Here is a 56786-nt window from a genome sequence, read left to right as displayed (position 1 = left end):
GAAACGCGGCATCTCGAGGATCTGGCGGTCTTCGTGAGCCAGCTCGCCGCGGCGGGCTTCCCCGCCCGCATCCACGCGGATTCGGTCCCGCCAGACCTGCGCCGGAACCTGCAATTCGACCTCGCGCCCTATCTCGGCGACACCCGCCCCGAGGCCGGGGACGAGGTGCTTCTCCTGGCGGCGCATCGGCTGTCGGACCAGAAGCTTGTCGCGCTGCGGCGCCTCGCGGGCGGATCCGTGCGTTGCCGGGCCTTCGGCACGTTTCCGAGCCGGCAGGCGGCGATCGGCCTGCGGGCGAGGCTCTCCTACGTCTTCGGCACCGAGCCGGAGCTGCACGACCTGCCGGAGCGCGACTGGTCCGGCCCGGCCGGCGCCGCCGGCCCGATCTTCGGAACGCCCCGCCACGGCGGACCCGCCGCGATCCCGCGCCTCCTCCTCGTCGAGCCGGACCTCGCCGATCCGCGCGAGGCGGCGGGCGTCACCGCCCTCGCGCTGTCGCGGCGCTTCCGTGTGACCGTGCTGACGAACGGTCGCGCCAAGCGGGAATGGCAGGCGGCGCACGGCATCGGGGTACCGGTCTTCCATTACGGCGAGGTGCTGCCCGCCGACCTCGCGGAGCGGGTCGACATCTGCGCGACGTTCGCGCCGCTTCTGGGGAACTACCGGCTCCAGTGCCTCGTCGCGACGCTCGGCCGTTCGGGGGTGCCGCTGCTCGACGCCACGCCCGGCCATGCGGTCGCCGCCGCGCTGGAACTCTTCGTGCGCGCGCCGGTCGACACCGCGACGCTCGCGCCGTTCCTGGACGCGGAGATCCTGCCCAACCTCGCCGAACTCGGACGCCGGACCGCCGGATCGCGGGCCGCCGAGGGCTTCGCCCCCGCGACGGCGATGCCCGGCCTCGGCCCCCCCGCGCCGGCCGCCCCCCCGCCGTCCGACCCCGCGCAAGGCCGCGCGCCGCTGACCTTCGTGCCGACGAACGGCATCGGCCTCGGCCACGCGCAGCGTTGCGCGCTGGTCGCGCGCGAGTTGACCGCGCCCGCCCCCGTCTTCGCCGCCTTTCCGAGCTGCACCCGCCTCGTGAAATCCTACGGCTTCGACGTCATGCCGCTGATCCAGCGGAGCGATTTCCACCGGCAGAGCTTCGAGAACGACCTCGCGAACCATACCCGCCTCCGCGCGCTGACGGCGGGGGGGCGGACGCTCGTCTTCGACGGCGGCTACGTGTTCGACTCCATCTACCGCACGATCCTGGAGAACCGGCTTCGCGGCGTCTGGATCCGTCGCGGCCTGTGGCAGACGACGCAGGACAATTCCGTGGCGCTCGACCGCGAGAAGGTGTTCGCGCGCGTGGTCGTGCCCCTCGAGGCCTTCGCGGAACTCAACACCCGCTATTCCCACGGCGATCACGTGCGCGAGGTCGGACCCGTGGTCCGCCGCACGACGCTCCCGGCCGAGGCGCGCGCCGCGTTTCGCGCATCCCTGACCGAGCGCTACGGCGTCCGCTTCGATCACCTCGTGGTCACCCTGCTCGGCGGCGGGATCGCGGCGGACCGGGGCGCGCAGATCCAGGCGCTCTGCGGCATGATGGAATCGCGGCGCGACACGCTCCATCTCGTCGTCGTCTGGCCCGGCGCACGGCAGGAGGCCGGCTGGTTCGGATGGCGGCGGAGCCGCGTGGTCCGCACCGGGCGGGCCGGCATCCTGCTCGCCGCGGCCGATCTCTGCGTGGCCGCCGGCGGCTACAACCTCTTCCACGAGGTGCTCTACAACCGGACGCCCGCGATCTTCCTGCCGCAGACCGGCGCCTTCATGGACGACCAGAGGGCCCGGGCCGGCGCGGCGCGCGAGCGGGGTCTGGCCGCGCTCGTCGAGCCGAACGAGCTTGCCCGGCTCGAACGGGAGCTTTCGCGCTTCCTCGCGCGCGGCGAGGCGGCGGCGGCGGCGGCGCGGCTTCGCCGGATCGAACTGCCGGAACCGGGCAACCGCGCCGCCGCGCGCGCCATCGAGGAGGTGCATGACGATGATGCCGGATTACTGGACGATACTGACGCGGATCGCGCCGCATCGCGCCGATGACATCGACGACCTGACGGCGCTCTTCGATCCCGCGCCCGTTCCTCCGGGCCGCGACGTCTTCCCCGCCATCGGCGCCCTGCCCCTGCCCGAGCCGCGCTTCAAGCGCGAGGATGCGATCTGCGTCGGCTTCCGGGTGACGGGCGAAGGGCCGGACGCCGCCGAACGCGCCATGCGCCTCGCCGCGCTGGCGCTGGAGCGGGACGTGGAGATCGTCATCCTGTCCGAGGACGGGCAGGCCGGGCTGGAACGCTTCGGCTTCCGCGTCGAACGCGTCCCCGGCCCGGATGCCGGGGCGCACGGGGTCTGGATGGAGCAGGTGCGCCGGTTCTGGGGTCTCGACCAGATCCTGTAGGCCCTGCCCCGCGCGCCGTCAGGGCGACACGATCTCCAGCGTGGTCGCGGCGTACCAGTCGCTGACCGCCCGGATATCGGCGTCCGACAGCTCCGCCGCGATCGGGCCCATCACCTCGCTTTCCCGCCTGCCGGAGCGGAATGCCTTGAGCTGCGTCTCCGTATAGATGCTGTTCTCGCCCGCGAGGTTCGGCGCGTCCTCGATCACCGAGATCCCGTCGGCGCCGTGGCACGCGCTGCAGAGCTCGGGCGCGTCGGACGGGTCCGCCGAAAGGCTCGCGACCGGGCGGTGGGAGGCGTACCATGCCGCGAGATCGGCGATCTGCGCGTCCGACAGCGACGCCGCGACGACGCTCATCATCTCGTTCACCCGCGCGCCCGACCGGAACGCCTCGAGCTGCCGCGCGAGATAGGGGGCGGGCTCCCCGCCGATATTCGGCGCCACGGGGATCTGCGCGACCCCGTCCAGCCCGTGGCAGGTGCGGCATTGCCCGGCCAGCGCGCGCCCGGCCTCCGGGTCGCCCGCCTGCGCGGCGAGCGGCCCGGCGAGGAAAACCCCGCCGAGCGCCAGTGCGAAAAGCTTCACTCGCGGCCCTCGTAGCTGATCCTGTAGATCGCGCCGACAAGGTCGTCGGACACCAGAAGCGAGCCGTCGCGAAGCTGCGCCACGGCGACGGGCCGGCCCAGATACTCGCCGTTCTCGTCGAGCCAGCCTTCCGCGAACGGCTCGGTCGTGGCGTTGCCCTCCGCGTCGAGCGTGGTGACCATCACGCGCGCGCCCACCGGCTCGGTCCGGTTCCAGGAGCCGTGCTGCGCGGAGAAGATCGCGTTTCGGTAGCGGTCGGGGAACATCGAGCCGGTGTAGAAGGTCATGCCCAGATCGGCCGCATGCGCCACCGTCTCCACCACCGGCATCACCACGTCGGCGGGCGGCTCCTCGCCCTCGTACTCCGCCGTGCGGACGTCGCCGCCGCCGTAATACGGGAAACCGAAATGCTGGCCCATCCCGGTCTGGCGATTGATCTCGCCCGGCGGGATGTCGTCGCCCATGCCGTCCACCTGGTTGTCGGTGAACCACAGCTCGCCGGTCTCCGGGTGGAAGTCGTGGCCGACCGAGTTGCGGATGCCCAGCGTGTAGACCTCCCGCTCCGTGCCGTCGGTGTTCATGCGGATCATGCCGCCGATGCCCTGTTCGGTGTAGAGGTCCATCTTCTCGGGCGGCGGCACGTTGTGGGGCTGGCCCAGCGAGATGTAGAGCTTGCCGTCCTCCGGGCCCATCCGGCAGACGCGGGCGGAATGGTTGAAGCTCTCCTCCTCCGGGGGGATCAGCTCGCCCTGCGCCACGACCTGACCCACGGCGACGTCGGGGCTTTCGTAGAAGAACTCGGCGGCGGGAAAGACCAGGACGCGGTTCTGCTCCACCGTGTAGAGCATGCCGTCCGGCCCGAAGCACACGCCGTTGGGGATCGTGAAGGTCAGCGAGGGCGCGAAGTCCTTCACCTCGTCGGCCACGCGATCCTTGTTGCGGTCGGTGACCGCCCAGATCTTGTCCTTGCGGGTGCCCACGAAGGTCACGACCCCCTGCGGGCCGACGGCCATGTGCCGGGCGTCGGGCACGATCGCGTAGAGCTCGATCTCGAAGCCCTCGGGCATCTCGATCCGGTCGAGCGTTTCGCGGATGCCGTCGGCGAACGGTCCCTCCTGCGCGATCTGCTGAAAGCTCGTCGTGCCGGTCGACTGCATGTTCTGCAATCGCTCGATGTTGTCGGGCAGCTCCGCCTGCTGCGCCAGGGCGGGCCCGACCGGCAGCGCCAGCGTTCCCGCGAGGATCGTCGTCGTCAGGTATCTCATCGTGGCATTCCTCCCTTTACCGTGCCCCCGGCCCGACCGGCTTCGACGGCGACGGAACTTCCCGTCGCCGCCGCGACGGGCCTCCGGTTCCGTGCGCGCGCCCCGAAACGGCCGGGCGGCGGGCCCGGTCAGGATGGGCGACGCCTTCGTTTCGCGCAACTGTTTCGCGACGCTGCGACAGTTGGCCCGCGGCCCGGCCTTTTTGAGCCGGGCGGCCGGTCGGAGGCCGCCCAGGCGGCCGCCGCGCGCCCTAGACCCGCGCGCCCCGGGTCAGCGCCCCGACAGAGCGTGCGATCGAGGTCCGGTCGATGCCGAAATGCGCCGCGAGGTCGCCGATCGTGCCGGTCTGCCCGAAATGCTCCACCCCGTGCGGGATCGTCCGGTGCCCCGCCACCGCGCCGAGCCAGGACAGCGTCGCCGGATGGCCGTCGAGCACGGTGACGAGGACGCAGTGGCGCGGCAGCTCGCCCAGGAGGCGCTCCGCATGGGATGTCGCGCCGGCATTGCCCCGCGCCCGCTCCCGCTGCGCGGCGGTCCAGCCGGCGTTGAGCCGGTCGGCCGAGGTGACGGCGAGCACGGCCACGTCGCGGCGATGCTCCCCGATCATGCCGGCCGCCGCGATCGCCTCGTCGGCCACGGCGCCCTGATAGGCGATCACGACCGCGCAGTTCGGGCCGGGGCGGCGCAGCCAGTAGGCGCCGTCGATCGTGCCCTGCCGGAAGGTGTCGTCGGCGCGACGGCCCGGCTGCTCCAGCGGCTTCGTGGTGAGCCGGAGATAGACCGAGCCGCCGGTCTCGTCGCGGAGCCAGGTGCGCTCGTCCGGGTCGCCCTCGCCGTCGCGCTGCAGGTAGTCGAAGGCCCATTCCATGATCACCGCGAGCTCGTCGGCGAAGGCCGGCTCGAACGCGGCGAGCCCGTCCTGCGCCATGCCGGTGAGCGGCGTGCCGATCGACTGGTGCGCGCCGCCCTCGGGCGCGAGCGTGACGCCCGAGGGCGTGCCCACGATCATGAAGCGCGCGTCCTGGTAGCAGGCGTAGTTCAGGGCATCGAGGCCGCGATGCACGAAGGGGTCGTAGACCGTGCCGATGGGGATGACGCGCCGGCCCCACAGGCTGTGCGCCAGCCCGGCGGCGCCGAGGAGCAGGAACAGGTTCATCTCCGCGATGCCGAGCTCCACGTGCTGCCCGTCGGGCGCGAAGTTCCACTTCGCCACGGACGGGATGCGGTGGTCGATGAAGGCGTCGGCCAGCGCCTCGCGCGCGAAGAGCTTTCGGCGGTTGACGAAGGCGCCGAGCCCCGTCGTCCCCGTGACGTCGGGCGAGGTGGTGAGGATGCGCGCGGCGAGCGCGCTGTCGCCGCGGGCGAGCGCGTCGAGGATCTTGCCGAAGGCGGCCTGCGTCGAGATCTCCCGGTCGGCGACGGCGGGGATGGCGGGCACGTCGAGCCGCGCGTCGCCGTGGCGGCGCGGTCCGGCGGCGAAGAACGGGACGCGGGCCAGCTCCTTTTCGAGCGCGGGCCGGTCCGGAACGGTGGCGAAGCGCTCCCATTCCTGGCCCTCCGGCACGCCCATGTCGGCCTGCCACTCCGCCATCTGCGCCTTCGTCATCAGGCCGCCGTGGTTGTCCTTGTGCCCCGCGATGGGCGTGCCCCAGCCCTTGATCGTGTAGGCCAGAAAGCAGGTCGGCCGGTCGTGGTCGATCGCGGCGAAGGTCTCCGCCATCGTTTCCACGCAATTGCCGCCGAGATTCTCCATCAGCGCGGCCAGCGCCTCGTCGTCGCGCCGGTCGAGCAGTGCCGTGACGTCGCCCTGATCGCCCAGATCGTCCATCAGCCGCTCGCGCCAGACGGCGCCGCCGCGATAGGTCAGCGCGGCGTATTCGACGTTGGGGCAGGCATCGATCCAGTCGCGCAGCGTCTCGCCTCCGGGCTCGGCGAAGGCCGCGCGCTGCAGCGCGCCGTACTTCACCTTGACCACGTCCCAGCCGAAGGCGTCGAAGATCTTCTCGATCCGCCCGAACAGCCCCTCCCGCACGATCCCGTCGAGCGACTGGCGGTTGTAGTCGATGATCCACCACGTGTTGCGGAGGTCGTTCTTCCAACCCTCCTGCAGCACCTCGTAGACGTTGCCCTCGTCGAGCTCCGCGTCGCCCACCAGCGCGACCATGCGGCCAAGCGGCACGTCGCCCCATTCCTTCGCCGCGATGAAGTCCTGCACGATCGAGGCCAGCGCGGTGATGCCCACGCCGAGGCCGACGGAGCCGGTCGAGAAGTCGACGTCGTCGATGTCCTTGGTGCGGCTGGGATAGCTCTGCGCGCCGCCGAAGCCGCGGAAATTCTCCAGCTTCTCGCGGGTCTGGTTGCCCATGAGGTAGTGCATCGCGTGGAAGATCGGAGACGCATGCGGCTTCACCGCGACCCGGTCCTCGGGGCGGAGCGCGGAGAAATAGAGCGCGGTCATGATCGACACCATGGACGCCGAGGAGGCCTGATGCCCCCCGACCTTGATCCCGTCCGCCTTGGGGCGAAGGTGGTTGGCGTTGTGGATCATCCAGTGCGACAGCCAGAGCAGCCGCTGCTCCACGATCCTGAGTTGCGTGCCGTCCATGTCGCGTCCTCCTCGCTCGTTGCCGTCCCCCCGCGGGGGGTCCGGTTGCGTCGAGGCATGACCGAATCCGCGCCGCAGGTGAAGCCATCGGGCGGCGCTTTCGCGTCCCGTCGCGTCCGCCCGACCGCCGGGCCGGACCATGATCCGGCGTTTCGGGACGTTTCCCGCATGACGCCGCGCGTTTCCCCTGTAGGCTCGCCGCATCGGCCGGAAGGGACACGCGCCATGACGAAGCCTCGTTTCCGCGGCAGCTTCACCCAGCAGGAGCCGATCTGCGAGGCGGGGATCGCGGCGGCGCTCGCGGTGATGCGCTCGGGCCGCCTCCATCGCTACAACACCGCGGCGGACGAGACCGCGGAGGCGGCGCTGCTGGAACGGGACTTCGCGGCATGGCAGGGCGCGCGCTTCTGCCTCGCGGTGACGTCGGGCGGTCAGGCGATGCAGATCGCCATGCGCGCCGCGGGGGTGGCTCCGGGCGACACGGTGCTCACCAACGCCTTCACGCTGGCCCCCGTCCCCGGCGCGATCGCGGCAATCGGCGCGCGGACGGCGCTCGTGGAGATTACGCCCGACCTCGTGCTCGACCTCGAGGATTTCGACGCGAAAGCCCGCGCGACCGGCGCGCGCTGGCTCCTGCTGTCGCATATGCGCGGGCATCTGTGCGACATGGACCGGCTCACGGAGATCGCCGCCGCGCGGGGCGTGACCGTGATCGAGGATTGCGCCCATACGATGGGGGCGGCCTGGGCCGGACGACGCTCGGGCGGCTTCGGGCTGGCGGGGTGCTTCTCGACGCAGACCTACAAGCACATGAATTCCGGCGAGGGCGGTCTGCTGACCTCCGACGACGAAGGCTTCATGGCGCGCGCGACGATCCTGTCGGGCTCCTACATGCTGCACGACCGCCACGGCGCGGGGCCGCAGGCGGAGGCCTTCGCCGACGCCCGGCTCGACATGCCCAACCTGTCGGCGCGGATGGACAATCTGCGCGCCGCGCTGCTGCGGCCGCAGATCGCGCGGCTCGACGCCAACTTGGACCGCTGGAACGCGCTGCACGACCGGCTGGCCCATCGGCTGCGCGACCACCCTGCCCTGCGTCTGCCGGCCCGCCCGCCGGAGGAGCGCTATGTCGGCTCCTCGATCCAGGTCACGATCCCCGGCATCGGCGCGGAGGCGGCCGCCGCCTTCGTGAACCGCGCCGCCGCCGACGGGGTGGAGCTGAAGTGGTTCGGCGCGCCGGCGCCCGCGGGCTTCACCTCGAGCCACCGGAACTGGCGCTACGTGCCGGCGCAGACCCTGCCGCGAACGGATGCGATCCTGTCCGGCCTTTTCGACATGCGCCTGCCGCTGACCTTCGGCCCGGCGGATTGCGATGCCATCGCGGAGGTCATCCGCGACACCGCCGACGCGACGGGCCGCGCCCGCTCCGCGTGAGGCCCCCCTCAGGTCACGGTCACGTCGAGCGTGCCGAGCCCCTCGATGCTGGCCGCCATGACGTCGCCGCGCGCCACCGGGCCGACGCCCGAGGGCGTGCCGGACATGATGACGTCGCCGGCGGCGAGCTCGAAATACTCCGACAGGTAGGCGATCATCTCCGGCACCTTCCAGATCATCTGGTTCAGGTCGCCCGCCTGCGTCACGGCGCCGTTCACGCGAAGCTCGATCCGGCCCTCCGCGAGGGGACCGGTCCCGGCGACGGGATGCAGCGGGCCGACGGGGGCGGAGCGCTCGAACGCCTTGCCGATCTCCCAGGGCCGGCCCATCTTCTTGGCCGTGCCCTGCAGGTCGCGCCGGGTCATGTCGAGGCAGATGCCGTAGCCCCACACATGGGAAAGCGCGTCCGCCACGGCGATGTCGCGCCCCCCCGTGCCGAGCGCGACCAGAAGCTCGACCTCGTGATGCACGTCCTCGCTTTTCGCGGGGTAGGGAAAGGTGCCGGACGGATCGAGATTGTCGGGGTTCTTCTGGAAGAAGAAGGGCGGCTCGCGGTCCGGGTCGTGCCCCATCTCGATGGCATGGGCCGCGTAGTTCCGCCCGATGCAGTAGACGCGGCGCACCGGAAAGGCGCCGCCGCCCCGCACCGGGATCGTGGGCGGGGGCGGAGGCGTGATCGCGTAGTCGGGCATGGAATGACCTCGGTGCATCTGTTCACGGACGGTCATACGTCGCCCCGCGCGGAACGCCAATCCGGCGCGGAGGCTCAGTTCGCCACCAGGCGCGGCAGCCAGGTGGACAGCGCCGGAACGTAGCTCACCGCCAGCAGCACGAGGATGTTGGTGGCGAGAAACGGCAGGATCGCGCGCACGACCGGCGCGAGCGGCAGCCGCGCGATGCCCGCGCAGACGAACAGGCAGACCCCGACCGGCGGCGTGGTCAGCCCGATCATCAGGTTCAGCACCGCGAAGGTGGCGAAGTGGATCGGGTCGATCCCCACCGCCTGCGCCAGTTGCAGGAGCGGCACGAACAGGATGATGAGCGCGGCGATCGTCTCCATGAACATGCCGACGAAAAGAAGCAGCAGGTTGATGATGAGGATGACGAAGATCGGGTTGTCCGAGATCCGCAGCACCCCGTCGGCGATCGACTGCGGAATGCGCTCGGAGACGAGGATCCAGCCGAACACGTTGGCGAAGCCCACCAGCGCGAGGATGCCGGCGGAGGCCACCGCGCTGTCGGTCACGATGCCCGGCACCGCGCGCCACGGAAGCTCCCGGTAGATCACGCCGCCGACGAGGAGGGCGTAGACGCTGGCGACGATCGCGGTCTCGGTCGGCGTGGCGAGCCCCGACAGCAGGCCGTAGATGATGAGCCCCGTCATCGCCAGCGCCCAGGAGGCGGAGCCGAAGGCGCGGACCACCTCGCCCCAGCCCTGCCAGTCCTGGCGCGGAAAGTTGCGCCTGCGCGAAATGACGTAGCACGTCACCATCATCGCGAGGCCCATGAGGATGCCGGGGATCGCGCCCGCGACGAACATCTGACCCACGGAAATGCCCGCGAGCGAGCCCACGATGATCATCGGCACCGAGGGCGGGATGATCGGCCCCACGGTGGAGGAGGCGGCGGTGACGGCGGCGGAGAAGTCGGCCGGGTAGCCCGCCTTCTTCATGCCGGGGATCATCACGCCGCCGATCGAGGCCGCGTCCGCCACCGCCGTGCCGGTGATCCCGCCGAAAAGCATCGAGGCGGCGATGTTGGTGAGCCCCAGCCCGCCGCGGACCCACCCCACGAGCGCCGAGGCGAAGCGGATGATCCGCCCGGTGATCCCGCCGCGGTTCATCAGGTTCCCGGCGAGGATGAAGCCCGGGATCGACAGCAGCACGAAGACGTCCATGCCCGCATACATCTTCTGCGGGATCGCCACCGGGTTGAGCCCGGCCACGAGGATGTAGGCCAGCGAGGCGAGGCCCAGCGTCACCGCCACGGGCACCCCGATGACAAGGCCCCCCACGAAGACCAGGAACAGGATCGTCACGTCCATCGGGTCAGTCCGCCTGCGGCATGTCGCGGGCGGCCGGGCGCCCGTCGGTCGTCCCGGCGAGCATGCCCACCACGCGAAGCACGGCGAAGAACGCCAGAAGCGCCAGCATCAGGAACATGGTGAAATGCACGAGGCTCATCTTCACCCCGAGCGCGGGCGAGGTCTGGAACGCGCCGATCGCGGTGTATTGCCAGGCCATCGGCAGCAGATAGAGCCCGAGCCCCGCGACCAGGATCGCCGAGACCAGCCGGAGCCACCAGGAGACGCGCGGCGGCATGGCCTCCGAGACGACGTCGACGTTCACGAGCTCCCCGGTGCGCAGCGACAGCCCCGCGCCGATGGCCGCGAGGTAGAGCAGCGCGAACCGCGTCAGCTCCTCGCTCCAGACGGGCGAGGCGCCGCCGAGACGGCCCACGACCTGCACGAGCACCGCGCCGATCAGGACCAGGAACGACAGGCCGACCAGCGCGCGGAAGATCGCGACGACCACGGTTTCGAGACTCTGGACGAAGCGCATCCTGCCGCCCTCCGGGGAATGGAACCCGGCGCCGCCGGCATCGCGGCCGGCGGCGCCGGATCGGTGCGGCCTAGTCGGCCCGCTCGGCGAAGAGCGCCTCGACGACCGGCCGGATCTCGTCGCCGACATTCGACAGCACGGCCTCGCGGGCGGCGTCCGCGAAGGCGGCGTTGTCGACCTCGACGAAGGTCATGCCCTGCTCCTCCAGATAGGCGCGGTCCGCCTCGAGGCTCTCCAGGAACAGCTCGCGCTCGTAGTCCTGCGCGATCCGCGCGGCCTCCCCGATCGCGGCCTGGTCCTCCTCGGAAAGCTGGTTCCAGGTCTGCTCCGCGATCGCGAGGTAGATCCAGGACCGGACATGGTCGGTCAGGTTCACGTGGCTCTGCACCTCCGCGAAGCTGGCCGACCGGATCAGCGCGAGCGGGTTCTCCTGCGCGTCGATGGTGCCGTTCTGCAGCGAGGTGAACACCTCGGAGAAGGCCATCGGCGTGGGCTGCGCCCCGAGCGCGGACCAGACGTCGACAAAGAGCGGCACGTTCGGCACACGCATCCGCAGACCGTCCAGATCCTCCGGGCGCTCGATCGGGCGGTTCGAGGTCAGCTCGCGCGGACCGCGGGCGAAATAGGCCAGCGGACGGATCTGCGCGCGCTCGACGATCTGCGCCTCGATCCGGTCGCCGGTCTCGCCGGAGGCCACCTCGTCCATCTGCTCGAGCGAGCCGTAGGCATAGGGCACGGCGAGAAGCGCGGCCATCGGCGCCCAGTTCTGCAGGCTTTCGCCGGTGATCGTCATGTCGACGGTCCCGAGCTGCATGCCGTTGATGAGGTCGATCTCCTTGCCGAGCGACTCGTTGGGGAACACCTCCACGGCGATGCGCCCGTCGGTGAGGCGCTCGACCTCCTCGGCGAAGCGCACCGAAGCCTGATGCCAGGAATTGTCCTCGTTCGCGAGGTGGCCGAGCTGCAGCGTGCGCTCCTGCGCGGCGAGCGGGCCGGCAAGGCTGACCAAGGCCGCCATCGCGACGAATGTCGTCTTGAACGTCATGTGTTTTCTCCCCCGTTGAAGCGATCTGTCTGACCTGCCACCGAAAGGCCGGTTCGGGCAAGTGCGCGATACGGGCACGGCGCCCGCCGGCGCGGTGCGGACTTCGCGTTCGGGTCCGGGATGCCCGACCCCACGCGGACGCGCGCCCTCGCGCGGCGGCGTCGCCCCGGGCCGGCATGCGATCACCGTGCCGGACGCCTCGTGGCCCCGGATCACCGCCGCGTTGACCCCGAAGGAACCGATCCGCCCGTGGGTGCCGCGATGCGGGCCGGAGCCGCGGATGCCGACCGTATGGAGCCCGATGCGCGGGTCACGGGGGGCGCGGCCGCTCTCAGTCGGACCCCCGATCCGCCGGCCCGCACGCGGCGTGATACGCGGCAAGCCGGTTCGCGACGTGCGCGACCGCGAAGGCCTCCGGATCGAACGGCCGGTCGGCCAGGGCGGCGGCGCCCGGCAGGTGCTGCCAGAGGAGCGGCAGCGGCACCCGTCGCCCGTCCAGCGCCGCGAGGAGGCGCGCGACGGCGGCCTCGGCCTCGGGCAACGCCCAGTAGTAGCGGATCCGGTCCGACAGCGAGTAATGCCGCAGCCAGACCGCGTCCGCGCCATCGCCGTAATGGCGCGCCCAATGGCCGGGCTCACCCGTCATCAGCGCCTCCATCGCGCGCATCAGAGGACGGTCGCCGTAACCGGACACGAGGTCCGACGCCACGAGGTCGAGCGCGTAGAGCGCCTCGCGCAGCGCGAAGGTCAGCTCCGGCCCGACCTTCAGGATCGCGAAGCCGTCCGCGACCAGCCGGGCGAGCGGCGCGGTGCCCTGGTAATCGGTCGAATGCGCCTCGAAGACGAAACCCGGCTCCGCGTCGAGCAGGCGGACGAGGTCCCGCGCGGCGTCCGGCTCGTAGCGCACCACGTTGCGGTTGCCGAACTCCACGCCCGGCTGCACGACCAGCGCGATCACGCGCGGCAGCACCGCCTCCAGCCCCTCCGCCGCGAAGCGCTCCCGGTGAACGGCGATGGTGCGCCGCGCGGCCTCCGGCGCGGTGACGGCGACGCTGTCGAGCGCGTGGTCGGCCCCGCCCGGCGGCGGCACCTCGGTCCCGATCACGTAGACCGGGCGCCGGGGATCGTCCGCCGCGACGGCCCCCTCCGCGGCCCGCGCGAGGCGGGCGGCCCGGATCGCGGTGGTCGCGTCGTCCAGCGCCGCCGGCTCCCCCGCGCAGCCCATCGAGGCGTCGAGATGGATCTTGCGGAAGCCCGCCGCCGCATAGGCCTCGACCATCCGCACGGCCTCCGCCATCGCGTCCTCCGCCGGCCGGTCGCGCCAGGGGTTCGGGCCGAGATGGTCGCCGCCGAGGACGATCCGCTCCTCCGGGCAGCCCTCCTCCGCGGCGATCCCGCGGACGAGGCGGGCGAAGTCGGCCGGGCGCATGCCGGTATAGCCGCCCTCGTGGTTCACCTGGTTGCAGGTCGCCTCGATCAGCACCGGCGCCCCGCTCTCCCGCCCGTGCCGGAGCGTCGCGCGCAGCACGAGCGGGTGGGCCGAGCAGACCGAGACGATGCCCGCGGGACGACCCGCGCGGCGATGGCGGGCGAGGTCTTCGAGCGGCGTCATGGGGTTCTCCTCGGGGTCGCGGCGATGAAGGCGTCGAGCTCCGCGCGCGTGGCCGCGCCTTCCATCGGCCCCCGCACCGCGACGTTGCGCGCTCCGGCGGCGCAGGCGTCGTCCAGCGCGCGTTCCGGCGCCATGCCGAGCCGCCGGCAGGTCAGGTAGACCGCGCCGAAGCAATCCCCCGCGCCGGTCGGATCGACCTCCGCGACGGCGAAGGCCGGGGCGTGGCGGGGGTCGCGCCCCGGCCGGAACAGCGTCGCGCCCGCCGCGCCGCGCTTCAGCACGACCTCCCCCACCCCGCGCTCGTGGAGCGCCGCGACGGCCCCGGACCCCGCGACCCCCGCCGCCCGCGCGAGCTCCCCGCCCGAGGGCAGGCAGAGCGCCGCGCGGCCCATGAGATCCGCGAACAGCGCCTCCGTCTCCGCGTCGTGGGCGATCTCCTTGCGGAGGTTCGGATCGACCGAAAGCGACCCGCCCCGCGCGAGGACGATCTCCGCCGCGCGCGCGATGACCTCCCGCGCCGCCGGCATCGACAGCGCGGTGCCCATCACATGGAGGTGCCCCGCGCGGCGCGTCAGCGCCTCGACCGCGGGGGACCAGCCGAACCGCGCTGCGGCGGAATGGGCGATGTTGTAGACGAAGTCGCGCGCGCCGTCGGGACGGTAGCGCACGAAGGCGGAGCCGGTGGGACGCTCCGGATCGACCGCGACGCCGCTCAGCTCGGCGCCGTCGCGGCGCAGGCGGTCCAGATTGACCGCGCCGAAATCGTCGTCGCCGACCGCGCCGATCATCGCCGCCCGCCCGCCGAGCCGGGCGCATTGGTCGATGAAGATGGCCGGGGCGCCGCTCGGATAGGGGCCCGTGAGGTCCAGCACCTCGCGAAAGCCCGCGCCGGGCCGGGTGGCGACGATCTCCACCAGGATCTCGCCCGCGCAGATCGTGGGGCCGAGCGCGTCCGGGGCGATCCCGCGCGTCACGCCGCCCCTCCGCGCGGCGGGCCGGCCACGCCGTTCCCCTGTTCCCCGTGGCCGCGCATCCTGTCCCCCGTTCCGCCCCACACCGTTACCGCGCCCCGCCCGGCGCGCAATCCGGTCCGGGGAAAAAACCCGCCCCCGACGCGGCCCCGCCCCCGCGCCGATTGGCGCGGCGCCCCGCGCGTGGCATGCCGGGGGGCAAGGGCGCCCGCACCGCCGGCGCGGCCGACCGCAACACACGGAACACGCCACATGCTACGACTCGACGAGAAGCTCGCCCGCATCCGCCGGGGCGAGGACCGGCCCGGCGACTTCATCATCGCCGACGCCAAGGACAGCGACATGGGCCCGTCGATGGCCGCCGCCGGGCGGGTCCGCCTGGCCGGGGGCGGCAGCCGGCCGGTGACGCGGGCCGAGTTCCTCGACGCCTGCGCGGGCATCGTGCGGCAGGACCTCGTGGACATCATGCTGCTGTCGCTGTCGAACTACGAGCGGCTGGCGGAGCGGGGCGTGTTCGACGGCGCCCGCGTGACGCCGGCGATCAGGGCGAACGACACGACGGATGTCTGGCGCTTTCGGGGCGCGACCTACGCCGGGGCGCCCTCGCGTCCGTTCCGCACCGCGGACCCGGCCGTGGCCGCGCGGCTCGGCTGCCATCTCGGGCTTTACTCGATCACCTTCAACAACGACCTCGACGCCGACCTGGCGGGGCTGGAGGCCTATGCCGCGTTCCGGGCCGACGCCGCGCGGGTGCGGTTCCGGCATTTCCTCGAAGTGTTCAACCCGAACGCCCCGCGGGACCTCGCGCTCGAGGATGTCGGCGCCTTCGTCAACGACGCGATCGTGCGGGCCATCGCCGGGCTGTCGCGGGCGGAGCGGCCCGAATTCCTGAAAATCGCCTATAACGGCCCCGACGCGCTGGAGGAGCTCGCGGGCTTCGACCCGGAGCTTGTGGTCGGCATCCTCGGCGGCGGGGCCGGCACCTCGCGCGACTGCCTCGAGCTGATCGCGCAGGTGGAGGCCCACGGCGCGCGGGTGGCGCTGTTCGGCCGCAAGATCGCCGGCGCCGACGACCCGGAGGAGATGGTGCGGATGATGCGCGCGGTCGCCGACCGGGAGCTTTCCTCCGAGGCGGCGGTGCGCGAATATCACGGCGCCCTGGAGCGGAAGGGCATCGCGCCGACCCGCCCGCTGGAAGACGACCTCGCGATCACCGAGGAGGTGCTGCGCCGCGCGGCCTGAGGAACCGCGCGCGCGTCAGTCCCGGGCTAGCGCCCCCGCAAGCGCGCCGAGCCCGTCGGTCGACGAACGCCCCCGGAGGCAGGCGGCCGCGGCGCGAAAGGCCAGGTCCACCGCGCGGGCCCGGTCCCACCCCTCGTGCAGCCCGTGGAGGATGCCCGCCGCGAAGGCGTCGCCGGCGCCGACCGGGCTGACGACCGCCCCGGGCGGCACGGGATCGGGCGCGAAGATGTCGACCCTGCCCGCCTCGCACCAGATCGTGCGTTCCGCCGAGTGGAGGATCACGGCCCGTCGCACGCCGCCCCGGACGAGCGCCCGCGCCGCCTCCGCCATGCCGTCCACGTCGCGCGGGCCCGCGATGGCGCGGCCCGTGGCGCGCGCCGCCTCGACCTCGTTGCCGAACAGCACGTCGATCTCGGGCGACGTCGCGGCGACGACCGCCGCGTAGTCGGGCGCGGTGGAGGAGGCGAGGTCGACGCAGGTGGTCATCCCCGCCGCCCGCGCCGCCGCGAGAAGCGCCGCCGCCCCCGTCCGCCCGTCCGGGCCGATCCGGTCCAGCGCGGCGAGCAGGTTCAGGTAGCCGAGATAGAAGATCCGGGCGTCGAGCGCCGCGAGCTCCGCCATGTCGATGTCGGCGGGCCGCAGGATGTCGTTCGCTCCCGGATGGTAGAAGAACGTGCGGCTGTCGCCCGGCACCGTCATCACGTGGCTCTGGCTCGTGGCCGCGCGGTCGGTGCGGCGGAGGCGCTCGACGGAAAGCCCGGCCTCGCGGCACTGGCGCAGGATCGCGTCGCCCATCCCGTCGGCGCCGATCAGTCCGACGGGATGGATCGGATAGGGCGCGCCCATCCGGTGCAGGCCGAGCGCCACGTTGGCCGGCCCGCCGCCGACGCCGGTGCTCTGCGACAGGATATGCGCGATGGCCGATTTCTCCGGCCAGTCCCGCAGCTCATGGACCAGATCCACGATCCAGTTCCCGGCGCAGACGATCCCCGCCCGTCCGCCCTCGCTCCGCGTGCCGGTCATCGTGCCCCCCGTCGTCCCCGCCTGACGTCACGAGACCATATCGCATCGGACGCATCCAGACCGGCCGGACCCCAATCCTGTTGACCGCTGCCGGCAAACCGCAGAGCATCCGGGACGGTCCGGGAGGGACCGCCCACAGGGAGGAACAGGATGACCACCAATCTCATTCGCGCGGCGCTGGTCGCCGCCGCCGGCCTCGCCGCCGCGCCCGCCGCGGCGCAGGACGACATGCTGCCGGTCCCGCCCGGGGACATCTCGATCACGCTGGTCCCCGGCCTGACCACGGACGCGTTCTACATCACGATGAACCGCGGCGCGCAGGCGGCGGCCGAGGCGCTCGGCATCGAGGTGAACTTCCAGGGCGCGGAGGAATTCGACCCCGTGCTGCAGACCCCCGTGCTCGACGCCGTGATCGCGCGGCAGCCCGACGCGCTGCTGATCGCGCCGACCGACTCGACCCAGCTCGTCGAGCCGCTGCGCCGCGCCGACGAGGCCGGCATCCCGGTCATCACCGTCGACACCTTCGTCGGCGACGGCCAGTATGGGGACGGGTCCGGCGACGCCGACTTCCCGCTCTCCTACATCGCTTCCGACAACGTGATGGGCGGGCGCATGGCCGCGCGCGCCATGGCCGACGCGATCGGGGGCGAGGGCAAGGTCTATGTCGCCCACCTGCGCCCCGGCGTCTCGACGATGGATCAGCGGGAGGAGGGCTTCAAGGCCGAGATGGCGGAGAACCATCCGGGCATCGAGGTGCTCGACACCCAGTACAACGAGAACGACGCCTCGCAGGCCGCCTCGCAGTTCCAGGCCGTGCTGGCGCGCAACCCCGACATCAAGGGCGTGTTCGGCGCCAACCTGTTCTCCGCGCTCGGCGCGTCGAACGGCGTGGCGGCGGCGAACATGAACGATCAGGTGACGATGATCGCCTTCGACGCGCCGCCCTCGATCACCAACAACCTCTCCTCCGGTCAGGTCGATGCCGTGATCGCCCAGCACCCCGCCGAGATCGGCTATTACGGCGTGATGACCGCCTTCGCCGTGATCCAGGGCCAGTCGGTCCCGACCCAGATCGGCACCGGCTTCACCGTGATCACGGCGGACAACGTGGACGACGAGGACATCCAGAAGTTCATCTACGCGGAATGAGCATGAACGCGTCCCCCGGCGGGGCTTCCTTCTGGAAGCCCCTGCTCAACCTGTGGTCCTGGCTCTTCCTGTTCGCGATCCTCGTCTTCTTCGAGGTCTACGCGCAGGTGGAGGTCGGGACCACGTTCCTGTTCCGCATCTATTCGCTGCAATCGCTGGCCATCGCGGCGGCGCAGATCCTGCTTCTCGCGCTCGGGCTGACGCTCGTCGTGGTGGCGGGCCATATCGACCTTTCCATCGCCTTCAGTTCCGGCTTCGCCGCCGTGACCATGGCGCTCGTGGTCAACCTGTTCGGCGCCGATGGCGGCGTGCTGGTGCTTCTCGCGGGGCTTGGCGCGGGCATCGGCGCGGGCGTGCTCGTCGGTCTGGTCAACGGCTGGCTCGTCTCGCGCCTCGACGTGCCGAGCTTCATCGGCACGCTGGGCACCTACGGCATCGCGCGCGGCGCGGCGCTGATCGTGGCGGGCGGCGCGGTCGTGTCGATCCAGAACGAGGCGGCGCGGACCTTCGGCAACGGCGACGTGCTGGGCGTGCCGATCCCGGTCCTGCTCGCGATCGTTCTGGCGCTCGTCTGCCACTACGTCCTCACCTACACGAAGTTCGGCGTGCACACCTACGCGCTCGGCGCGAGCCGCGCCTCGATCGAGCGGGCGGGCGTCGACGTGAAGCGGCACCTGATGATCCTGTTCGTCATCTCCTCCATCACCGCCGCCATCGGCGGGCTCGTCTATACCGGGCGGTTCTCGGCGGGCGCGGCCAATGCCGGCGAGCCGATCCTGCTCTACGCGGTGGCCGCGGTCTTCATCGGCGGCGCCTCCCTCACCGGCGGGCAGGGCACGATCACCGGCACCGTGGTCGGCTCGCTCATCATCGCGGTGATCCAGTTCGGCCTCGTCTTCTCGGGCCTGCCCCCCTACTGGCAGTTCATCGCGGTCGGCTTCGTGATCATCGTCGCGGTCATCGTCGACCAGTCCCGCGACCGCCTGACCGGAGCCCGGTCGTGAGCGCGCTTCTCGAGGTCGAGGGCCTCCGGAAGCGCTTCGGCGGCAACGAGGCGGTGAGCGACGTCTCCTTCGCGGTCGGCCCCGGCGAATGCGTCGTGCTGGCCGGCGACAACGGCGCGGGCAAGTCCACGGTGATCAAGATGGTCTCCGGCGTCTACCAGCCCACCTCGGGCGAGGTCCGCTTCAAGGGCCGCCGCCTGACCGGCTCCTCCCCCGAGGCGGTGCGCGGCGCGGGGATCGAGACGATCTACCAGGACCTCGCGCTGGCCGACAATCTGGACCCGGGGCTGAACCTTTATCTCGGCCGCGAGAAGATGACCCGGGTGCTGGGGCTTCCGGTTCTGGACCGCCGCGCCATGCGCGCGGACGCCGCGCGGGTGATGAAGAGCCTCGGGATCGAGTTGCCCGACCCCCGCGCCGCGGTGCGCGAGCTTTCGGGCGGCCAGCGGCAGGCCATCGCCATCGCCCGCGCGATCCACTGGGAGGCCGAGCTCGTGATCATGGACGAGCCGACCGCCGCGCTCGGCGTACCCGAGCAGCGCGAGGTCATGGCCCTGATCGGGCGGCTGAAGGCGCGCGGCGTGGGGATCGTCCTGATCTCCCACAACCTGCCCGACATCTTCGCCGCCGCCGACCGGATCATCGTGCTCGCGCGCGGCCGCGTCGCGGGCGAGCGCCGCCCGGCGGAGACCAGCGACGAAGAGGTCGTGCGCCTGATGATGGGCGCGGGGGACTGACGCGCCGCGCCGCCCGGCCCGGCTGGGGCTGGAATCGGAGACGGAGGCCGCCGCAATCGATAGGCCGGCCTTCGGAAGACCGGCATCGCCGTCTTCGACGAGGTCATCGCGACCGACACCCGCACCGGCGCGTCGCGCGCGATGTCCATGCCCGGCCGGTCGAGGATCGCGCCCGCCGCGCGCCACATCGCGGCATGGTTCACGAAACGTGGTCGGGGGCCGAGGTTGCGCACGAAGGCGAGTTTCCCGGCCACCGGCATTTCCGGAAAAAGCGCGAGGTCCTGCCAAGTCGAGCCCGCGCGTGACGGTCCCGTCCGTTCCATCACCGCGCCGGGCTCCGGCGCAGGAACGCCGCGCCCCGCCTTTATGGGCGTGGACCCGTGGCTGTCGTTCCTGCCCGCGACGCGGATTATTGCACCCCACGCGACCGTGAGGGCGATGTCATCCAGCGCCTGCACGCCCCGAACCGCGTCGGGAGATGGGCGAGCCCGAGACGCCACGGCCCCCCTGCCGGATCCGTTCCGGACGCGTCTGTCGTGATCGTATCCGGGCCGGATGCCGCGCAGGCCCCCCGCAGGGCGCGAGCGGCCCCGCGCAGCCGATACCGTAACCGGCGGCCCCCCTGCCCTGCCGGTCCGCGACGCGGTCGCCGCCCGCGAACTGCACGCTCCCGCCGCGATGTACGAACGGCTCGCTCCCGATGCCGTTCGCATCGCCTTCGAACGTCCCTTGCCCTCGCGCCCGTCGATCTTGACGGGCCGCGCATTTGCAAGCGCGCGTTCCGGATAACCCGCGACCCCATGCCGATCGGCAAGGCCGGCCAACATCCCTGGCAATCGGACCCGCCTCCCCTGCCCCGGCGCGCCGCGCTTTCGCGAGCCGCCGCCGGAGCGGATCACCACCGCCGGGATCGGGCCGATACGCCGCCGGATCGTCGGCCGGGTCGTGTATCCGTTCCGCGGCATCGCGAACGAACGCCACCCGCGGCGAACGCGACGCAGCGGCTTGGCGCAGCATGCGGTGTATCCACGGTGGATGGACATCGTCCGACATCAACAAACATGCCAGCACTAGTGATAGTTTCCTTATCTGCCTGACAAGGCTTACTTTTTTAGTGCAGTCGATCTTCGCGTTCGAGCTTAGCCAATCGGAACAATCCCCCATGTCCGGCCCGCCCGGTTCCTCTGCGGTCGGGTCCGCCGAGGTCGTCGGAACCTCGTCCGGACGTCGCAGGACATTCGCGGCCTGCCCGTCTCCGGTGAAGTCGGGCGATCCTCTCCCGCCACGTCACGGGCTTCCTGCCCCGCGCCGGTCGCGCTGGCGGTTCCTTGACTCCATTGCCCCGTAATAGTCGCGCGCACCCCGCGACGGGACGTATCGCTTCGCCCCGGCCGCATTTCCCCGTGGGGAAATCAATCGTCGCCGAGTTCGCGGAAGAACGCCGCGATGGCGGCTTCCAGCCGTCCCCGCTCGATGTTGGAGAAGTCCCGCCGGGCGCGCATCTCGATCTTGCCGTCGGTCGCCGTGCAGCGGATGCCGCCGCCCACCGGAACGCTGAGCGCCACCCGCCCCTTCGAGCGTCGCGGAGCACCCCGGCTTCGCTCGGCCACCGGTTCCGGCCGTTCGGCGAGGAACGCGCGCAGGACAGCGACCTGGTCCCCCTCCCCGACCGCACGAAGCCGTGCGACGAGATCGGCCCGCGCCTCCCCGTCGCCCTCGATCCGGTCCATGACCGCCAGGCCGACGGCCCGGGGGATCTGCTCCGGCGAGGACAGGACCTTTTCCAGCATCGACATGAGCAGTGCGAAGCGGCGGATGTAGCTGCGTTTCTGCGGGCTCGCCGCCGCGTAGAGGTGGTTCACCGCTTCGTCCACGTCCTCGCACCCGTCGACGCGGTCCTCGGCGTAGTAGCGGGCAAGCTGCGCCATCTCGGCGAAGCTCACACCCTTGCGGACGAGGTTCTCGTCGACCATCCGCCGGTAGAGCGCGGCGTCGCTTTCCCCACCGGGAAGGATGCCGGCGGGGATCGATGTCCAGCGCGCCTCCTCCGTCTCGGCGAGCAATTCGCGATAGGCCGTGAGGCGCCGCAGCCCCTGCACCAACTCGTAATCCCCGTTGCCGACAGGCTCGACCCGGATCGGGTTCGACAGGCCGATATCGCGGATGGACGCCTTCAGGTCGTCGAGCGCGAGGTCGCCCGAGCGGCGCCGGTCGCGTTGCAGCTTGCGCGTCTGGATCCGGTCGAGCGGGATCAGGTCGACGATCAGCCCGAGCTTCTTGAGCCGGACGAATTCGTGCGCGAGCGCGTCGTTCTCGGCGCGGATATCGGCCTCGATCTGCGCGCGGCCGCGCAGGGAATCCGCGGTGTTGCCGATGGCCGTAGCCATCGGTCCGCGGCGGCGCGGGCCCATCGACTTGGTCTCGATGTCCGGGGGGATCTCCGCCTCGGGCACCTCGATGTCGAACATGCGACGCTTGCGGCTCATGCGGCATCCTCCAGCTGATCCCAGGCTTCGAGCAGGACGTCGCGGAACTCGGTATAGGCGGCGTCGAAGGTGGATCGCGCGCGCCGCCAGGTCTCGCGCGTCATCTCGCGGTAGTCGATCTCGTAGACGGAGGAGAGGAACCGCCCCGATTGCTCCACCGCGCGGGTATGCTCGATCACCTCGCTCGCCATCCGGTCGCCAAAGACACGGCCGAACGCGTCGCGCATCGCGCGGTGCAGGTCGTTCGCCGGCTCGTAGCGGGTGAGAAGGAAGCGCACGTCGAGGAATGCCTTCGATTTCCCCGCAGGGAAATCGGCGAAGCCGGTGAGGTCTTCGAGCGCCTCGGAGAGCTGACCGATGAAGGAGGTGGTGGAATCGTATTCCCAATAGCCGGGGCCGGACGGGATGTAGAGCACGTCGGCGGCGAAGACCGCGTTCATGGACTGGTAGCCGATGGCCGGCGGGCAGTCGAAGATGATCATGTCGTAGCTGTCGTGGGGCAGGGCGCCGAGCCAGCGGTCCACGGCGGCGAAGAACGACCAGTCGGGATTGACGTGGCGATACTGCGCGGAGGCGAACTCCACGAAGGCCGCGTTGGCGCAGGAGGGGACGATGTCGATCGTGGGCCAGCAGGTGGGCCGGATGAACTCGGACGCGCGCAGATCGCCCAGTCCGGTGCCGCGCACCGAGTCCGGCAGCTTGCGCTCGGGCACGCCGCGCCCGGTCTCGGCCCCGCGGGTGGCGGCGTTCATGCGCTCCGTCTCGTGGATCAGGTCGCGGCCCATGATGCCCCAGACCGTGTTCTCCTCGTTCACGTCCGAAAGCCCCATCGAATGGCTCAGCGTGGCCTGCGGATCGAAATCGACGCAGAGCACGCGATACCCGTCGAGCGCGGCGGCGTGGGCGAAATGGAGCGCAGTGGTGGACTTGCCGGCGCCGCCCTTGAAGTTCGCGATGGCCGCGCGGATCGCGCGCTTGCCCGCCGGGCGGCGGGGCATGAGCGGCTTGCGGTTGATCCGCATCTTGCGGCGCAGCTCGTTGATCTCCTCGAGCGAGAACCAGCGCTGCCGCCCGTCGGGCTCCACCTCGCCCGAGGGCAGGGCCGGGTCGGCGGCGAGGCGGCCGCGAAAGGTGTTCTGGTTCACCCCGAAAATGAGCTCCGCCACCTCCCAGGAGGAGAACCGGCGCAGGACCTTCTCGTTGGCGGGCGAGAACGTCTCCTTCCGGATCCAGCCCTGCATCCTGAGCGAGCTGTCGCGCAGCCGCTGCAGTTCCACGTGATCGAACATGACGCCACCGTTCTTTGCCGCTTTATCCGGAAATACGCCGATTTGCGGGAACGGGTAAAGAGCGATATTCTCGATCGAAGCCCGCGCGCGATTTCCCCGCGGGGAAATCGCGCGCGGCCGATTCGGCGCCCGGCCGCCTCCGCGGCCCGTCTTGGGGGGACAGATGGCCCGGACTGGGGCGCGTTGAGGGGACATCCTCGTCGTTTGGCGGGACAGGCAGAGCGTCCCCCAATACCTGTTCATACCGATTTCATCAGACGAGAATGGGGCCGGTCGGCGGCCCGCTTGACAGAATCGCGGTTCTCAACGCTAATCCCGGCATTGTCGCGAAGAACGACGAGTTCGGGCTGAGGAGAACGCCGATGAAGCCGGCGAGGAAGGGCGGTCATCGCCCCGGGGGGCGGACGTGACGGGGGCGCGGCCGGCACGGATCGCGGGCGCGGCGGGGGCGGCGCTGAAATACGACCTGCTCACGGCGCTCGGCGCGGCGGCCTGCGCGGGCGACAAGCACCGGCAGCGGACCGCGCTGCGCCTCATGACGCTGATCACCGCGCGCTACGACTGGCGCGCCGACAGCCTCGCCACGGGGCAGGCCGAAATCGCGCGGCTCTGGAGCGTCGACACGCGCACGGTGAAGCGCGAGATGGCGCGGCTGCGTGAACGCGAATGGCTCTGGCTCAAGGTGCCGGCGGCGAAGGGCCGGGTGGCCTGCTACGGACTCGGCATCGCGGCGATCCTACGGGACACCGCCTTCGTCTGGCCGGCGGTCGGTCCCGACTTCGCGGCCCGTCTCGCGCCGGAACCGCCCGCGTCCGAGGCGGGCAACGTCGTGCCCTTCGCGCCGGCGGTCGCGGGGCGGGGGCCGTGGGCCGCGATCTGCGGGGCGTTCCGCGAATCGGAGCCGGGCGCCTACGCGGCCTGGATCGCGCCGCTGCGCTGCACGGGGGAGGAGGACGCTCTCCGGCTCCACGCGCCGACGGGGTTTCACGAAAGCTACGTGCGCAGCCATTATCTCGGGGAACTCGCGCGGCTGGCCCGGCGGCAGGGGATCGCCGAGGTGGTGCTCGGGGGGCCGGACGAGCCTCGGCGGGGTGGTTGAGGGGGCGGGGGCCACGCGTCGCGACGGTCTCGTTCGCCTGCCGCGGGACGCAAGGGCTGGCCAGGGGTTCCGCCGGCCGGCCTCACGGATCCGTTCGACCCATCGCCCGGCGCTCTGGCGTTTTGCCCCGTATGGGGCCATATACATCTGAACCGGGACAGGATGCGGGGATCAGGGTCATGCCGAGCTACAACGTACCCTTGCAGGAGAACGGGCGGATGATCCTGCCGGCGGAGCTGCGGCGGGTGCTCGGGGTCGGCAAGGGCGACCGGGTGGTCGTGCAGGCCGAGGGGGACCGGATCGAGATCACCACCGTCGCGCGCGCCCGTGCCCGTGCGCGGGCGCGGCTGCGGTCGCTCTACGCGGAGCGCGGCGACGTGGTGGAGGAGTTGATCGCCGAGCGGCGGGCGGAGGCGCGGCGCGAGGGCGACGCCGATCCCGTCGCGGGCGGCGATTGATGGCGGCCTGCGTCGCGGACACGTCCGCACTGCTGGCCTACCTGCTCGACGAGCCCGGCGCCGCGGTGACGGCGGGCTGGCTCGACCGCGGCGCGGTGGTCTCCACGCTCAACGTGCAGGAGCTCGTGTCCAAGATCGTTCGCGACGGGGGGACGGAGGCGCTCGCCACCGGGACGGTCGCCGATCTCGCGCTCGCCGGCGTGCACGACCTGACGGCCGATCTCGCGGCGGCGGGCGGGGCGATGATCGCCGCGACGCGGCCCTTCGGCCTCAGCCACGGCGACCGGGCCTGCCTCGCGCTGGCGCGGCATCTCGGGTTGCCGGCGGTCACGGCGGACCGGGCCTGGGCGGACGTGGCCGAAGCGCTGGCGGTGCGGGTCGAGCTGGTCCGCTGAGGCGGCCCGCGACCGCTCAGACCAGAACGCGGTGGCCCGGCGCCACCTCGCGGTACTCGGAGCGCGGCGCGACGTAGCCCGCCGGGTGGACGGGGGAGGGGATCGGCGCGGTGTCGGCCTGCGCGAATTCGCGCCGCCGCGCGGGGTCGGCGATGGGGACCGAGGCGAGCAGGCGGCGGGTATAGGGGTGCCGCGGGTCGGCGAAGACCGCGGCGCGGGGCCCGATCTCCACGATGCGGCCGAGATACATCACGGCGACGTCGTGGCTCACGCGCTCCACCACGGCCATGTCGTGGCTGATGAACAGGAAGCTCAGGCCCAGATCGGCCTGCAGCTCCATCATCAGGTTGAGGACCTGCGCCTGCACCGAGACGTCGAGCGCCGAGACCGCTTCGTCGGCGACGATCACCTTCGGGCCGACCGACAGGGCGCGGGCGATGGCCACGCGCTGCCGCTGACCGCCGGAAAGTTCGTGCGGGTAGCGGTTCAGGAAGCTCCGGGGAAGCTGCACCCGGTCGAAGAGGTCGGCCACGCGATCCGCGAGCTCGCGCCCCCGCGCGGTGCCGAAGTTGCGCATCGGCTCGGCCACCTGCTGCGCGAGGCGCATATGGGGGTTCAGCGAGGCGAACGGGTCCTGGAAGATCATCTGCACATCGCGGCGCAGGCGGCGCAGGTCGCGCCCGCCGAGATCGGTGATGTCGCGTCCGCCGAGGCGGATCTCCCCCGATGTGGGCTCCACCAGCCGCAGCACGGAGCGGCCGGTGGTGGACTTGCCGCAGCCCGACTCGCCCACGAGCGACAGCGTCCGTCCGGCGGCGAGCGCGAAGGAGACGTCCTCCACGGCGTGGACGTTGGCGGTGACGCGGCGGAGCATGCCGGTGCGCACGGGAAAGCGAGTCGTGAGGTGGCGCAGCTCGAGGATCGGCGCGGCATCGCCCGGGGGGGCGGACGGCCGGGCGGCGGGAACGGGGGCGCCGGGGATGCGCATCGGCTCCGGCGCGGGACGGTCGGCCATCTCGCCCAGACGCGGCACCGCGGCGAGGAGCGCGCGGGTGTAGTCGGCCTGCGGGGCGGCGAAGATGCGCTCCACCGGTCCGGTCTCGACCACGCGGCCCCCGCGCATGACCACGACGCGGTCGGCCATCTGCGCCACGACCGCCATGTCGTGGGTGATGAAAAGGACCGCCATCCCGGTTTCGCGCTTCAGCCGGTCGATGAGGCCCAGGATCTCCGCCTGGATCGTGACGTCGAGCGCGGTGGTGGGTTCGTCCGCGATCAGCAGGCGCGGACGGCAGGCCATCGCCATCGCGATCACCACGCGCTGCCGCATGCCGCCGGACAGCTCGTGCGGATACTGGTCCAGCCGGCGCTCCGGCTCGGGGATGCGGACCTCGCGCAGCAGCTCCACCGCGCGGGCGCGGGCCGCGGCGCGCGCGAGGTTGCGGTGCAGGCGCAGGCCGTCGACCATCTGCCGGCCGATCGTGAAGACCGGGTTGAGCGAGGTCATCGGCTCCTGGAAGATCATGCCGATCTCGTTGCCGCGCAGGCCGCGCATGGTGGCGTCGCTGGCCCTGGCCACGTCGAGCGGCCCGGCGGCGGCGTCGAAGCGCAGGCGGCCGTCCAGGATGGCGCCGCCGCCGAACTCCACGAGCCGCATCAGGCTGAGCGAGGTGACGGACTTGCCCGAACCGCTTTCGCCCACGACGCAGACGGTCTCGCCCGGCGCGACGGTGAAGCTCACGTCGGCGACGGCGGTGACGGGACCGTCGGCGGTGCGGAAGCCGACGGTCAGGCCGTCGATGTCGACCAGCGCGCTCATGCCGGCTTCGCGGGCATGGCGTGGCGCGGGTCGAGCACGTCGCGCAGCACGTCGCCGAACATGTTGAGGCCGAGCACCGTCAGCGCCACCGCCGCCCCCGGCACCAGCGCCGTCCAGGGCGCGCGGTCGAGATAGTCGCGGCTGGCCTGGATCATCAGGCCCCAGGAGCTGTCGGGCGGCTGGGTGCCGAGGCCGAGAAAGCTCAGCCCCGCCTCGGCCAGGATCGCGAAGGCGAGGCTGATCGTCGCCTGCACGATGATCGGGGCCATGATGTTGGGCAGGACGTGGCGCAGGATGATCATCGTGTCGGTCGTGCCCGCGGCGCGCGCGCCCTCGATATAGGGCATCCGCGCCACGCGCAGCGCCTCGCCCCGGATGATCCGCGCGAGATAGGGCGTGAAGGCCACGCCGATGGCGATGATCGTGTTGCGCAGGTTCGGGCCGAGCACCGCGCTGATGGTGAGCGCGAGGAGGAGGGCGGGGAACGCCAGCGTGGCGTCCACGATCCGCATCAGCACGTTGTCGATCCAGCCGCCGAAATAGCCCGACACGACGCCGAGCGGCAGACCGATCACGAGGCTCATCAGCACCGCCGCGCCGGCGATCAGGATCGACGTGCGCGCCCCCAGCATCACCCGCCACATCAGGTCGCGGCCGAGCTGATCCGTGCCCAGCGGATGGGCGAGCGAGGGCGGGGACAGACGCGCCAGCATGTCCATCTCGGTGGCCCAGGTGTCGGGCACGAGCAGCGGCGCGAGGATCGCGAGGGCGAGCATGAGAGCGACGAGGGCGCCGCCCACGATCCCCCTCGTTGTCATGAGCCGCCTCATCCGAGCCGCACCCGCGGGTCGATCACCGTGTAAAGAAGGTCGACGAGGAGGCTCACGATCATCACCACGGCGGCGATGGTGAAGACCGTCGCCTGGATCAGCGGGATGTCGCGGTTCAGGAGCGCCTGATAGGTGAGCCAGCCCATGCCGGTGAAGTTGAACAGGCTCTCGATCACGATGATCGAGCCGAACAGGTAGCCGACCTGCAGCCCCGCCACGGTGACGACCGGCCCGATCGCGTTGGCGAGCGCGTAGCGCCAGATCACCGTGCGCTCCGACAGGCCCTTGGCGCGGGCGACGCGGATGAATTCCTGCTGCAGGATGCCGGTCATGGTGGCCCGCGTCATCCGCGTCAGATGCGCCATCAGCCCGAGGCCGAGCGCGAGCGAGGGCAGAAAGGCGTGGCGGATGGCGCCCCCGAAATCGTCGGCGGGATGCACGAAGCCCGAGGAGGGCAGCCAGCCCAGGACGCGCGCGAAGAGGAGGATCAGCATGATCCCCCAGAAGAAGTCCGGCAGGCTGACGCCCAGAAGCGCGGTGGTGGAGGCGGCGCCGTCCTGCCAGCGGTCGCGGTGGACGGCGGCCCAGACGCCGAGCGGGATCGCGGCCGCGAGCGCGATCGACATCGACATCGCGACGATCAGGGCCGAGGCGGCGGCCTTCTGCGCGATGAGCGGGCCGATCGGCTCCCGGAAGACGAGGGAGGTGCCCCAGTCACCGGTCACCATGCCGCCGATCCAGCGGCCGTATTGCACCAGCAACGGTTCGTTCAGGCCGAGCGACTGGCGCAGTCCGGCCAGAGCCTCGGGGTTCGACTGCGTGCCCATGATGATCATCGCGACATCGCCCGGCAGGATGTGGGTGACGGCGAAGGTGACCATCGAGATCAGGAACAGCGTCAGGACGAGCGACAGCAGACGGTTGCCGAGATAGGCCATGCGTTCTCCGGGGGGGCGCGGACGGGGCCCGGCGGCGGCGCCGGGGCGGTCGCGTCAGGCGTCCAGCCAGACCTTGTGGAAGTTCAGCTCCGAGCCGTTCGGATGGACGATCGTGTCGAGGCCCCGCACGCTCTGCTGCGCGCCGATCGTGCCGTTGCGGAACCACAGGATCACGTCGAGCGTGTTGTCCTGCACATAGGCCTGCACCTCCTTGTAGATGCCCATCCGCTCCTCGCGGTCGGTGGTGACGCGCGCCTTCTCCAGCAGCGCGTCGAGCGCGTCGTCGGCGATGTGGCGGTAGTTGAACCCCCCGGTGGAATGCCACATCGAATAATAAAGGAAGTCCGGCTCCCACAGGGTGAAGAAGTTCATCATGGTCATCTGGAAGTCCTTGTCGACCCAGACCTGGCTCAGCCAGTCCGACCATGTGAGCTGCTCGATGGTCATGTCGACGCCGGCGGCGCGGAACCATTCGAGCATGATCTGCGCGCTGTCGACATGGTAGGGATAGTTCGTCGTGACCTTGAAGACGACCTTCAGCTCGCCGGGCCCGTAGCCCGCCTCCTGCAGCAGCTCCTGCGCGCGGGCGAGATCCTGCGGGCGGGGCGAGATGTCGTCGTTGTGGCTGGCATGGGTCGGGAAGCTCGGGGCGGCGGTGATCTCGCCCTGACCCCAGAGCGCGCCCTGCATCAGCATCTCCTTGTCGATCATCAGATCGAAGGCCTCGCGCACGCGCGGATCCCTGAAGGGCTCGTAATCGTGGTTGAAGTTCACGAAATCCCAGTTCAGCGGGAACCAGGACACCACCTGCAGGTTCGCGTCGCCCTCGATCTCGGCCACGCGGTCGAGCGGGATGTCGTTGATCATGTGCAGCTCGCCCGTCCGAAGGCCCGTCAGGCGCACCGTCGGCTCCGTGATCTCGCGGGCCAGCACGCCTTCCAGATGGGCGGGGCCGTCGAAATAGGCGTCGAAGCGCGCGAGCTCCACCTCGTTGCCGAACTCGCGGCGCACGAAGCGGAAGGGGCCGGCGCCGATGGGCGTCTCGCCCTGGATGTCGCCCGACCCCTCGGGCATGACCGCGCCCGCGCCGTTCTCGGCCAGGCGGGCGAGGAAGGGGGCGTTCACCTGCGACAGGCGGACGATCACGGTATGGTCGTCGGGCGTCTCGATGGTGTCGACGGCGTTGAACACCTCGAAGTTGGTGGCACCGGTGGCCGGATCGGCGGCGCGCTCGAAGCTGTATTTCACGTCCGCCGCCGTCATGTCGGAGCCGTCGTGGAACGTCACGTCCCGGCGCAGGCGGAACGTGTAGGTCAGCCCGTCCTCGGACATCTCGAAGCTTTCGGCGAGGTTCGGGATGACGTTCAGATCGGCATCCACGGTCACGATGCTCTCGTGGATGTTCTGCAGCACGCGGCCGGTGGAGGCGGTGCCCGTCTGGTGGATGTCGAGGTTCTGCGTCGTCTCCGAATGGCCCCAGATCAGCGTGCCGCCGCTTTTCGGCGCGTCCTGCGCCCGAAGCGGAAGCGGCCCCAGAAGCGCGGTGCCGCCGATCATGGCCGTGCTGGCGAGAAAGTCCCTGCGTTTCATGGCGATGATCCCCCTTGTCGTCGCGTTGTCATATGTCGAGGCCGGGCCGCCGCGCGGCGACGCCGAGCGCCGCCTCCAGCGCCATGCCGAAGCGCAGAAGCGGCCCCTCGTCGAAAAGGTGGCCCCAGACCGAGATCCCCTGCGGCACGGTGAACCGCTCCGCCCCGCTTTCCGTCCCGGTGGTGAGCTTGCCCGAGCCGAGCGAGGCCGCGCCGCGCGTCGCCACCTCCAGGAAGCCCGCGCGCAGGTGGAGGCAGGGATGCCCGGTGAAGTTCGAGGCGACGAGCATCGGCCCGGTCATGAACGGCCCGACGAGCAGGTCCACCCCGGCGAACAGGTCGTCCAGCGCCCCCATCACGCGAAAGCGCAGGCGGTCGAGCTGCACGTGGTCCACCGCCGACAGGAAGCGCGCCTTGCGGAACGTGTTGGGCCAGGCGCCGTCCTCCTGCCAGGTCAGCGTGTCGTCGGTGTCGTCGAGAGTCAGCGCCTCGAACGCGGCGGCGGCCTCGGCGTAGAGGACGTTCATCAGCGCGTCGTAGGGCAGGGGGGGCAGCGACGCCTCCACCACCTCCACCCCGAGGCCGCGCACGGCGTCGAGCGCGGCGTGGTCCACCTCCGTCGCGCCCTCGCCGAACGCCTCCGGCAGATAGCCCACGCGCAGGCCGTCGATGCCGGCCGTGGCGTCGAAGTGGAACGGCGCGGCGATGGAGGACCGGTCCTCGGGGTCGGCGCCGTTCAGGGCGGCGAGGACGAGGCCGGTATCCTCCACCCCGCGACAGATCGGGCCGACCTTGTCGAGCGACCAGCAGAGCGCCATGCCGCCCGCGCGGCTGACCCGCCCGAAGGTGGGCCGCAGGCCGGTCGTGCCGCAGCGCTGCGACGGCGAGGTGATGGAACCCAGCGTCTCGGTCCCGATGCTGAAGGCGCAGAGCCCCGCCGCGGTGGCCGAGGCGGAACCGGCGCTCGACCCGCTCGACCCCTCCGCGAGGTTCCACGGGTTCCGCGTGCGCCCGCCGTACCAGATGTCGTTGTAGGCCAGCGCGCCCACGGTGGTCTTGCCCAGCAGCACGGCGCCCGCCTGCCGCATCAGCCGGGTCACGGCGGCGTCGCGCTCGGGTACCCGGTCCCGGAACGGCTCCGCCCCCCAGCCGGTCGCGACGCCCTTCGTGTCGAACAGGTCCTTGAGCCCGTAGGGAATGCCGTGGAGCGGCCCGAGCGAGACGCCCGCCCGGGTGAGCGCGTCCGCCGCGTCCGCCTCGGCCCGCGCGGCCGCGTCGCAGATCGTGGCGAAGCATTCGAGATGCGGGTTCAGCGCCGCGATCCGGTCGAGATAGATGTCGGTGAGCCGGCGCGAGGTGAGCGCGCCCGACGCGATCCAGGGGCCGAGCGCGGCCACCGGGGCGAAGGCGATGTCCTCGTCGGCCTCGGGCAGGGGGGTGGCGCGGCGCGGCGCGGGGCGGAGCAGGTCGCGGCCATGCGGCATGGCGAAGCCCGGCGGCCGGGGATCGAAGCGCGAGGCCATGGGCACGTCGTTTCCGAGCCGCACCGCCCGCCGGGCCACCGCCGAGGCGATCTGCCCCTCGAGGTTCTCCAGCATCTGCGCGCGTTCGCCGGGCGTGTAGGCGACGCCCATGAGCCGCTCGGCCCCTTCGATGTCGGCGACAGAAAGGCCCCGTTCCGTTCCGTTCAACGCCTTCCCCCTCGTCCGTTCCGGATCGCGGCGAGCCTGCGCCGCCTTTCGCGGCGATGGCAAGCCTCGACGTCGCTTTTTCGCGCCCCCGCCCCGGTCCGGGCCGCCTGAACGCCCCGTCGTCCCTTTGCCGCCGGGGCGGTGCGAGGCTGCGCGCCGTGGATGCGGGTTGACAGGTTCCGGCGGCGCGACCCTAAGCTGGGGCGGGGCGCCGCTTCGGCGACGGAGCGGACCGCGGCCGCAGGGAGACAGGGAGAGAAACGATGCAGACGATGACGAGAAGCGGCGCGCTCGCCGCGGTGACGGCGATCGGCTTGATGGCGGCGCCGGTCGCGGGGCCGGCCCGGGCCGAGACCCCGGCGGACACGCTGATCCAGGCCTGGGCGATCGACGACGTGATCTCCCTCGACCCCGCGGAGGTGTTCGAGTTCACCGCCTCCGAAGTGCTCGGCAACTCCTATCAGGGGCTGGTCGGCTACGACGTGAACGACGTGTCCGACATCTTCGGGGTGATCGCCGAAAGCTGGGAGGTCAGCGAGGACGGCAAGACGTTCACCTTCACCATCCGGCCCGACCTCGAATTCGCCTCCGGCAATCCGATCACGGCGGAGGACGCGGTCTTCACGCTGCAACGCGCGGTGAAGCTCGACCTGTCGCCCGCGTTCATCCTGACGCAGTTCGGGCTCACGGCCGACAACGTGGACGAGATGGTGCGCCAGACCGGCGACATGACCTTCGAGCTGGAGATGGATCAGGCCTATGCGCCGACGCTGCTGCTCTACTGCCTGACGGCGACGGTGGGCTTCGTCGTCGACAAGCAGCTCGTCATGGAGCACGAGGAGGACGGCGATTTCGGCTACAACTGGCTCAAGACGAACTATGCCGGGTCGGGCGAGTACACGATCCGCGACTGGCGCGCCAACGAGGTGATCGTGCTGGAGCGCAACGAGAACTTCTCGGGCGAGGCGCCGGAGATGGCGCGGGTGATCTACCGCCACATCCCGGAGGCCGCGACGCAGCGCCTCCTGCTCGAGCAGGGCGACATCGACATCGCCCGCGGCCTCGGCGCCGAGGAGATCTCCGCGCTCGAGGGCGAGGAGGGCATCCGCATCGAGAACGGGATCAAGGGGTCGCTCTATTATCTCGGGCTCAACCAGCAGAATGAATATCTGGCCATGCCCGAGGTCCGCGAGGCGATGAAGCATCTCGTGGATTACGGCACGATCGCCGACACGATCATGTCCGGCAAGGTGCAGGTCCATCAGGCGTTCCTGCCCGAGGGCTTCCTCGGCGCGGTGAACGAGACCCCCTTCGAGCTCGACGTGGAGCGGGCGCGCGAGCTTCTGGCGGAGGCCGGGCTCGCCGACGGGTTCGACGTCACGATGGACACGCGCAACACCCCCGAGATCACCTCCATGGCGCAGGCCATCCAGCAGACCATGGGCGAGGCCGGCATCCGGATGGAGCTGATCCCCGGCGACGGGCAGCAGACGCTGACCAAGTACCGCGCCCGCAACCACGACATCTATATCGGACGCTGGGGTCCGGATTATCAGGATCCGAACACCAACGCGGCGACCTTCGCCTACAACCCGGACAATTCCGACGACGCCGCCGAGAAGCCGCTGGCCTGGCGCAACGCGTGGGAGATCCCGGAGCTGAGCGACCGGACCGTCGCGGCCTCGCTGGAGCGCGACACCGAGGCGCGGGCCGCGACCTACGAGGCGCTGCAGCGCGAGGTGATGGAGACCGGGCCCTTCGTCATCATGTTCCAGGAGATCGAGGTCTTCGGAATGCGCGACGACGTGGAGGGCTACGTGATCGGGCCGTCCTTCAACGACAACTCCTTCGTCGAGGTCACCAAGACCCGATGACCGCGACGTCGCCGGCGAATGCGGGAGGGCGCTGGCGCGCCCTTTCGGGGATCGGGATGAAGGCGGGACGGCTCCTCGCGACCGTCGCGGTCACGTTTCTGGGCCTCCTGCTCGTGACCTTTCTGATCGGCCGGGTCGTGCCGGTCGATCCGGTCCTCGCCGTGGTCGGCGACCGGGCCTCGCAATCGACCTACGACGCGGCCTATGTCGCGCTCGGCCTCGACAAGCCGCTCTGGCGGCAATTCCTGATCTATCTGGGAAACGTCCTGTCGGGCGATTTCGGCACCTCGCTCCTGACCAAGCGGCCCATCGTCGAGGACATCGCGCGGGTCTTTCCCGCGACGCTGGAGCTCGCCACGGCGGGCATCGTGATCGGCACGGTGGTGGGCATCCCCGTCGGCGTGCTCGCGGCGGTGCGGCAGGGGGGGCTCGCCGATCAGATCGTGCGCATCCTGGGACTGGTGGGGTATTCGGCGCCGATCTTCTGGCTCGGCCTGCTGGGCCTGCTGGTCTTCTACGCGCAGCTCGGCTGGGTCGCGGGGCCGGGGCGGATCGACATCTCCTACGAATATTCCTTCACGCAGGTGACGGGGCTCCTGCTGCTCGACACCGCGATGCAGGGGGAATGGGCGGCGTTCGGCAACGTGATGTCGCATCTGGCGCTGCCGGCGGCCCTGCTGGGCTATTTCTCGATGGCCTATATCAGCCGCATGACGCGGTCGTTCATGCTGAACGAGCTGGCGCAGGAATACGTGATCACCGCGCGGGTGAAGGGCGTGCCGGAATGGCGCATCATCTGGGTCCACGCGCTCCGCAACGCGGCGGTGCCGCTCGTCACCGTGGTGGCGCTCTCCTACGCGGGCCTGCTGGAAGGGTCGGTGCTGACCGAGACGGTGTTCGCCTGGCCGGGGCTGGGGCAGTACCTGACGAACTCGCTGCAGAACGCGGACATGAACGCGGTGCTGGGCGGCACGCTGGTGATCGGGGTGATCTTCGTGGGTCTGAACCTCCTGTCGGACCTGCTCTACACGATGCTCGACCCCCGGGTGCGGCGGCGATGAGCGCGGCGGCGACCCCCTCGCGCCGGGACTGGCTGCTCGCCGACCGGCCCGCCTCGCCCGCGCAGGCGCGGTTGGGACAGGCCTACCGGACCTGGCTCGCCTTCCGCGCGAACCGCCTCGCCATGGTGGGGCTCGCGATCGTCGCGGCGCTCGTGGGGATGGCCCTCTTCGCCGACCTGATCGCGCCGTTCGATCCGCTGCGCGGCGGCGACCTTCGAACCGCGCGGCTGTTGCCGCCGTCCTGGACGCACCCGATGGGGACCGACGACCAGGCGCGCGACATCTTCAGCCGCGTCGTCCACGGCAGCCGGCTGACGCTCCTCGTGGTGACGCTGGTCGCGGTGATCGCGACGCCGATCGGCCTCGTGATCGGGACCTGCGCGGGCTATTTCGGCGGCTGGGTGGACACGGTGCTGATGCGGGTGACGGACATCTTCCTCGCCTTCCCGCGCCTGATCCTCGCGCTGGCCTTCGTGGCCGCGCTCGGTCCGGGGATCGAGAACGCGGTGATCGCCATCGCCATCACCTCCTGGCCGCCCTATGCCCGCCTCGCGCGGGCCGAGACGCTGACGATCCGCGACCAGGACTACATCGCCGCGATCCGCCTGCAGGGCGCGTCGAGCCCGCGCATCATCTGGGGCCATGTGGTGCCGCTCTGCCTCAGCTCGGTGATCGTGCGGGTGACGCTCGACATGGCGGGGATCATCCTCACGGCGGCGGGGCTCGGGTTCCTCGGGCTCGGCGCGCAGCCGCCGCAGCCGGAATGGGGCGCGATGATCGCGTCCGGTCGCCGGTTCCTGATCGATTTCTGGTGGGTGGCGACCATGCCGGGGATCGCGATCTTCGTGGTCTCGCTGGGCTTCAACCTCCTGGGCGACGGGTTGCGCGACGTGCTCGACCCGAAGGCCGCGTCGTGAGCGCCATTCTCGAGGTGGAGAACCTGCGCGTGGCCTATCCCTCGCGGCAGGGCCCGGTCGAGGTGGTGCGCGGCGTGAGCTTCGCGCTCGGGCGCGAGCGGCTCGGCATCGTGGGCGAGAGCGGTTCGGGCAAGTCCCAGACTGGCCGCGCGATCCTCGGGCTGACGGCGGCGGGCGGACGGGTCACGGCGGACCGGCTCCATTTCGACGGCATCGACCTGCGCGGCGCGTCCCCCCGGATCTGGCGGCAGCTCCGCGGCCGGCGGATGAGCATGGTGATGCAGGATCCCAAGTTCTCGCTCAATCCGGTGATGACGATCGGCCGGCAGATCGTGGAGGCCGGCCGGCGCGGCGGCGTGTCCCGGCGCGATGCGAAGGCCCGGGCCCTGGAGATGCTGGAAGCGGTGCAGATCCGCGACCCTGGCCGGGTGTTCGACGCCTATCCGCACGAGCTTTCGGGCGGGATGGGTCAGCGGGCGATGATCGCGATGATGCTGGTCGGCCGTCCGGACCTGCTGATCGCGGACGAGCCGACCTCCGCGCTCGACGTCACGGTGCAGCTCGAGGTGCTGGGCATCCTCGACGACCTGGTGCGCGACCGGGGCATGGGGCTCGTCTTCATCAGCCACGACCTGCGGCTCGTCTCCACCTTCTGCGACCGGGTTCTGGTGATGTATGCCGGCCGGGTGGTGGAGGAGATTGCGGCGGCGGATCTGGACCGGGCGACGCATCCCTACACGCGGGGCCTTCTGAACTGCCTGCCCCGGATCGACGCGGAGGCGCGGCCGCTGCCCACGCTCGAACGCGACGCGGACTGGGCCCGATGAGCGCGCTGCTCTCGGTGGACGACCTTTCGGTCACGTTCGGGCACGGCGCGGACGCGGTGCAGGCGGTGCGGGGCATCGCCTTCGCGGTGGCGGAGGGCGAGTCCTTCGGCATCGTCGGCGAAAGCGGGTCGGGCAAGTCCACGGTGCTGCGCGCGATCTGCGGGCTGGCGCCGGTAAGCGGCGGGCGGATCGCGCTCGACGGCGCGGCGATCCCCGCCCCGCGGCGGGCCGACTTCTACCGCCGCGTGCAGATGGTGTTTCAGGATCCCTACGCCTCGCTGCATCCCCGGCACACGATCGACCGCGTCCTGTCCGAGCCGCTGGCCATCCACGGCTTCGGCGCGCGGGGCGCGCGCGTCGAGGCCGCGCTGGAGGATGTCGGGCTGGGGCACGGATTCCGGTTCCGCTATCCGCACCAGCTGTCCGGCGGGCAGCGGCAGCGGGTGGCCATCGCGCGGGCGCTGATCCTCGAGCCGAAGATCCTCCTCCTCGACGAGCCGACCTCGGCGCTCGACGCCTCGATCCAGGCGGAGGTCCTGAACCTTCTCGACCGGCTGCGGGCCGAGCGGGGGCTGACCTACGTGCTGGTGAGCCACGATCTCGCCGTGGTCGCGCATATGTGCGAGCGTCTCGCGGTGATGCAGAACGGCCGCGTCGTGGAGGAGCTGACGCGCGACGCGCTGCGCGGCCACGCGGCCGAACAGGACTATACCCGGACCCTTCTCCGCGCGAGCGAGGGTTTCAGAAAGGACGGCGCAACGTGACGATCCCGGTTTTCGACGGCCACAACGACTTCCTCCTGCGCCCGCTGCGCGACCCCGCGCGGCGCGGGAGGCTCTGGCTGGAGGACAATGGCGGCACGGCGGAGCCCGGCCATCTCGACCTGCCGCGGATGCGGGCGGGCGGCTTCGCGGGCGGGCTTTTCGCGATCTACGTGCCCTCGCCGGCGGACGACCGCATCGACATGGACGCGGCGATGGAGCGGACGCCCTACGACCTGCCGCTGCCCGACGCGCTGGCGCTCGGGCCCTCGCAGGCCGAGGCGCTGGCGATGGCCGGGCACCTTCTCTGGATGGAACGGGCCTCGGACGGGGCCTTCGCGCTGTGCCGCGACGCGGGCGGGATCGAGGCCTGCATGGCGGCGGGGCGCATCGCGGGCGTGATGCACATGGAGGGGGCCGAGGCGATCGGCCCCGATCTCGACGCGCTGCACGTCTGGCACGGGCTCGGGCTGCGCTCGCTCGGGCCGGTCTGGAGCCGGCCCACGGCGTTCGGCCACGGCGTGCCGTTCCGCTATCCCTCCACCGGCGATACCGGGCCGGGGCTGACCGGGGCGGGGGAGGCGCTGGTGCGCGAATGCAACGCGCTGCGCGTCCTGATCGACCTGTCTCACATGACGGAAGCCGGGTTCTGGGACGTCGCCCGGCTGTCGGACGCGCCGCTGGTGGCGAGCCATTCCAACGCCCATGCCGTCACGCCATCGAGCCGCAACCTTTCCGACCGCCAGCTCGACGCCATCGCGGAGCGCGGCGGGCTGGTGGGGCTGAACTTCGCGACCTGCTTCCTGCGCCCCGACGGGCTGCGTGGCGCGGATATGGGCTGGGAGCCGGTGCTGCGCCATCTCGATCACCTGCTCGCGCGGCTGGGGGAGGGGGGCGTGGGGTTCGGCTCCGACTTCGACGGCGCGACCGTGCCGGCGGGGATCGGCGACGTCGCGGGTCTGCCCCGGCTGGTCGAGGCGCTGCGCGCGCATGGCTACGACGACGCCCTGCTCGAACGGCTCTGCCATCGCAACTGGCTGCGCGTGCTGCGCGACACGTGGGGCGGGTGATCCGGGCGGCGCGCGACCTCCGCCGGCGGGCGGGGGCTTCGTCGCATCGTTCCGCATCGGCGTCGTTCCGGAACCGGCCATATCGTTCTCCCGAACGACGCGGTCCGGTACCGGGGCGACGTCGGGGTTGCCCGCACGGATTCACCCGAGGAAGCGGCCTCAGGCGGGCGGCGTGACGATGCGCAGGAAATCCCCCGGGCAGTCGGGCGGGGCGAGGAGGATGCTTCGCAGGGGGATTTCGGCGCCGTCGCGATGCAGAAGCGCGATCCGGTCGTCGGAGCGGCCGTCGCGCCGCGCGGCGGACATCTCGCTCCAGGGCCGGCCGGCCGCGCGATCCTTCGCGGTGAACAGCGGTTCGATCGACTGGCCCAGGATCTCCGCCTCCGTCCAGCCCAGCACCGATGCCGCGCTTTCCGGCCATTGCATCACGGTGCCGTCGCCGTCGTAGGCAAAGACCGCCCAGCCGGGCAGCTCCGCCAGAAGGTGGCGCAGCCCCGTCCGTTGCAGCCGCTCCTGCGTCTCCAGCCGTTCGGTGGCGCCGAGATTGCTGAAGAGGATGCCGATGCCGCCGGACGGCGCGGGCAGGGGGAACGCGCGCGCATGGAGGCGGCGGCCCCTGTGCACGAGCGAGCCCCAGTCGAACGACACCTCCTCGCCGTGATCCATCGCCCGGCGGAGCTGCGCCTCGGCGCGGGTGCCCCGGATCTGGGGAAAGGCCTCCGGCAGGATCCGGCCGATCAGCGCCTCGCGGGGCTGGCCGAGGAACAGCTCCGCCACGCGGTTGATCGTGACGTAACGCCATTCGGGGTCGAGCGAGACGTAGCCCTCGGAGATGCCGTCGAGGATCAGCATCAGCTTCTGCCGCTGCACGGTGTCGCCGGGCGATTCCGGTCCGGCCTGCAGGGTCGCGTAATCCCGCATGCTGAGGATCGCGAGCTTGTCGCGCCCGTGATGGGTGACAACGACCGGCGCGCGGATCGCGAGCTCGCGGACACGGCCGAAATTGCGCGTGGCTTCTGCGGCCGTCAGCCGCGGTTCCCGTGGGTCGATCATCGCTCTGGTCCGTTCCCGCTATCTGGGCGACCCGCAATACGTCCGGATTCGCATCCTGCAAAGTTCGCGTCATTCGGTCGATTGAGCATTCCAGAATTACGCATTATACGCAAACGGGGGACGCGCAAGGGACGCGCCGGACTGTGGAGTTCGCCTTGACGGAACAGCATGGAACCAGCCTCGTGACGACGGGGGTGCCGGGCCTCGACGACGTGCTGCGCGGCGGCTTGCCGGCGGGCGCCTTCTATTACGTCGGCGGCGCGCCGGGGACCGGCAAGACGACGCTGGGCCTGCAATTCCTGCTGGAGGGGCATCGCCGCGGGGAGCGGACGCTGTTCGTGACGCTGTCGCAGGACCGGGCCGATCTGGAGCGGATCGCGGCGTCGCACGGCTTCGATCTCGATGGCATCACGATCGAGCAGGTCTCGGCGATCGGCCGCGCGCCCGGGCTCGACGACCGGCAGACCGTGCTCGATACGGCCGATGCCGAGCTTTCGCAGGCCGTGAACCGGATCGAAACGCTGATCTCGGGCTCCGGCGCCCATCGCGTGGTGATCGATTCCCTGTTTGAAATGCGGCTTCTGGCCCACGATCCGCTGAGCTACCGCCGCGAGCTTCTGCTGCTGCGCGAAACGGTCGGGCGCCTCGGCGCCACCACGCTGGCGCTCGACTACAACGACGGGAGCCTCGGGGATCGCCAGCTCGAGGGGATGGTCAACGGCACGCTGAAGCTGGAACAGGAGAACCCGGGCTACGGGGCGACGATGCGCCGCCTGCATGTCGGCAAGATGCGCGGCCATGCCTTCGTGGAGGGCTACCACAATCTGACGGTCCGCAGGGGCGGGCTGTCGGTGTTTCCGCGCGTGGTCCCGCGGGACGCCGTGGACCGGCTTTCCGGGGGGGAGATCGTATCCGGGATCGACGGGCTCGACGAGATGCTGGGCGGTGGGCTTCTTCTGGGGACGACCTGCCTGATCGCGGGGCATTCGGGAACGGGCAAATCGACCCTCTGCACGGCCTATGCCAGCGCCGCGATGCGCGAGAACCGCATCGCGGCCATGTTCCTGTTCGAGGAGCGGCCAGCGATCTTCCGGCGGCGTTCGGAAAAGCTGGGCTTCCGGCTGGAGGAGCAGGAGGCGGCGGGCAAGCTGATCCTCGAGCAGTTCGACTCCTCCGAGATGTCCGCCGGCGAGTTCATCCAGACCGTGGTCGACACGGTGGATCGCCGGGGCGCCGAACTCGTGGTCATCGATTCGCTGAGCGGCTTCCTCGGCGCGCATCCCAACGGCGCCGACCTTATCGCGCAGCTGCACACGCTGCTCACCTACCTGTCCCGCCGCAACGTGCTCACCGTCCTGACGCTGACGCAGCACGGCCTGCTCGAGGGCGAGAACTCGGCGGGGATCGACATCGGCTACTTCGCCGACAGCGCGCTCCTGTTGCGGAACGAGGAGCGCGGAGGGGATCTTCGGCGGACGCTCACCGTGCTGAAGAAGCGGCAGGGCGATCACGAACAGCGGGTGCGCGAGCTGCTGATCGGCGATCGCAGCGTCAACGTGGTGCCATCCGCCCAGGTCGCGCGCCCCCATCTCGTCGTGGTCTAGGCCGTGGCCCCGGCCGAGGAGGGCCTGCGCGCCCCCGGCGGGCCCGATCCGAGGGTCCTGATCTACGCGCCGCTCGGCCGCGACGCGGACGTGCTGTCGGAGATCGCCCGCGACGTCGAATCCGATCCGGTCGCGGTCACCGCCAGCGACGCGCTCGCCGCGCGGATGGCGGAGGGCTGCGACGCGGTGGTCCTGACCGAGGAGGCGCTTCACCGCCGGACCGGCGAGACCCTGCTGCGACACCTCGAGGCGCAGCCGTCCTGGTCGGCGCTGCCCGTGCTCGCGCTCGTCGCCGATGCGGGGCGGCTGCCGCCGGGGCTCAGGCTGCCGGGCGGCGCGGCGGAGCGGGTCGAGCTGGTGATCCTGCAGCGGCCGACGCGGGCGCGGACCCTGCGCTCCACGCTCGTCACGCTGATCGGGTCGCGGCGGCGGCAGCGGATGGTGCGCGACCAGATCGCGGATCAGGGCGCGCAGGAGCGGCACCTGCAGTTCCTGCTCTCCGAGCTCGACCACCGGGTGAAGAACCTTCTGGCGAAGATTCTCGGCATCCTCAATCTGACCCGGCGCGAGGCCCGCGACCTGGACGAGTTCGCGACGGCCTTCGAGGGCCGCACCCGCGCGCTGGCCGAGGCGCACCAGATGCTGAACGGGCATACGGCGCATCCCGGCACGCTGCGGAGCCTCGTGGAAAACGTGATGGCGCCCTATCGCGACGCCGAAGGGTCGAACCTCGTGATCGAGGGCCCCGAGTTCGCGCTGCGGCCCCGGGCCGGGCTCGCCCTCGCCATGGCGCTCCACGAGCTTGCGACGAACGCGTCCAAATACGGCGCGCTCTCGACCGGGACGGGGGCCGTGGCGATCCGCTGGCGCCTCGACGACGACGCGCTGGAGTTCGAGTGGACGGAGCGGGGCGGTCCGCCCGTGGCCGAGCCGGCGCGGACCAGCTTCGGCACCCGCCTCCTGCGGTCCTACACCTCGCGCGAGCTCGGCGGCGAGACGGAGCTGCTCTTCCGGCCCGAGGGCCTGTTCTGGAAGGTGCGCGCGCCCGTCGCCGCGGACTAGGCCCGCCGGGCGTCGGGACGACGCGCTTGCACGCGCGCCGGATCCGTCGTTCGCTCCGGTCAGGCCAGACGGAGGACCCGCACCATGCAGACCGCGCTCGTGATGGGCCTTCTCGCCTCCTCCGCCTTTCCGATCGGCGTCGCGATCGGTCTGGTCCTGCCGATCCCGCGCCGCGTGCTCGCGAGCATCATCGCGTTCGGGGCCGGCGTCCTCGTCGTGGCGCTCACCTCCGAGCTGATGGCCGAGGCGACGGAGGGCGGCTTCATCGGCTGGGCCATCGGGGGGCTTCTCGCCGGCTGCATCGTCTACATCGTCCTCGACCAGATGCTGGAACAGGGCGCGCAGGAGAGCCCGCGCCGCACCGGGCGGGATGCCGGCGACGTGCGCGCGGGGGCCGAGCGCATCCCCGAAACCCAAGAACAGGCGACGATCTCCGGCATGGCGGTACTGGTGGGCACGGTCCTCGACGGGGTGCCCGAGAACGCGGCCATCGGCATCGGTCTCGCCGCCGAGCAGGGCCTCGGCTACGTGCTGCTCGGCGCGGTGTTCCTGTCGAACCTGCCCGGCGCCATCGCCTCCACCGTGGGCATGCGGAAGGAAGGGCGCTCGACGACCTATATCGTCGTCGCCTGGAGCCTGGTGGCGCTGGCCTGCACGGCGTCCTGCGTTCTGGGCTTCGCGCTGCTCGCGGGGCTGCCGCCCGCCGCGCAGAGCTTCATTCTGGCCCTGGCCGCCGGCGGCATCCTCGCGATGCTCGCGGACACGATGTTCCCCGAAGCGTTCCAGACCGGTGGCCCGTGGGTCGCCCTGGCGGCGACCGTCGGCTTCGCCGCGGCCTTTCTCCTCACGGAGCTGGCGCATTGAGCGCGGAGCACGGTTGAAGATCCACGCCCGGGGCCGGCGTGCCCGGTGATCCGGGTTGTCGCCGGACGCCCGTCCCGCCTCCGGGGTGCCCGACGGGACGATCCGCGCCGCGCGGGATCGAATGCGCCCGGTCCGCGTTGCGTTGGACCGCGGGGCGCGGGGAATCGTCCGTTCCGCCGCGTCCACGATCAGAAAAGGTGAGATCCCATGCCGACCAGACCGACCCGACCCGTATCCGCCCTGGCGACCATCGCCTGCGCGATGACCCTCGCCGCGCCGGCGTCCGCCCAGGACGACGCCGCGATGTCGGGGACCATGTCGCGCGCCGACGACGACATGGCGCGCGTGCTCGAGGCGCTGCAATCGCTCGAACCGAAGCCCCTCCCCGAGCTTTCCGCCGAGAACGCGCGCGAGCAGCCGACGCCGGCCGATGCGGTGGCGAAGGTGATCGAGGAGGACGGCCTCGACGTGGCCGAGCCCGCCGTCACCCGGCAGGACATCACCTATCCCGCCGCGGCGGGCGATCAGCCGGCCCGCGTCTATACGCCGACCGATGCCGGCGAGGGGCCGTTCCCGCTCGTCGTCTACGTCCACGGCGGCGGCTGGGTCATCGCCGATATCGACACCTACGACGCCTCGGCCGCGGCGCTTGCCGACAAGCTCGACGCGGTGGTGATCTCGCTCGAATACCGCCACGCCCCGGAGGATCCGTTCCCGGCCGCCCACGAGGACGTGCTGGCGGGCTACAAGTGGGCCGTCGAGAACAGCGGGCAATACAATGCCGACGCCGACCGCCTGGCCCTCGTCGGCGAGAGCGTGGGCGGCAACATGGTCGTGGCCACGGCGATCGCGGCGCGGGACCAGCAGCTGACCGAGCCCGACCACATCGTCTCCGTCTATCCGGTCGCGCAGACCAGCCTCGACACCGAGAGCTACGAGGCGAACGCGGAGGCGATCCCGCTGAGCCGCGCGATGATGGAATGGTTCTTCGACCTCACCGTGACCGACGAGAGCCAGCTTTCCGATCCGCGGATCAGCCTCGTGGACGCCGATCTGGCGGGCCTGCCGCCGGTGACCATCATCAACGCCGAGATCGACCCGCTTCTGAGCGACGGCGAGATGCTGGCGGAGGCGATCGAAGCCGCCGGGTCGCCCGTGGAGCAACGCACCTTCGAGGGCGTCACGCACGAGTTTTTCGGCATGGCGGCAATCGTCGAGGGCGCGGCGGCAGCGCAGGACTACGCCGTGGAACGGCTGGAAGCCGACCTTTCGGATTGATCCCCGAACGCTGCCGGAGGTCGGTCGACCATCCGGCAGCGCGGTGCCGGCCAAGCCCGGTCGGCACCGCGACGACCCGCCCCCCGATCCGCTCCATGAAACAGCTCGGTTTCTGGGAGAGTGCGCAGCGTCGGCCCCGCCGCGTCGCGTGTCATCGCAGGAAGATGAGACCCACGGAGACGGCGTAGAGGCAGAGCACGAACGCGCTTTCGAAGCCGATCCGGGCGATGCCCGCCTTTTCGCGCCGTAGCATGCCGAGAAGAAGCACCGTCGTCATCAGCATCGCGATCAGCCCCGTGGTCCGGTCCCCGTCGGTCATCGCCTCGTAGATGGAGCCGTCATACGCGAAGTCGGCCACGCAGAGGAACATGACCTCGAAGGCGTTGCCGCCGATCACGTCGCCCACGGCGAGGTTGACGGCGCCGATGCGGACGGCGGCGATCGCGGTGATCAGCTCGGGCAGGGAGTTCGCGACCGCCGCGAACACGGTGCCCACGGCGGATTCCGACAGGCCGGTCTTCTGGACGAGGGCGATGCTCGCCTCGCCGATCAGGTAACCCGCCGCCGCCGTCACCCCCGCGTAAAGGAAGAAGCGCAGCCAGAGCGACCGGTCCGAGGGCGCGTCCTCGCCGTCCTCCGTCTCCGAGATCTCCTCGCGCGTCTCGTCGGTCTGCACCGCCGACCACATCGGCTCCTCCTTGATCCGGGTCAGGAGGCGGAGCCCCATTCCGTAGCCGACGGGGATGAGGAGCGAGGCGGGATGGATGCCCCAGATCGTGACCGGCGGCTGGACCGAGGCGATGAGCGGCACCGACAGGAGCGCCACGAGCAGCACGCCCTGCGCGAGCCCGGTCACGCTTGCGGCCGCGTGTTCGAGATTGGCGCGCCGGTAGAACAGGTCCGCCACCGCGATGAACGCCGTCTGTGCGGTGAGCCCGCCGAGCGCGTTGCCGACGGCAAGGCCCGGCGCGTCCTGCAGCGCCGTGGTCACGGAGGTGATCGCGCCCGGCAGGGACGTGGCCGCGCCGACGAAAAGGGCGCCGGCGACGATCTCGCCCATGCCGGTCCGGTCGGCGAGCTGGTCGGCGACCCCCGACAGGCGCCATCCGGCGATCCCGATGCACAGGGCGGAAACGGCGAAGACCGCCGCGACCAGCAGGAGGGATGCGTTCGCCAGGTCGATCATGCAAGGCCCCGCATCGGCGGGGCGGCCGCCGGGGCGTGGTCCGGTTTCGGCCTCGGGTCATCGTGGGGGCGCGGGCGGTCGGTCATGCTCTGGTCTCCGGGGTCGATGCGGTTCGCGATGCGGTCCGGTCGAGGGATTCCCCGCGGGGGCATCCCGCCGCTCAGGCGATGCCCTTGCCGCCCGTGACGCCGTAGACCTCTCCGGTGAGGTAGCTGCCCTCCTGCGAGGCCAGAAGCACGTAGATCGGCGCGAGCTCCACCGGCTGCCCGGGGCGGCCGAACGTGCTCGATCCGCCGAAGCGCTCCACCTTTTCCTGCGGGGCGCCGCCGCTGGGGTTCAGGGGCGACCAGATCGGGCCGGGCGCGACCGAATTGGCGCGGATGCCCTTCTCGATCAGCTCCGAGGACAGCGCCTCGGTGAAGGCGACGATGCCGGCCTTGGTGGTGGCGTAGTGCATGATCGAGGCCGAAGGGTCGTAGGCCTGGACGGAGGCCGTGGTGATGATGGACGCGCCCGGCGGCATGATCCGGGCCGCTTCCTGCGTGGTCCAGAACAGCGCGTGGAGGTTCGTCCGCAGAGTCGTGTCGAAATCGTCGCTGGTCAGCTCGTCGAAGGACGGGGTGAACTTCTGGTGCCCGGCATTCACCACCAGGATGTCGAGCCCGCCCATCTCCTCGGCCGCGCGCTTCGGCAGGTCGCGGGCATAGGCTTCGTCGGTCACGTCACCGGGCAGGGCCACGGCCTTACGTCCCGCCCGTTCGATGAGGGCCACGACCTCGTCCGCGTCGGACTGCTCGTCGGGCAGGTAGGAGATGGCGACATCCGCCCCTTCGCGGGCATAGGCGATGGCGACGGCGCGCCCGATCCCGGAATCGCCGCCGGTGATCAGCGCGCGGCGGCCTTCGAGCCGGCCGGAGCCCCTGTAGCTCTCCTCGCCGTGGTCGGCCGGGGGATCGAGCCGCCGGGCGAGGCCGGGGGCCGGTTGGGGCTGCTTCGGGAACGGGGGCGCGGGATATTGCGTCCGCGGGTCCTGCATCTTTAAACGGTCGACCATGGGATCCTCCTTGCTTCGCCGGGGGTCGTCATCCCCTAACGACGCGAGGCGCTCCCCTGTTCAATCCGCGGGAGGTTTGCGTCGGCAGGCGGGGGGCCGGCGTTCCGGCGCGGCCCCCGGGCCCGGGCGCCGCGGCGTTGTTCACGCCGCTGGCCGAAGGGGTCCGAAGCCCGCCCCGTGCGACGGCCCGTCTCGTCTCAGGCGTCCGGGTTCCCCGAGCCGTCGCGGCCCCGCGCCGGGTCCGGCCGCAGCAGATGGCCTTCGTCGATCGCGGTTCCGGGCACCTGCCGGATATGGACGTTGGCGCCGGCGGCGCGCACCGTCTGGGACGTGTCGCGGCGGCGCTTGAAGATGATCGTGTCCCGCACGGCCACATGGGTCCAGCCGGCGGCCGTGGTCTCGATCGCCCATTGCCAGTCCTCGTAGGCATAGCCCTCCGCCACGGCCCGATCCGCGTAGGGATGATCGAGCCAGACCCGGCGGGGCGCCATGCAGAGCGCGTCGTAGGGGTTCGAGACCAGCAGGTATTCCGGCAGGTAGAGCGGATCGTCCTGCGACGGGACGACGAGGAGGCTCTGGCCCGCGTCGAACAGCCAGTTCAGCTCGGGCCGCGCGATCCGCCGCAGGCCTTGCGCCTCCGCCTCCCGAAGGACGCGCAGCCCCTCGGCGAACCAGTTCTCGCTGTACAGGTCGTCGGCATCGACGAAGGCCATGAAGCCGCCCGTGGCCATCCGCGCGAGCTCGTTGCGGACGCGGCCCTGATCCCCGAGCGCGAAATCCGTGCGCCGCCAGCGGTCGAAGCGCGGCTGCGCCACGAAGTCGCGGGTCCGCGCGTCGCAATTGTCGAGGCCCAGCAGCAGCTCGACGCTGGCGCCCGTTTCCTGCACGGCGGCGATCGCCGCCTCCAGGCTCCGCAGGGTCGGGCCGAGCAGGAGGGACTCGTTGTGGGCGAGAAGGCCGATGGACAGGTCAGCCATGCCCGGCCGCCCGTTCCGTCGCCGCGCGCGGGCCCGCATGTCCGTCCACGGCCTCCGCGAATTCCGCCACGAAGGCCCGGAGGCCGGCGCCGTCGCGCGTTTCCGCCATGTGCGCGCGCAGACGGGCCGCGCGGTCGCGGGCCTCGGCGGGACGGGCGAGGATCTCCCGCAGGGCCCGGACATAGGCCTCCACGTCGTCCACATCTTCCACCGGCCAGCTCATGTCGTCCCGGAGCACCTCCGCGGTGCCGCCCACGACGCTGCCCACGAGGGGGATGCCGGTCATCGCGACCTCCAGCAGCAGATGCGGCACGCCGTCCCATTCGGAGGTGTAGAGCCAGGCGTCGCATCCCCCGAGCGGAAGCGTGCGGAACGTCTCGTAGGTGCCCTTCAGCTTTATGTTCGGCGCCGAAAGCGCGGCGGTGTCGAAACTGTCGAGAAGGGCCTTGCCCCAGACGTGAAAATCCACGTCGGGCAGGCGCTCGGCGATCCGCGCCAGGAGGTCGGGGCGCTTCTGACGGTCGAACCGTCCCGACCAGAACACCTGCGGGCGGCGATCCGCGTCGCGCGGCGGCTCGGGCACGAGACCGACCGACGTCTCCGCCGGGGCGGAGATCACGCGCACCCGGTCGCGCCCCGCCTCCGGAAGCGCGAAGCGCTCGACCAGCTCCGCCTTCAGGAACGCGCTGTCGACGATCAGCGCCGCGCAATGGTCGAAACACCGGTACGCGTATTTCACGGGATAGCCGCTCCATTCGCCAGTCAGGTTCTTTTCGTTGCAGAACAGGTAATTGTAGATCCGCATCTCCTGCGCCATCAGGCGACGGTAGGTCATCTGGCAGGTCCAGGCGAGCTGGCTGTTGATGTTGAAGACGGCGACGGGGCGCAGGCTGCGCAGGAAGGAAAGGAACAGGTCGCTCCGCACCCCCTCCGCATACCCTTCCGTCGCCGCCGTCAGGTCGATCTGCCGGATGGCGGGATCGAAGCGGCCGGACGGCGCCGTCCCCTTCGCATCGGTGTAGACGACGAGGACCGAGCCGGGCCCGTAGGCGGCGGCGAGCGCCTGCGCGAGGTAGCCCTCCTCCTTCGCCCCGCTGCCCCAGCGGGGGCGGTTCACCGCGATCACGAACGGCGCCCGTCGATGCCCGGCCGCGTCGCGCAGGGCCAGGGTCGCGACCAGCTTTTCGCCGGTCCGGGCATGATGGAAGGGCGGCATCTTCGGCCGGAACGCGGCGGGCCAGGTGGCCCCGACGAGCGGGTCGAGCGCGGCGGCCTTCGCGACCATCTCGCCCAGCGTGCCGTATCGAAGCCGCTCGAACAGATCCCGGCGCCGGTCCGTCATCGCCCGCGACACGTCGAACGGTGCCTTGTTCAGACGGCGGGCGATCGGCGGGAACTTGTTGGCCGGCTCGCCGACGAACCGCGCGCGCCGGCCTTCCGTGACCCAGTGCACGAAGGGGTTCATGCCGCCGGGGATCGCCGCCTTGTGCCGTCGCCGGTACAGGGCGGTGCCGAAATGCGGCGACGGATCCCAGCCCCGCTTCGCGCCCACCTGCAGGTAATGCTGCATCGGGTTGAGGCGCGAATACAGGATCTCGGGATGCGCAAGGACATAGAATTCGGCGTCGAAGGCGGGCGCGATGGTGGCGGCGGCGGCCTCATGGGCCGGCGCGATCGGCAGCTCCATCGCCGCCGCGATCCGGGTCCGGAGATGGTCGTCGATGTGCCACGCGGTCCGGCCGCGCCATTCCGCCCGCGCGGGGCCGGCGACGTCGACCACCGGCACGATCCGATGCTCGCGCGTGCCGGCCTTGAGGTAGTGCAGAAGAGCGCCGCCATGGAACCCGAGCGCTTCGGGATAGGTCTGCTCGTACGCCTTCGCGTCGAACCGGGCGGACGGATTGCGCCCGAGCGGCGCGCCGATCCGCAGGTAATGCACGGCCGGATCGAGATCGCTCAACCGGACATCGGCATAGGTCCCGGCATACCAGGTCGCGTCGAACAGCGCGCTGCTCTCCAGCAGCGACAGGTCTTCCATCCCCGCTCCCATGACGTTCATGACCGGATGATCCATCTTCGCCCGAGCGTCCGGAGATTCCGGACCGCGCGGCGGGCCGACAAACGCGGGCCGCGCGTCGGGTTCGCGGGCCGGGCGGCGCTGTCCTCGACCTTCGGCGGGGGTGGCGCGACGGTCTTCGCGGCCCTCGGCGGCGCTGCAGGGGCTTCGGCGGGCGCGGGCGGCGGGCGCCGGGCATAGGTCTCGATCCGGGCGGAAACCTCCGCGGACAGCCGGGCCAGCGCCTCGCGCGCGTCCCGAAGCGACGTGCGGTCCTCGTCGGCCCGCCGGGCCAACGCGGCGAGGTCGGATTCGAGCGCCGCCACGTGGCGGCGCCGGTCCTGCTCAAGCCGCGCGACCCGATCGTCGGCGGCGGTCGTGAGGGCCTCCAGCCGCGTCCGTGCGGCATCGCGTTCGGTCCGCATCGTCTCGATCGCCTCGCGGTGCTCCCGAAGCTCCGACTCGAGTTTCGCCCTGTCGCGGTTCAGGGCGCGGGCCTCGACCGAAAGCTCCCGGCTTTCCACCGCCAGCTTGCGGAAGATCGGCGTGGCCTCGTCCAGTCGCCGCAGGATCGCGTCCAGTTCGGCCTCGTCGCCGTCGCGTCGCGCGCCCGCGCACCAGCGCCGCAGGATCCGGTAGGTGTCCTTGACCGAAGGGCCGGTCAGCGCGTCCTCGAAGACCGCCGCGTCCCCTGCGAGGTGATGCCGCCACTTCGCCGACAGAAACCCGTCGACGCGGTGCGCGACGGCCTCGGAGATCTCCGGCGGCTGGATGTCGAGCCCGCTCGCGAGGCGCCGCGTCACGCTCCGCCAATCGGCGACGAGATCGTCGTAATGCACGTAGACGCGGGGCAGGCCGCGCGTATCGCGCTCCGCGGTCAGCACGAAACGCAGCCAGGAGACGAGCGCCTCTCCGCGCAGGATGCGGTTGCGCGCATGGAGGGATTCGGCCACGTCGAGCGGATTGCGCACCGGCAGCACGCAGAGCGTGCGGATTCCCGATCGCTGCAGCGCCTCCCGCCAGAGCGGGAAGAGCAGGCTCATTCGCGGATCCTTCATCACGAAGAACGGTGCCTCGCCGACCTCCGACCCGATGATCTCGACCGCCTTGCCGACGAACGCTTCCCGCGCCTCGTCGGAGACGAGATCGAGGCCGACGGGCGCGAGATCGTACCAATGCGATCCCGCCGCCTTGAGATAGGCGTCGTCGAGATCGACCAGCGGCTGGCTTTCCCAGAACCCCAGATCGTTGTCCTTCTGATTGCCCGGGATCAGCGTCCGGGGCAGCGCGAAGCCGATCAGGTTGAGCACGCGGGCCAGCGCCGACGAGCCCGAGCGGTGCATCGAGAGGATGATTATGCAGGTCTGCATGCCGCGACATCCGGCATCGCGCCGCCGGGCGGCGCGTCACGAGGTGGCGTCGGCGCGACGCGTGCCAATAAGGCTGTCGGGGATGCTCGGTGTCTCGAAGCCGAATATCGCATGATCCCCGATGGCCCGCTGCCCCTTACGTGAAGTCACGTCCCACCATGCGGGTACGGCCTTGTCAAGCGACGCCCGGCCGGAGAGCCTTCGCAGGCTCTCCGGCCGGGCCAAGCCATGGCGTGCGGGATCTCGGGTGCCGGGTCGGCCCGGGGGATCAGGCGGTCCAGCGGCCGACCGCCATGACGCAGCATGTCGGCGCGACGTTCTGGCTGCCGCCTTCCGTCCAGGACCGGATGTCCACGCCGCTCGGCTCGGCCTTGTCGACCGCGAAGATCCTGGGTCCGCCGCCGAAGGTGGCGGTGATGCTGACGAACAGGCCCGTGGTGGTCGCGAAGGCTTTCGGGAACCTCCATGTGGCCGCCGCTTCCCGTGCCGTCGCGAAGGACTCGATCGTGCAGATCTGGGTGCCGTCCGCATACCGCAGGTAGGAGCCGTTCGGCGTCGTGCCCGACTCGATCACGGCGCCGGTCGGGACCCCGTTCGCCTGCGCGACCGGCCCCACCACGTTGCCCGGCCCATAGCCGTAATCGGCCCGCATCAGGCGCCCCGGCCTGCGGTCGGTCGGGTCCGACTGCACCGCGTCGCCGACGACCGCATCGGCCCGGATCTCGGAAAAGGTCGCCGCGCCGCTGGCGCCGTCGATCGCCATCGCCGTCGTCCAGGACGCTCCGTCCGCGCTGACCTTGACCGCGAACCCGCCGTCCCCCGCGAGGCCCATCTCGGCGCGCCCGGCATACCCCGTCTGAAACAGCAGGCTCGCCGTGTCCGCCTCGGTCGCCTTGTTGATCTTGAGCTGATGCCCGCCGCCGGCATTGTCGAGAAGCGTGGCGTCGGCGGCGACGGCGAGGCGGTTCGTGTCGTCCGCCAGAGTGTTGATCCCGAAGGTCTCCACACGATCGGCCGTGCCGTCCTTCTGCCAGGCGCCCCCGTCGAACACGGCGTCGGCGGCCAGCGCCTCGACATGGCAGCGCCAGCCCTGTTGCGGAACGAAGAACCCCCAGGCGGCGTCCTGGCGCACGGCGATCGCGTTGTCGCGGCCCGCCCACTCCCCGACCGCGCCCGGCGCGACGATGTGGCGTTGACCGTTCTCCGGCGAGGCCGGCGGAACGGTGCGATCGAGATCGACGACCACGGGCTGCACGAGCGCATCGAGGATCCGCAGGGCCTCGTTGTGCGTGACGTGCTTCTGCGCCTGGTTGCCCTGGATCAGGGGGAGCGACAGGATGGTCGTGTTCTCGTAGTCGGGCATGGTGGGGAACTCCGCTGCGTTGAAGGAGCGGACCCTCGGCCGGAGCGGTTAACGCTTTGTTAACGGTCTCCGTCCGCGTTCCGGGCATCGACCGGCCCCGGAACAGGGGGGCCTCCCGCGCCGGAACCCGAACACGGGGCGTCCGGACGGGCACGCTCTGGAATGGCTCGGCCGGGGGTCCATTGAAGCCGTGCGGCCCCCCGTCTAGACGGGCCTCCGAACGGACGGGGCGAACGATCATGACCAATCTGATCTCGCGTTTGGCGGAACGCCTCAAGCGTGAACATCCTGCGACGCCGGACGGGACGGAGGCGATAGCGGCGCCGGACAAGACGGTGGGGACGGAGGAGGTCGTCGCGACGGAGGCCGGTCCGCCCGCCGGGAACCGCCCCGACCCCGACGGGGAAAGCCGGCTCGATCCCGAGCCCGCCCCCGACGATCCCGGTCCCGAGTCCGATCCCGTTCTCGATCCCGCCCCGACGACCGCGCCGGCCCCGCTCGCGCGGGACGCGACCGTCCGCCCGCCAGTTGTCTATCTGCCCGATCCCGTGGACCCGCCCGCGACCGGCGAACGCGACACGGCACATTTCGGGCCCGATCTCGACCGGTTGATCCGGATCGCCCGCGGCGTCGCGCGACCGGAGGGCTACGGCGAGGAATACGACCTCATCCGGACGCGGTTCGACTTCGCGCATTACTTCCTGAGCTACCGCGACATCTTCCGCGAGCGGATGGACCCCGTCGCGCATTACATTCGCGCCGGCGCGCGGGAGATGCGCGATCCGACCCCGACATTCTCGACCCGGCGCTACCGCGCGAATCTGTCCGAGGACGAGCTGGGCGGGCTGACCCCCTTCGGCCATTGGCTGACGGCGGGCGCGCCGGAGGGATGCGTCGCGCCGCTCCGGGCGTTGCCTGCCATGGCCGCCGTCCTCGACCGTCCCGCGGCCGAGGTCGAGGCGACCTGGACCGCCGCCCATCGCGACGTCGTCGAGCGGTTCCACCACGGCACGCTGGGCGAGATGGTCGGACGGGCGACCGCGCTCGACCCGCTCGTGGCCCTGTCCTGGCCCGAAGTCGGCAATATCCGGATCGGCACGTTCAACTCCGACCTCGTCATGTCGCGGACGGTCGCGCTGCATGCGCTGGCCCATCGGGCGGAGCTGCGGCGCGCACGGGCGGTCGTGGTCGTCAACCGGCCCCGCTGGGGGGGCGGGCGACGCATGGAGGGGCATCTCGCCCATGCGCTGGCCGACATTCACGGCGCGCGCGAGGTGCTCGTCCTGACCACCGAACAGGGGGGCGAGATGCCGCCCGGCAAGCTGCCCGCCGGGACGCGTCACGTCGACATGTCGGATCTCGACCTCGCAAGCCCCGAGCTGCGCGAGCAGGTTCTCTGCGCGTTCCTGCGCATCCTGCGTCCGGACATCGTGTTCAACGTCAACAGCCGTCTCATGTGGGACGCGATGACGCCGTTCGGCAGGACGCTGTCGCAGGAGATGGCGCTGGTCGCGGGCCTTTTCTGCGAGGAGCGGACGGCGCATGGCCACGAAACCGGCTACACGATCCACCGGGTCTACCGGCATTTCGACATTCTGGCGGCGATCTGCACCGACAGCGCGGCGCTGCGCGCGACGCTCTGCGAGCGATACCTGATCCCGCCCGATCAGAGCGGAAAACTCCGGGTGCTGCGCGCCCCCGTGGACCCGTCGATCCGGCCCGTCGTGGTCCCCGGGGACGGGGCGGCGGAACAGGCCCGGACCCCGTTCGGGGAAACCGCTGCGGACGCCGCCGGCGAAGTCCCGGACGCCATCGAACCGGACGCGGTTCGCGCGGCCGGTCCGAGGCGCCCGCAGGTCTTCTGGTCCGGCCGCCTCGATCCGCAGAAGCGGGTGGATCTCGTCTATGCGATCGCCCGGGAAATGCCCGAGGTCGAGTTCCGCCTCTGGGGCGAGCGGGTGCTGACCCGTGCGGCGACACGCCTTCCACCGGCGCCGGAGAACGTCGTCCTCGAAGGGCGGTACGAGCGGTTCGCGGACCTGCCCCTGCAGCAAGCCGATCTCTGGCTCTATACCTCGGCCTGGGACGGCGTGCCCTCGGTTCTTCTCGAGGTGGCGATGACGGGCCTGCCGATCGTAGGCACCCTCGTCGGTGGCACCGGCGAGATCCTGAAGGCGACCGGCGCGCGTGGCGTGCCGGCCGATGCCCGCGAACCCGGCGCCTATGTCGAGGCGATCCGCGAGACGCTCGCGGACCGGGACGGGGCGCGGCGCCGGGCCCTCGCGCTGCGCGAGGAGCTCGTGGCCGAGCGGCGGCCGGAGGCCTACCGGGCGGAGGTCGCGGCGATTCTCGAGGCCGGTCGCGACCGGACGCACCGGCCCGACGCGCCGGTCCGCCTGCCCGCGGCGCGGGCGCGGCCGGCCGAGGCGCCGCCGGAGGTCGACCTGTCGCTGCTCCTGACGGTCCATGCCGAAACGCTGGTCGCGGGGCCGACGATGCGCTCGGCCGAGGCGGCGCTGGCCCGGGTCGAGGCGCGGGGCTACCGCGTCGAGCGGCTCATGGGGCTCGACGCGGCCGGCGCGGCGACACGGGCCTACATGGCGCAGCCGGCCTTCGCGCGCTGGACGCGCCACGATCTCGACCTGCGCGATCAGGGTCAGGCCCGCAACGCCCTGGTCCGGGCCGCCCGGGGCCGGTGGATCGCGTTGCTCGATGCCGACGACCTTTTCAGCGAGAACTGGCTCGAGGCGGCGCTCGCGCGTCTGGCCGGACCGGAGGCCGGGCGCGCGATCGTCCACCCGGAAGCGATGTGGCAGTTCGACAAGTCCCAGACGATCTACACCAACCCGGACCAGTCCGCCGCCCATTTCAGCCCCTGGCACTTCGCGATGCAGAACTACTACGACGCGCTCTGCGTCGCACCGCGCGCCGCCTGGCTGGAGGTGCCCTATGCGGATCGCGACGTCGCCCGGGGCTACGCCTACGAGGATTGGCAATGGGGGGTGGAGACGATGGCGGCCGGGTGGCGGCACGTCGTCGCCCGGGACACGGTGATCTTTAAGCGCCGGCGCGACGTCTCGCAGTCGCGCGAAAGCCGGGAGCGGCGCGTCACGATCCGTCCCGTCGCGTCGCTCGCGATCGACGCCATCTCCGGGCTGGGAACGGCGGACCGCACCGGACCCCCCTCCGGGCCGATGCGCGCCTCGTCGTGAGCGCAGGCAGCGTCAGGATCGGAAGCCGGCGGCGTGCGCGCGATCCTTCGGGCTGGACGCGACGCCCAAGGACATGCGCGCGCGATCCCCGCGCGGATCTCTTCGCGCCGGCGAACCGGGGCCAAGCTCCTGCAGGGCGGGGCGGGGCGCCCTTTGTTGCAACCGAGTAGAAGTGTCGCTCGGGCTGCAAAGCAGAAATGTCGCGAGTGCGGCGGTTGGGGGCGGCCGGACAGAGTGCAGACGTCGAGGATCGGAGCCTTGACCGGCCGCCTGCGCAGCTTTCGACTTGGGCGATGCGGGCCGCCGTCGAGGTCCAGCCATCGTTCCTGCGTCCGGTCGGCATATAGCGCGTGCGCTGCTTTCCGGCGGGGCGGGTTTTCGGCGGGGCCTTGTCCTGTTCTGCCGCGATGAACTCCAGGACGGCGCTCAGGCGCTTGTTCCCGGTGATCGCGGCATGGGTGACGCGCTGATCCTTGTCGAAGACCCTGTAGGGTAAACGGACGCCCTTCCAGCGGACCTCCAGCCGACCGTCCGGGAAGACATGGGTATCGACGTACCTGCCTGCGAGACCGCAGGTGACGTCGTTCTCCTCGAGGATGATCCGTTTGCGCTCGTACGACAGGGAGAGCTGCGCTCCGACATAGCGCTGGTCCCTCGGACAGAGAACGTCGTGCAAGCGAGCGGGTTCGGCATTCAGCGCCCGGTGCAGGTCGTCGGGCCGGCGCGGCACCTTGGCAAAGCGGGCGTTGTGGCGATCCGTGAAGCCGGGCAGGAAGTCGTTCGCCGCCGCGATGCCGCAGATGCCCGCGAGCCGCAGTTCCTTGACCGGGCGATCCTGCAGCGTCCGGTTCGCACGCTCGACACGCGGTATTTGTCAAAGGAGTTGTCGCCTGTCCTTGTTTTCAGGCTGCTCGCTCGGCAGGGCCGGCCATGGGGCCGCCG

45 protein-coding genes and 1 pseudogene (1 of these 46 running past the window's edge) are annotated in these 56786 nt (G+C 71.2%); 21 read left to right on the top strand and 25 right to left on the bottom strand.

Translation table 11 applies throughout. The annotated features are described in order from the left end of the window. Both Q1B08_RS13830 and Q1B08_RS13825 read left to right on the top strand, forming a co-directional pair. Positions 1-2076, top strand: partial view of a hypothetical protein gene (locus tag Q1B08_RS13830; RefSeq protein WP_299819912.1) — the 3' portion only. Its footprint begins 27 nt before the window's first position; 2076 of the gene's 2103 nt are visible here — the last part of the coding sequence; the start codon falls outside the window, past its left edge; the stop codon is at positions 2074-2076. Beyond that, positions 2015-2428 carry a hypothetical protein gene (locus Q1B08_RS13825; RefSeq protein WP_299819909.1) on the top strand — a complete coding sequence of 138 codons (414 nt, stop codon included), beginning with the start codon at positions 2015-2017 and terminating at the stop codon, positions 2426-2428. The genes Q1B08_RS13830 and Q1B08_RS13825 overlap by 62 nt, the downstream gene beginning before the upstream one ends. 18 nt (positions 2429-2446) lie before the next feature. On the opposite strand, the gene Q1B08_RS13820 is transcribed toward Q1B08_RS13825, so the two are convergent. From Q1B08_RS13820 to Q1B08_RS13810, 3 genes are all read right to left on the bottom strand, one after another. Continuing rightward, entirely contained in the window at positions 2447-3013 is a 567-nt protein-coding gene (locus Q1B08_RS13820; RefSeq protein ID WP_299819906.1) for a cytochrome c, read from the bottom strand. Further along, positions 3010-4278 (bottom strand): PQQ-dependent sugar dehydrogenase, encoded by a 1269-nt coding sequence (locus Q1B08_RS13815; RefSeq protein ID WP_299819903.1) that lies wholly within the window; start codon positions 4276-4278, stop codon positions 3010-3012. Before Q1B08_RS13815 ends, Q1B08_RS13820 begins: the two co-directional genes overlap by 4 nt. Before the next feature lie 250 nt (positions 4279-4528). Continuing rightward, positions 4529-6883 carry a transketolase gene (locus Q1B08_RS13810; RefSeq protein WP_299819900.1) on the bottom strand — a complete coding sequence of 785 codons (2355 nt, stop codon included), beginning with the start codon at positions 6881-6883 and terminating at the stop codon, positions 4529-4531. Positions 6884-7108: 225 nt separating this feature from the next. Here Q1B08_RS13810 and Q1B08_RS13805 point away from each other — a divergent pair, with 225 nt between their 5' ends. After that, positions 7109-8317 (top strand): DegT/DnrJ/EryC1/StrS family aminotransferase, encoded by a 1209-nt coding sequence (locus Q1B08_RS13805; protein ID WP_299819897.1) that lies wholly within the window; start codon positions 7109-7111, stop codon positions 8315-8317. A gap of 8 nt (positions 8318-8325) precedes the next feature. Here the strand turns inward: Q1B08_RS13805 and Q1B08_RS13800 are convergent, their stop codons facing one another. The 6 genes from Q1B08_RS13800 to Q1B08_RS13775 all read right to left on the bottom strand — a co-directional run bounded on the left by Q1B08_RS13800 (position 8326) and on the right by Q1B08_RS13775 (position 14509). Further along, positions 8326-9009 carry a fumarylacetoacetate hydrolase family protein gene (locus Q1B08_RS13800; RefSeq protein ID WP_299819894.1) on the bottom strand — a complete coding sequence of 228 codons (684 nt, stop codon included), beginning with the start codon at positions 9007-9009 and terminating at the stop codon, positions 8326-8328. 74 nt (positions 9010-9083) lie between these two features. Further along, the gene (locus Q1B08_RS13795; protein WP_299819891.1) at positions 9084-10361 is read right to left on the bottom strand and encodes a TRAP transporter large permease; all 1278 of its coding nucleotides are present in this window, start codon (positions 10359-10361) and stop codon (positions 9084-9086) included. A gap of 4 nt (positions 10362-10365) precedes the next feature. After that, positions 10366-10878 (bottom strand): TRAP transporter small permease, encoded by a 513-nt coding sequence (locus Q1B08_RS13790; RefSeq protein WP_299819888.1) that lies wholly within the window; start codon positions 10876-10878, stop codon positions 10366-10368. Between the two features lie 70 nt (positions 10879-10948). After that, positions 10949-11923 (bottom strand): TRAP transporter substrate-binding protein, encoded by a 975-nt coding sequence (locus tag Q1B08_RS13785; protein WP_299819885.1) that lies wholly within the window; start codon positions 11921-11923, stop codon positions 10949-10951. Positions 11924-12254: 331 nt separating this feature from the next. Continuing rightward, a complete protein-coding gene (locus Q1B08_RS13780; protein ID WP_299819882.1) occupies positions 12255-13535 on the bottom strand; it encodes a D-tagatose-bisphosphate aldolase, class II, non-catalytic subunit in 1281 nt (426 codons plus the stop codon). Further along, positions 13532-14509, bottom strand: coding sequence for a sugar kinase (locus Q1B08_RS13775; RefSeq protein ID WP_299819879.1), 978 nt, complete (start codon positions 14507-14509; stop codon positions 13532-13534). Before Q1B08_RS13775 ends, Q1B08_RS13780 begins: the two co-directional genes overlap by 4 nt. 249 nt (positions 14510-14758) lie before the next feature. Here Q1B08_RS13775 and Q1B08_RS13770 point away from each other — a divergent pair, with 249 nt between their 5' ends. Beyond that, entirely contained in the window at positions 14759-15748 is a 990-nt protein-coding gene (locus Q1B08_RS13770) for a hypothetical protein (RefSeq protein ID WP_299819876.1), read from the top strand. Positions 15749-15763: 15 nt separating this feature from the next. Here the strand turns inward: Q1B08_RS13770 and Q1B08_RS13765 are convergent, their stop codons facing one another. Next, positions 15764-16771, bottom strand: coding sequence for a carbohydrate kinase family protein (locus Q1B08_RS13765; RefSeq protein WP_299819873.1), 1008 nt, complete (start codon positions 16769-16771; stop codon positions 15764-15766). Between the two features lie 150 nt (positions 16772-16921). On the opposite strand from Q1B08_RS13765, the gene Q1B08_RS13760 reads away from it, so the two are divergent. From Q1B08_RS13760 to Q1B08_RS13750, 3 genes are read left to right on the top strand one after another with little or no spacing between them, the layout of a single operon-like run. Further along, positions 16922-17920, top strand: a complete 999-nt coding sequence (locus tag Q1B08_RS13760; RefSeq protein ID WP_299819870.1) for an ABC transporter substrate-binding protein — start codon at positions 16922-16924, stop codon at positions 17918-17920. Positions 17921-17922: 2 nt separating this feature from the next. Next, on the top strand, positions 17923-18924 hold the full coding sequence (locus tag Q1B08_RS13755) for a ribose ABC transporter (protein ID WP_299819867.1): 1002 nt from the start codon (positions 17923-17925) through the stop codon (positions 18922-18924). Next, positions 18921-19661, top strand: coding sequence for an ATP-binding cassette domain-containing protein (locus Q1B08_RS13750; RefSeq protein ID WP_299819864.1), 741 nt, complete (start codon positions 18921-18923; stop codon positions 19659-19661). Before Q1B08_RS13755 ends, Q1B08_RS13750 begins: the two co-directional genes overlap by 4 nt. A gap of 1412 nt (positions 19662-21073) precedes the next feature. Here the strand turns inward: Q1B08_RS13750 and Q1B08_RS13745 are convergent. Beyond that, entirely contained in the window at positions 21074-22147 is a 1074-nt protein-coding gene (locus tag Q1B08_RS13745; protein WP_299819861.1) for a ParB N-terminal domain-containing protein, read from the bottom strand. Beyond that, positions 22144-23436, bottom strand: a complete 1293-nt coding sequence (locus tag Q1B08_RS13740) for an AAA family ATPase (protein WP_299819858.1) — start codon at positions 23434-23436, stop codon at positions 22144-22146. The genes Q1B08_RS13745 and Q1B08_RS13740 overlap by 4 nt, the downstream gene beginning before the upstream one ends. A 406-nt stretch (positions 23437-23842) precedes the next feature. Between Q1B08_RS13740 and Q1B08_RS13735 the strand changes: the two genes are divergently transcribed. The 3 genes from Q1B08_RS13735 (at position 23843) to Q1B08_RS13725 (ending at position 25388) form a co-directional block, all read left to right on the top strand. Further along, positions 23843-24535: a DnaA N-terminal domain-containing protein gene (locus Q1B08_RS13735; RefSeq protein ID WP_299819855.1), complete on the top strand. Its 693-nt coding sequence runs from the start codon at positions 23843-23845 to the stop codon at positions 24533-24535. 179 nt (positions 24536-24714) lie between these two features. Then, entirely contained in the window at positions 24715-24993 is a 279-nt protein-coding gene (locus Q1B08_RS13730; RefSeq protein WP_299819851.1) for an AbrB/MazE/SpoVT family DNA-binding domain-containing protein, read from the top strand. After that, a complete protein-coding gene (locus Q1B08_RS13725) occupies positions 24993-25388 on the top strand; it encodes a PIN domain-containing protein (protein ID WP_299819848.1) in 396 nt (131 codons plus the stop codon). The genes Q1B08_RS13730 and Q1B08_RS13725 overlap by 1 nt, the downstream gene beginning before the upstream one ends. A 16-nt stretch (positions 25389-25404) precedes the next feature. Here Q1B08_RS13725 and Q1B08_RS13720 read toward each other — a convergent pair whose 3' ends face one another. From Q1B08_RS13720 to Q1B08_RS13700, 5 genes are read right to left on the bottom strand one after another with little or no spacing between them, the layout of a single operon-like run. Further along, positions 25405-27207 (bottom strand): ABC transporter ATP-binding protein, encoded by a 1803-nt coding sequence (locus Q1B08_RS13720; protein WP_299819845.1) that lies wholly within the window; start codon positions 27205-27207, stop codon positions 25405-25407. Then, positions 27204-28025 carry an ABC transporter permease gene (locus Q1B08_RS13715; RefSeq protein WP_299819842.1) on the bottom strand — a complete coding sequence of 274 codons (822 nt, stop codon included), beginning with the start codon at positions 28023-28025 and terminating at the stop codon, positions 27204-27206. Before Q1B08_RS13715 ends, Q1B08_RS13720 begins: the two co-directional genes overlap by 4 nt. Positions 28026-28033: 8 nt before the next feature. Beyond that, the gene (locus Q1B08_RS13710; RefSeq protein ID WP_299819838.1) at positions 28034-28975 is read right to left on the bottom strand and encodes an ABC transporter permease; all 942 of its coding nucleotides are present in this window, start codon (positions 28973-28975) and stop codon (positions 28034-28036) included. A 54-nt stretch (positions 28976-29029) separates the two neighbouring features. Continuing rightward, positions 29030-30565 (bottom strand): ABC transporter substrate-binding protein, encoded by a 1536-nt coding sequence (locus tag Q1B08_RS13705; RefSeq protein WP_299819835.1) that lies wholly within the window; start codon positions 30563-30565, stop codon positions 29030-29032. Positions 30566-30593: 28 nt separating this feature from the next. After that, the gene (locus tag Q1B08_RS13700; RefSeq protein WP_299819833.1) at positions 30594-32255 is read right to left on the bottom strand and encodes an amidase; all 1662 of its coding nucleotides are present in this window, start codon (positions 32253-32255) and stop codon (positions 30594-30596) included. 263 nt (positions 32256-32518) lie between these two features. On the opposite strand from Q1B08_RS13700, the gene Q1B08_RS13695 reads away from it, so the two are divergent. Genes Q1B08_RS13695 through Q1B08_RS13670 form a run of 6 tightly spaced genes read left to right on the top strand, consistent with a single transcriptional unit; the run spans position 32519 to position 38765 of the window. Beyond that, positions 32519-34129 (top strand): ABC transporter substrate-binding protein, encoded by a 1611-nt coding sequence (locus Q1B08_RS13695; RefSeq protein ID WP_299819830.1) that lies wholly within the window; start codon positions 32519-32521, stop codon positions 34127-34129. Between the two features lie 56 nt (positions 34130-34185). Further along, entirely contained in the window at positions 34186-35190 is a 1005-nt protein-coding gene (locus Q1B08_RS13690; protein WP_299819962.1) for an ABC transporter permease, read from the top strand. Beyond that, a complete protein-coding gene (locus Q1B08_RS13685) occupies positions 35187-36107 on the top strand; it encodes an ABC transporter permease (protein WP_299819827.1) in 921 nt (306 codons plus the stop codon). Before Q1B08_RS13690 ends, Q1B08_RS13685 begins: the two co-directional genes overlap by 4 nt. Continuing rightward, positions 36104-36934, top strand: a complete 831-nt coding sequence (locus Q1B08_RS13680) for an ABC transporter ATP-binding protein (RefSeq protein ID WP_299819824.1) — start codon at positions 36104-36106, stop codon at positions 36932-36934. The genes Q1B08_RS13685 and Q1B08_RS13680 overlap by 4 nt, the downstream gene beginning before the upstream one ends. Continuing rightward, positions 36931-37698 (top strand): ABC transporter ATP-binding protein, encoded by a 768-nt coding sequence (locus Q1B08_RS13675; protein ID WP_299819821.1) that lies wholly within the window; start codon positions 36931-36933, stop codon positions 37696-37698. The genes Q1B08_RS13680 and Q1B08_RS13675 overlap by 4 nt, the downstream gene beginning before the upstream one ends. Beyond that, positions 37695-38765, top strand: a complete 1071-nt coding sequence (locus tag Q1B08_RS13670) for a dipeptidase (protein WP_299819819.1) — start codon at positions 37695-37697, stop codon at positions 38763-38765. The genes Q1B08_RS13675 and Q1B08_RS13670 overlap by 4 nt, the downstream gene beginning before the upstream one ends. A 159-nt stretch (positions 38766-38924) precedes the next feature. On the opposite strand, the gene Q1B08_RS13665 is transcribed toward Q1B08_RS13670, so the two are convergent. Then, positions 38925-39818, bottom strand: a complete 894-nt coding sequence (locus Q1B08_RS13665; RefSeq protein WP_299819816.1) for a PAS domain-containing protein — start codon at positions 39816-39818, stop codon at positions 38925-38927. 155 nt (positions 39819-39973) lie between these two features. Here Q1B08_RS13665 and Q1B08_RS13660 point away from each other — a divergent pair, with 155 nt between their 5' ends. The 4 genes from Q1B08_RS13660 to Q1B08_RS13645 all read left to right on the top strand — a co-directional run bounded on the left by Q1B08_RS13660 (position 39974) and on the right by Q1B08_RS13645 (position 44626). Continuing rightward, a complete protein-coding gene (locus tag Q1B08_RS13660; protein ID WP_299819814.1) occupies positions 39974-41422 on the top strand; it encodes an ATPase domain-containing protein in 1449 nt (482 codons plus the stop codon). Positions 41423-41425: 3 nt separating this feature from the next. Beyond that, the gene (locus Q1B08_RS13655) at positions 41426-42484 is read left to right on the top strand and encodes a sensor histidine kinase (protein ID WP_299819811.1); all 1059 of its coding nucleotides are present in this window, start codon (positions 41426-41428) and stop codon (positions 42482-42484) included. An 84-nt stretch (positions 42485-42568) separates the two neighbouring features. Beyond that, the gene (locus Q1B08_RS13650; RefSeq protein WP_299819808.1) at positions 42569-43348 is read left to right on the top strand and encodes a hypothetical protein; all 780 of its coding nucleotides are present in this window, start codon (positions 42569-42571) and stop codon (positions 43346-43348) included. A 207-nt stretch (positions 43349-43555) separates the two neighbouring features. Next, a complete protein-coding gene (locus Q1B08_RS13645; protein WP_299819805.1) occupies positions 43556-44626 on the top strand; it encodes an alpha/beta hydrolase in 1071 nt (356 codons plus the stop codon). Between the two features lie 151 nt (positions 44627-44777). Here Q1B08_RS13645 and Q1B08_RS13640 read toward each other — a convergent pair whose 3' ends face one another. From Q1B08_RS13640 to Q1B08_RS13615, 6 genes are all read right to left on the bottom strand, one after another. Beyond that, positions 44778-45812, bottom strand: coding sequence for a sodium:calcium antiporter (locus tag Q1B08_RS13640; protein WP_299819802.1), 1035 nt, complete (start codon positions 45810-45812; stop codon positions 44778-44780). 160 nt (positions 45813-45972) lie between these two features. Next, positions 45973-46866, bottom strand: a complete 894-nt coding sequence (locus Q1B08_RS13635; protein WP_299819800.1) for an SDR family oxidoreductase — start codon at positions 46864-46866, stop codon at positions 45973-45975. Between the two features lie 197 nt (positions 46867-47063). After that, positions 47064-47843, bottom strand: coding sequence for a glycosyltransferase family A protein (locus tag Q1B08_RS13630; protein ID WP_299819798.1), 780 nt, complete (start codon positions 47841-47843; stop codon positions 47064-47066). Next, positions 47836-49917, bottom strand: a complete 2082-nt coding sequence (locus tag Q1B08_RS13625; RefSeq protein WP_299819796.1) for a glycosyltransferase — start codon at positions 49915-49917, stop codon at positions 47836-47838. Before Q1B08_RS13625 ends, Q1B08_RS13630 begins: the two co-directional genes overlap by 8 nt. Further along, positions 49899-51269, bottom strand: coding sequence for a hypothetical protein (locus Q1B08_RS13620; RefSeq protein WP_299819794.1), 1371 nt, complete (start codon positions 51267-51269; stop codon positions 49899-49901). The genes Q1B08_RS13625 and Q1B08_RS13620 overlap by 19 nt, the downstream gene beginning before the upstream one ends. Positions 51270-51537: 268 nt before the next feature. Beyond that, positions 51538-52632, bottom strand: a complete 1095-nt coding sequence (locus Q1B08_RS13615) for a DUF2793 domain-containing protein (protein ID WP_299819789.1) — start codon at positions 52630-52632, stop codon at positions 51538-51540. A gap of 239 nt (positions 52633-52871) precedes the next feature. Between Q1B08_RS13615 and Q1B08_RS13610 the strand changes: the two genes are divergently transcribed. Further along, positions 52872-55844, top strand: a complete 2973-nt coding sequence (locus tag Q1B08_RS13610; RefSeq protein ID WP_299819786.1) for a glycosyltransferase — start codon at positions 52872-52874, stop codon at positions 55842-55844. 388 nt (positions 55845-56232) lie between these two features. Here Q1B08_RS13610 and Q1B08_RS13605 read toward each other — a convergent pair. Beyond that, positions 56233-56709 (bottom strand): annotated as a pseudogene (locus Q1B08_RS13605) (ISNCY family transposase); the annotation flags it as partial. Between the last annotated feature and the right edge of the window lie 77 nt (positions 56710-56786).

This window comes from uncultured Jannaschia sp. (genome assembly GCF_947494025.1).
In the GTDB taxonomy this organism is placed as follows: Bacteria; Pseudomonadota; Alphaproteobacteria; order Rhodobacterales; family Rhodobacteraceae; genus Jannaschia.
The sequence above is the reverse complement of the archived record's forward strand: the minus strand, read 5'-3'. Positions and strand labels throughout refer to the sequence as shown.

What these genes read in the sequence shown, in the direction of transcription:
- Q1B08_RS13825 (WP_299819909.1), top strand. Translation starts at nt 2,015, where the DNA reads ATGACGATGATGCCGGATTACTGGACGATACTGACGCGGATCGCGCCG.
- Q1B08_RS13815 (WP_299819903.1), bottom strand. Translation starts at nt 4,278, where the DNA reads ATGAGATACCTGACGACGACGATCCTCGCGGGAACGCTGGCGCTGCCG.
- Q1B08_RS13810 (WP_299819900.1), bottom strand. Translation starts at nt 6,883, where the DNA reads ATGGACGGCACGCAACTCAGGATCGTGGAGCAGCGGCTGCTCTGGCTG.
- Q1B08_RS13805 (WP_299819897.1), top strand. Translation starts at nt 7,109, where the DNA reads ATGACGAAGCCTCGTTTCCGCGGCAGCTTCACCCAGCAGGAGCCGATC.
- Q1B08_RS13800 (WP_299819894.1), bottom strand. Translation starts at nt 9,009, where the DNA reads ATGCCCGACTACGCGATCACGCCTCCGCCCCCGCCCACGATCCCGGTG.
- Q1B08_RS13795 (WP_299819891.1), bottom strand. Translation starts at nt 10,361, where the DNA reads ATGGACGTGACGATCCTGTTCCTGGTCTTCGTGGGGGGCCTTGTCATC.
- Q1B08_RS13790 (WP_299819888.1), bottom strand. Translation starts at nt 10,878, where the DNA reads ATGCGCTTCGTCCAGAGTCTCGAAACCGTGGTCGTCGCGATCTTCCGC.
- Q1B08_RS13785 (WP_299819885.1), bottom strand. Translation starts at nt 11,923, where the DNA reads ATGACGTTCAAGACGACATTCGTCGCGATGGCGGCCTTGGTCAGCCTT.
- Q1B08_RS13780 (WP_299819882.1), bottom strand. Translation starts at nt 13,535, where the DNA reads ATGACGCCGCTCGAAGACCTCGCCCGCCATCGCCGCGCGGGTCGTCCC.
- Q1B08_RS13770 (WP_299819876.1), top strand. Translation starts at nt 14,759, where the DNA reads ATGCTACGACTCGACGAGAAGCTCGCCCGCATCCGCCGGGGCGAGGAC.
- Q1B08_RS13765 (WP_299819873.1), bottom strand. Translation starts at nt 16,771, where the DNA reads ATGACCGGCACGCGGAGCGAGGGCGGACGGGCGGGGATCGTCTGCGCC.
- Q1B08_RS13760 (WP_299819870.1), top strand. Translation starts at nt 16,922, where the DNA reads ATGACCACCAATCTCATTCGCGCGGCGCTGGTCGCCGCCGCCGGCCTC.
- Q1B08_RS13755 (WP_299819867.1), top strand. Translation starts at nt 17,923, where the DNA reads ATGAACGCGTCCCCCGGCGGGGCTTCCTTCTGGAAGCCCCTGCTCAAC.
- Q1B08_RS13745 (WP_299819861.1), bottom strand. Translation starts at nt 22,147, where the DNA reads ATGAGCCGCAAGCGTCGCATGTTCGACATCGAGGTGCCCGAGGCGGAG.
- Q1B08_RS13740 (WP_299819858.1), bottom strand. Translation starts at nt 23,436, where the DNA reads ATGTTCGATCACGTGGAACTGCAGCGGCTGCGCGACAGCTCGCTCAGG.
- Q1B08_RS13730 (WP_299819851.1), top strand. Translation starts at nt 24,715, where the DNA reads ATGCCGAGCTACAACGTACCCTTGCAGGAGAACGGGCGGATGATCCTG.
- Q1B08_RS13725 (WP_299819848.1), top strand. Translation starts at nt 24,993, where the DNA reads ATGGCGGCCTGCGTCGCGGACACGTCCGCACTGCTGGCCTACCTGCTC.
- Q1B08_RS13720 (WP_299819845.1), bottom strand. Translation starts at nt 27,207, where the DNA reads ATGAGCGCGCTGGTCGACATCGACGGCCTGACCGTCGGCTTCCGCACC.
- Q1B08_RS13715 (WP_299819842.1), bottom strand. Translation starts at nt 28,025, where the DNA reads ATGACAACGAGGGGGATCGTGGGCGGCGCCCTCGTCGCTCTCATGCTC.
- Q1B08_RS13710 (WP_299819838.1), bottom strand. Translation starts at nt 28,975, where the DNA reads ATGGCCTATCTCGGCAACCGTCTGCTGTCGCTCGTCCTGACGCTGTTC.
- Q1B08_RS13705 (WP_299819835.1), bottom strand. Translation starts at nt 30,565, where the DNA reads ATGAAACGCAGGGACTTTCTCGCCAGCACGGCCATGATCGGCGGCACC.
- Q1B08_RS13695 (WP_299819830.1), top strand. Translation starts at nt 32,519, where the DNA reads ATGCAGACGATGACGAGAAGCGGCGCGCTCGCCGCGGTGACGGCGATC.
- Q1B08_RS13690 (WP_299819962.1), top strand. Translation starts at nt 34,186, where the DNA reads ATGAAGGCGGGACGGCTCCTCGCGACCGTCGCGGTCACGTTTCTGGGC.
- Q1B08_RS13685 (WP_299819827.1), top strand. Translation starts at nt 35,187, where the DNA reads ATGAGCGCGGCGGCGACCCCCTCGCGCCGGGACTGGCTGCTCGCCGAC.
- Q1B08_RS13675 (WP_299819821.1), top strand. Translation starts at nt 36,931, where the DNA reads ATGAGCGCGCTGCTCTCGGTGGACGACCTTTCGGTCACGTTCGGGCAC.
- Q1B08_RS13665 (WP_299819816.1), bottom strand. Translation starts at nt 39,818, where the DNA reads ATGATCGACCCACGGGAACCGCGGCTGACGGCCGCAGAAGCCACGCGC.
- Q1B08_RS13650 (WP_299819808.1), top strand. Translation starts at nt 42,569, where the DNA reads ATGCAGACCGCGCTCGTGATGGGCCTTCTCGCCTCCTCCGCCTTTCCG.
- Q1B08_RS13645 (WP_299819805.1), top strand. Translation starts at nt 43,556, where the DNA reads ATGCCGACCAGACCGACCCGACCCGTATCCGCCCTGGCGACCATCGCC.
- Q1B08_RS13640 (WP_299819802.1), bottom strand. Translation starts at nt 45,812, where the DNA reads ATGATCGACCTGGCGAACGCATCCCTCCTGCTGGTCGCGGCGGTCTTC.
- Q1B08_RS13635 (WP_299819800.1), bottom strand. Translation starts at nt 46,866, where the DNA reads ATGGTCGACCGTTTAAAGATGCAGGACCCGCGGACGCAATATCCCGCG.
- Q1B08_RS13630 (WP_299819798.1), bottom strand. Translation starts at nt 47,843, where the DNA reads ATGGCTGACCTGTCCATCGGCCTTCTCGCCCACAACGAGTCCCTCCTG.
- Q1B08_RS13625 (WP_299819796.1), bottom strand. Translation starts at nt 49,917, where the DNA reads ATGGATCATCCGGTCATGAACGTCATGGGAGCGGGGATGGAAGACCTG.
- Q1B08_RS13620 (WP_299819794.1), bottom strand. Translation starts at nt 51,269, where the DNA reads ATGCAGACCTGCATAATCATCCTCTCGATGCACCGCTCGGGCTCGTCG.
- Q1B08_RS13615 (WP_299819789.1), bottom strand. Translation starts at nt 52,632, where the DNA reads ATGCCCGACTACGAGAACACGACCATCCTGTCGCTCCCCCTGATCCAG.
- Q1B08_RS13610 (WP_299819786.1), top strand. Translation starts at nt 52,872, where the DNA reads ATGACCAATCTGATCTCGCGTTTGGCGGAACGCCTCAAGCGTGAACAT.